Annotated in this window: 50 protein-coding genes, 1 other RNA gene and 1 pseudogene (1 of these 52 only partly in view); 38 read left to right on the forward strand and 14 right to left on the reverse strand. The window is 39.7% G+C overall.

Annotated elements, in window-relative coordinates; all coding sequences use genetic code 11:
• Both glnD and map read right to left on the reverse strand, forming a co-directional pair.
• Window positions 1-1,582 carry the 5' portion of a [protein-PII] uridylyltransferase gene (glnD, locus tag QL984_RS01100; protein ID WP_016899280.1) on the reverse strand. It extends 1,037 nt beyond the left edge of the window, so only the first 1,582 of its 2,619 coding nucleotides appear in the window; its start codon is at window positions 1,580-1,582; its stop codon lies beyond the left edge, outside the window.
• 167 nt (window positions 1,583-1,749) lie between these two features.
• The gene (gene map, locus QL984_RS01105) at window positions 1,750-2,535 is read right to left on the reverse strand and encodes a type I methionyl aminopeptidase (RefSeq protein WP_008467527.1); all 786 of its coding nucleotides are present in this window, start codon (window positions 2,533-2,535) and stop codon (window positions 1,750-1,752) included.
• A 272-nt stretch (window positions 2,536-2,807) separates the two neighbouring features.
• Here map and rpsB point away from each other — a divergent pair, with 272 nt between their 5' ends.
• The 14 genes from rpsB to QL984_RS01175 all read left to right on the forward strand — a co-directional run bounded on the left by rpsB (window position 2,808) and on the right by QL984_RS01175 (window position 16,426).
• Window positions 2,808-3,536 carry a 30S ribosomal protein S2 gene (gene rpsB / locus QL984_RS01110; RefSeq protein WP_013465430.1) on the forward strand — a complete coding sequence of 243 codons (729 nt, stop codon included), beginning with the start codon at window positions 2,808-2,810 and terminating at the stop codon, window positions 3,534-3,536.
• 104 nt (window positions 3,537-3,640) lie between these two features.
• Complete coding sequence (gene tsf / locus QL984_RS01115; RefSeq protein ID WP_013465429.1) at window positions 3,641-4,492, forward strand: translation elongation factor Ts; 852 nt, start codon at window positions 3,641-3,643, stop codon at window positions 4,490-4,492.
• A 158-nt stretch (window positions 4,493-4,650) separates the two neighbouring features.
• Window positions 4,651-5,400 carry a UMP kinase gene (pyrH, locus tag QL984_RS01120; RefSeq protein WP_016899281.1) on the forward strand — a complete coding sequence of 250 codons (750 nt, stop codon included), beginning with the start codon at window positions 4,651-4,653 and terminating at the stop codon, window positions 5,398-5,400.
• 14 nt (window positions 5,401-5,414) lie between these two features.
• Window positions 5,415-5,972 carry a ribosome recycling factor gene (gene frr, locus QL984_RS01125; RefSeq protein ID WP_008467521.1) on the forward strand — a complete coding sequence of 186 codons (558 nt, stop codon included), beginning with the start codon at window positions 5,415-5,417 and terminating at the stop codon, window positions 5,970-5,972.
• A 256-nt stretch (window positions 5,973-6,228) separates the two neighbouring features.
• Complete coding sequence (locus QL984_RS01130) at window positions 6,229-7,008, forward strand: isoprenyl transferase (protein ID WP_008110986.1); 780 nt, start codon at window positions 6,229-6,231, stop codon at window positions 7,006-7,008.
• 21 nt (window positions 7,009-7,029) lie between these two features.
• The gene (locus tag QL984_RS01135; RefSeq protein WP_008110985.1) at window positions 7,030-7,896 is read left to right on the forward strand and encodes a phosphatidate cytidylyltransferase; all 867 of its coding nucleotides are present in this window, start codon (window positions 7,030-7,032) and stop codon (window positions 7,894-7,896) included.
• Window positions 7,893-9,095: a 1-deoxy-D-xylulose-5-phosphate reductoisomerase gene (gene ispC, locus QL984_RS01140; RefSeq protein WP_290171883.1), complete on the forward strand. Its 1,203-nt coding sequence runs from the start codon at window positions 7,893-7,895 to the stop codon at window positions 9,093-9,095. The genes QL984_RS01135 and ispC overlap by 4 nt, the downstream gene beginning before the upstream one ends.
• A gap of 1 nt (window position 9,096) precedes the next feature.
• Window positions 9,097-10,449 (forward strand): sigma E protease regulator RseP, encoded by a 1,353-nt coding sequence (gene rseP / locus QL984_RS01145; RefSeq protein ID WP_290171884.1) that lies wholly within the window; start codon window positions 9,097-9,099, stop codon window positions 10,447-10,449.
• 106 nt (window positions 10,450-10,555) lie between these two features.
• On the forward strand, window positions 10,556-13,027 hold the full coding sequence (bamA, locus tag QL984_RS01150) for an outer membrane protein assembly factor BamA (RefSeq protein WP_013465425.1): 2,472 nt from the start codon (window positions 10,556-10,558) through the stop codon (window positions 13,025-13,027).
• Window positions 13,028-13,038: 11 nt separating this feature from the next.
• The gene (locus tag QL984_RS01155; RefSeq protein ID WP_041695743.1) at window positions 13,039-13,557 is read left to right on the forward strand and encodes an OmpH family outer membrane protein; all 519 of its coding nucleotides are present in this window, start codon (window positions 13,039-13,041) and stop codon (window positions 13,555-13,557) included.
• Window positions 13,558-13,564: 7 nt separating this feature from the next.
• The gene (lpxD, locus tag QL984_RS01160; protein ID WP_013465423.1) at window positions 13,565-14,587 is read left to right on the forward strand and encodes a UDP-3-O-(3-hydroxymyristoyl)glucosamine N-acyltransferase; all 1,023 of its coding nucleotides are present in this window, start codon (window positions 13,565-13,567) and stop codon (window positions 14,585-14,587) included.
• Window positions 14,588-14,614: 27 nt separating this feature from the next.
• Window positions 14,615-15,067 (forward strand): 3-hydroxyacyl-ACP dehydratase FabZ, encoded by a 453-nt coding sequence (fabZ, locus tag QL984_RS01165; RefSeq protein WP_008110974.1) that lies wholly within the window; start codon window positions 14,615-14,617, stop codon window positions 15,065-15,067.
• A gap of 2 nt (window positions 15,068-15,069) precedes the next feature.
• Window positions 15,070-15,840: an acyl-ACP--UDP-N-acetylglucosamine O-acyltransferase gene (gene lpxA, locus QL984_RS01170; RefSeq protein WP_013465422.1), complete on the forward strand. Its 771-nt coding sequence runs from the start codon at window positions 15,070-15,072 to the stop codon at window positions 15,838-15,840.
• 178 nt (window positions 15,841-16,018) lie between these two features.
• Complete coding sequence (locus QL984_RS01175) at window positions 16,019-16,426, forward strand: septal ring lytic transglycosylase RlpA family protein (protein WP_008467506.1); 408 nt, start codon at window positions 16,019-16,021, stop codon at window positions 16,424-16,426.
• Here QL984_RS01175 and cydC read toward each other — a convergent pair.
• The 5 genes from cydC to QL984_RS01200 are packed head-to-tail and all read right to left on the reverse strand — an operon-like array spanning window position 16,423 to window position 22,813.
• Window positions 16,423-18,159 carry a thiol reductant ABC exporter subunit CydC gene (gene cydC, locus QL984_RS01180; protein WP_290171885.1) on the reverse strand — a complete coding sequence of 579 codons (1,737 nt, stop codon included), beginning with the start codon at window positions 18,157-18,159 and terminating at the stop codon, window positions 16,423-16,425. The genes QL984_RS01175 and cydC overlap by 4 nt on opposite strands.
• Window positions 18,152-19,927 (reverse strand): thiol reductant ABC exporter subunit CydD, encoded by a 1,776-nt coding sequence (cydD, locus tag QL984_RS01185; RefSeq protein ID WP_290171886.1) that lies wholly within the window; start codon window positions 19,925-19,927, stop codon window positions 18,152-18,154. Before cydD ends, cydC begins: the two co-directional genes overlap by 8 nt.
• A complete protein-coding gene (gene cydX, locus QL984_RS01190; RefSeq protein WP_013465418.1) occupies window positions 19,917-20,081 on the reverse strand; it encodes a cytochrome bd-I oxidase subunit CydX in 165 nt (54 codons plus the stop codon). The genes cydD and cydX overlap by 11 nt, the downstream gene beginning before the upstream one ends.
• 12 nt (window positions 20,082-20,093) lie before the next feature.
• Window positions 20,094-21,233, reverse strand: coding sequence for a cytochrome d ubiquinol oxidase subunit II (gene cydB / locus QL984_RS01195; RefSeq protein WP_058155027.1), 1,140 nt, complete (start codon window positions 21,231-21,233; stop codon window positions 20,094-20,096).
• Window positions 21,230-22,813: a cytochrome ubiquinol oxidase subunit I gene (locus QL984_RS01200; RefSeq protein ID WP_013465416.1), complete on the reverse strand. Its 1,584-nt coding sequence runs from the start codon at window positions 22,811-22,813 to the stop codon at window positions 21,230-21,232. The genes cydB and QL984_RS01200 overlap by 4 nt, the downstream gene beginning before the upstream one ends.
• A gap of 292 nt (window positions 22,814-23,105) precedes the next feature.
• Here QL984_RS01200 and lpxB point away from each other — a divergent pair, with 292 nt between their 5' ends.
• From lpxB to QL984_RS01230, 6 genes are all read left to right on the forward strand, one after another.
• Window positions 23,106-24,263, forward strand: a complete 1,158-nt coding sequence (gene lpxB, locus QL984_RS01205; protein ID WP_290171888.1) for a lipid-A-disaccharide synthase — start codon at window positions 23,106-23,108, stop codon at window positions 24,261-24,263.
• Window positions 24,253-24,852 (forward strand): ribonuclease HII, encoded by a 600-nt coding sequence (gene rnhB, locus QL984_RS01210; protein ID WP_096038617.1) that lies wholly within the window; start codon window positions 24,253-24,255, stop codon window positions 24,850-24,852. The genes lpxB and rnhB overlap by 11 nt, the downstream gene beginning before the upstream one ends.
• 2 nt (window positions 24,853-24,854) lie before the next feature.
• Window positions 24,855-28,346 (forward strand): DNA polymerase III subunit alpha, encoded by a 3,492-nt coding sequence (dnaE, locus tag QL984_RS01215; protein WP_058155026.1) that lies wholly within the window; start codon window positions 24,855-24,857, stop codon window positions 28,344-28,346.
• Window positions 28,347-28,362: 16 nt separating this feature from the next.
• A complete protein-coding gene (gene accA, locus QL984_RS01220) occupies window positions 28,363-29,319 on the forward strand; it encodes an acetyl-CoA carboxylase carboxyl transferase subunit alpha (protein ID WP_008467493.1) in 957 nt (318 codons plus the stop codon).
• A gap of 122 nt (window positions 29,320-29,441) precedes the next feature.
• Window positions 29,442-30,752 carry a tRNA lysidine(34) synthetase TilS gene (gene tilS, locus QL984_RS01225; RefSeq protein ID WP_290171889.1) on the forward strand — a complete coding sequence of 437 codons (1,311 nt, stop codon included), beginning with the start codon at window positions 29,442-29,444 and terminating at the stop codon, window positions 30,750-30,752.
• Window positions 30,749-31,090 carry a hypothetical protein gene (locus QL984_RS01230; RefSeq protein WP_008467489.1) on the forward strand — a complete coding sequence of 114 codons (342 nt, stop codon included), beginning with the start codon at window positions 30,749-30,751 and terminating at the stop codon, window positions 31,088-31,090. Before tilS ends, QL984_RS01230 begins: the two co-directional genes overlap by 4 nt.
• Before the next feature lie 55 nt (window positions 31,091-31,145).
• Here the strand turns inward: QL984_RS01230 and QL984_RS01235 are convergent, their stop codons facing one another.
• Window positions 31,146-32,042: a GGDEF domain-containing protein gene (locus tag QL984_RS01235; protein WP_008467488.1), complete on the reverse strand. Its 897-nt coding sequence runs from the start codon at window positions 32,040-32,042 to the stop codon at window positions 31,146-31,148.
• A 127-nt stretch (window positions 32,043-32,169) separates the two neighbouring features.
• On the opposite strand from QL984_RS01235, the gene QL984_RS01240 reads away from it, so the two are divergent.
• On the forward strand, window positions 32,170-34,143 hold the full coding sequence (locus tag QL984_RS01240) for a monovalent cation:proton antiporter-2 (CPA2) family protein (RefSeq protein WP_013465412.1): 1,974 nt from the start codon (window positions 32,170-32,172) through the stop codon (window positions 34,141-34,143).
• Between the two features lie 18 nt (window positions 34,144-34,161).
• Here QL984_RS01240 and QL984_RS01245 read toward each other — a convergent pair whose 3' ends face one another.
• The gene (locus QL984_RS01245) at window positions 34,162-35,307 is read right to left on the reverse strand and encodes a patatin-like phospholipase family protein (RefSeq protein ID WP_013465411.1); all 1,146 of its coding nucleotides are present in this window, start codon (window positions 35,305-35,307) and stop codon (window positions 34,162-34,164) included.
• A gap of 346 nt (window positions 35,308-35,653) precedes the next feature.
• Between QL984_RS01245 and QL984_RS01250 the strand changes: the two genes are divergently transcribed.
• From QL984_RS01250 to QL984_RS01270, 5 genes are all read left to right on the forward strand, one after another.
• On the forward strand, window positions 35,654-36,532 hold the full coding sequence (locus QL984_RS01250) for a DUF3014 domain-containing protein (RefSeq protein ID WP_013465410.1): 879 nt from the start codon (window positions 35,654-35,656) through the stop codon (window positions 36,530-36,532).
• 139 nt (window positions 36,533-36,671) lie between these two features.
• Window positions 36,672-36,768: signal recognition particle sRNA small type (ffs, locus tag QL984_RS01255), an RNA gene on the forward strand.
• A 133-nt stretch (window positions 36,769-36,901) separates the two neighbouring features.
• Window positions 36,902-37,531, forward strand: a complete 630-nt coding sequence (locus QL984_RS01260; RefSeq protein ID WP_024605101.1) for a TnsA endonuclease N-terminal domain-containing protein — start codon at window positions 36,902-36,904, stop codon at window positions 37,529-37,531.
• A complete protein-coding gene (locus tag QL984_RS01265) occupies window positions 37,524-39,347 on the forward strand; it encodes a Mu transposase C-terminal domain-containing protein (protein ID WP_290171890.1) in 1,824 nt (607 codons plus the stop codon). Before QL984_RS01260 ends, QL984_RS01265 begins: the two co-directional genes overlap by 8 nt.
• Before the next feature lie 2 nt (window positions 39,348-39,349).
• Complete coding sequence (locus tag QL984_RS01270) at window positions 39,350-40,351, forward strand: TniB family NTP-binding protein (RefSeq protein ID WP_290171891.1); 1,002 nt, start codon at window positions 39,350-39,352, stop codon at window positions 40,349-40,351.
• A 116-nt stretch (window positions 40,352-40,467) separates the two neighbouring features.
• Here the strand turns inward: QL984_RS01270 and QL984_RS01275 are convergent, their stop codons facing one another.
• Both QL984_RS01275 and QL984_RS01280 read right to left on the reverse strand, forming a co-directional pair.
• Window positions 40,468-41,364, reverse strand: coding sequence for a bacteriophage abortive infection AbiH family protein (locus tag QL984_RS01275; protein WP_290171892.1), 897 nt, complete (start codon window positions 41,362-41,364; stop codon window positions 40,468-40,470).
• 191 nt (window positions 41,365-41,555) lie between these two features.
• Window positions 41,556-42,467, reverse strand: a complete 912-nt coding sequence (locus QL984_RS01280) for a hypothetical protein (protein WP_290171893.1) — start codon at window positions 42,465-42,467, stop codon at window positions 41,556-41,558.
• 321 nt (window positions 42,468-42,788) lie between these two features.
• Here QL984_RS01280 and QL984_RS01285 point away from each other — a divergent pair, with 321 nt between their 5' ends.
• Both QL984_RS01285 and QL984_RS01290 read left to right on the forward strand, forming a co-directional pair.
• Window positions 42,789-43,094, forward strand: coding sequence for a helix-turn-helix transcriptional regulator (locus tag QL984_RS01285; protein ID WP_273611451.1), 306 nt, complete (start codon window positions 42,789-42,791; stop codon window positions 43,092-43,094).
• Window positions 43,095-43,106: 12 nt separating this feature from the next.
• Window positions 43,107-44,915: an AAA family ATPase gene (locus QL984_RS01290; RefSeq protein ID WP_290171896.1), complete on the forward strand. Its 1,809-nt coding sequence runs from the start codon at window positions 43,107-43,109 to the stop codon at window positions 44,913-44,915.
• Between the two features lie 4 nt (window positions 44,916-44,919).
• Here QL984_RS01290 and QL984_RS01295 read toward each other — a convergent pair whose 3' ends face one another.
• Together QL984_RS01295 and QL984_RS01300 are read right to left on the reverse strand one after the other, a co-directional pair.
• Complete coding sequence (locus QL984_RS01295) at window positions 44,920-45,573, reverse strand: site-specific DNA-methyltransferase (RefSeq protein WP_290171897.1); 654 nt, start codon at window positions 45,571-45,573, stop codon at window positions 44,920-44,922.
• Between the two features lie 13 nt (window positions 45,574-45,586).
• The gene (locus QL984_RS01300; RefSeq protein WP_024590745.1) at window positions 45,587-45,865 is read right to left on the reverse strand and encodes a hypothetical protein; all 279 of its coding nucleotides are present in this window, start codon (window positions 45,863-45,865) and stop codon (window positions 45,587-45,589) included.
• Window positions 45,866-46,078: 213 nt separating this feature from the next.
• Here QL984_RS01300 and QL984_RS01305 point away from each other — a divergent pair, with 213 nt between their 5' ends.
• Genes QL984_RS01305 through cas6f form a run of 4 tightly spaced genes read left to right on the forward strand, consistent with a single transcriptional unit; the run spans window position 46,079 to window position 50,936 of the window.
• Window positions 46,079-47,254 (forward strand): TniQ family protein, encoded by a 1,176-nt coding sequence (locus tag QL984_RS01305; protein ID WP_290171898.1) that lies wholly within the window; start codon window positions 46,079-46,081, stop codon window positions 47,252-47,254.
• A gap of 3 nt (window positions 47,255-47,257) precedes the next feature.
• The gene (locus tag QL984_RS01310; RefSeq protein ID WP_290171900.1) at window positions 47,258-49,309 is read left to right on the forward strand and encodes a type I-F CRISPR-associated protein Csy2; all 2,052 of its coding nucleotides are present in this window, start codon (window positions 47,258-47,260) and stop codon (window positions 49,307-49,309) included.
• Entirely contained in the window at window positions 49,309-50,337 is a 1,029-nt protein-coding gene (gene csy3, locus QL984_RS01315) for a type I-F CRISPR-associated protein Csy3 (protein WP_290171901.1), read from the forward strand. The genes QL984_RS01310 and csy3 overlap by 1 nt, the downstream gene beginning before the upstream one ends.
• Entirely contained in the window at window positions 50,334-50,936 is a 603-nt protein-coding gene (gene cas6f / locus QL984_RS01320; RefSeq protein ID WP_290171902.1) for a type I-F CRISPR-associated endoribonuclease Cas6/Csy4, read from the forward strand. Before csy3 ends, cas6f begins: the two co-directional genes overlap by 4 nt.
• Window positions 50,937-51,355: 419 nt before the next feature.
• Here the strand turns inward: cas6f and QL984_RS01325 are convergent, their stop codons facing one another.
• Window positions 51,356-51,847 carry an antitoxin Xre/MbcA/ParS toxin-binding domain-containing protein gene (locus QL984_RS01325; protein ID WP_290171903.1) on the reverse strand — a complete coding sequence of 164 codons (492 nt, stop codon included), beginning with the start codon at window positions 51,845-51,847 and terminating at the stop codon, window positions 51,356-51,358.
• Between the two features lie 204 nt (window positions 51,848-52,051).
• Here QL984_RS01325 and QL984_RS01330 point away from each other — a divergent pair, with 204 nt between their 5' ends.
• From QL984_RS01330 to QL984_RS01355, 6 genes and pseudogenes are all read left to right on the forward strand, one after another.
• Window positions 52,052-52,744, forward strand: coding sequence for an AHH domain-containing protein (locus tag QL984_RS01330; RefSeq protein WP_290171904.1), 693 nt, complete (start codon window positions 52,052-52,054; stop codon window positions 52,742-52,744).
• Entirely contained in the window at window positions 52,741-53,328 is a 588-nt protein-coding gene (locus QL984_RS01335; RefSeq protein WP_290171905.1) for a hypothetical protein, read from the forward strand. Before QL984_RS01330 ends, QL984_RS01335 begins: the two co-directional genes overlap by 4 nt.
• Window positions 53,329-53,877: 549 nt before the next feature.
• Window positions 53,878-55,458 carry a hypothetical protein gene (locus QL984_RS01340; protein WP_290171906.1) on the forward strand — a complete coding sequence of 527 codons (1,581 nt, stop codon included), beginning with the start codon at window positions 53,878-53,880 and terminating at the stop codon, window positions 55,456-55,458.
• Window positions 55,459-55,647: 189 nt separating this feature from the next.
• Window positions 55,648-55,902, forward strand: a pseudogene (locus QL984_RS01345) (IS91 family transposase); the annotation flags it as partial.
• 333 nt (window positions 55,903-56,235) lie between these two features.
• On the forward strand, window positions 56,236-56,913 hold the full coding sequence (locus QL984_RS01350) for a hypothetical protein (protein WP_290171907.1): 678 nt from the start codon (window positions 56,236-56,238) through the stop codon (window positions 56,911-56,913).
• A gap of 97 nt (window positions 56,914-57,010) precedes the next feature.
• The gene (locus tag QL984_RS01355; protein ID WP_290171908.1) at window positions 57,011-57,430 is read left to right on the forward strand and encodes a hypothetical protein; all 420 of its coding nucleotides are present in this window, start codon (window positions 57,011-57,013) and stop codon (window positions 57,428-57,430) included.
• The last annotated feature ends 241 nt before the right edge of the window (window positions 57,431-57,671 follow it).

A 57,671-nucleotide genomic window follows, 5' to 3' on the forward strand; every position in this document is an offset into this window, starting at 1 on the left:
CATCTGAAGAGGCAAAACCATGCAGCTTTGAAAACGCTATGGCATCAACAGCGCCCAGCTCTGAGTGATCTCCTCCTCGCCCTTTAGCAATATCATGAAAAATACCAGCCAAATACAGTAATTCGGGTTTATCCATGCGCGTGACTATTTCACTGCAAATTGGAAAGTCACTAATGCTGGTTTTATCGAAGTATTGGTAAATATTATTAATTAATTTATGGGTATGTTCATCTACGGTATAGGCATGAAACAAATCAAACTGCATTTGGCCAAAAATATTGCGCCACTGCGGAAGGTAAGCCGCAATCATGCCGTGCTTATGCATTAGCGTAAACGCACGGCCCATGCCGTTAGGGTGCTTTATAATACGTAAAAAAGCTTCGCGGCACGCGGCATAATCTTGTAAGTCACCTAATAAGCGACGACGTACTTGGCGGATAGTTCGAATGGTACTTGGGTATATATGGGTAATTTCTGGGTGATCAGCAATGTGCTCAAATAATACAAAAAGTTGGTCACGCCTAAAAAATACTGACGGACTTTTTACCCGAATTTGATGGCCCACGCGTTCAAAATTACGATCAAGCTCTTCAACGGTGGCTTGGCTGCTGTCTGGCGAAATACTTTGCTCAAAGTACGAAAGTAGCATTTGATTAAGTTCACGCACCCGGCTCATTATTCTGAACAAGCGTTTCATCATGCGCTCAACAGAGGCTTTTCCATCACTACCAAAACCCAAAATTTCAGCCGCTTGCGGCTGGTGATCAAACAATAAACGGTTTTCTGAGCGACCCGCGGCTAAATGCAAAGCAAAGCGAATATTCCATAAATTTTCAAGGCACTCTAACAGTTCTTGGTATTCTTCGTGAGTTAGGTAGCCGTGATTTATCAGCTCTTGCAGGGTTTCGGCTCTAAAGTGTTTTTTTGCAACCCAAATAATGGTTTGTAAATCGCGCAGCCCGCCTGGATTTTCTTTTATATTAGGCTCTAGATTATAAGCCGTACCATGACATTTTTTATGGCGTAAATTTTGCTCTTGTACTTTTGCAACAAAGAACTCTCCAGAGCCCCATACAGGCCTTTCGATGAGGTGACTTTTGAGCTTTTCGAATTCAATATGGTTGCCGAAAATTAATCGGCTTTCTAGTAGGCTGGTGGCAAAGGTAACATCTTCACGTTTTTGCTCTATGGCTTGTTCAATGGTGCGTACACTGTGACCTATTTCTAAATTAAGATCCCACAGCATAGTGACAAACTGGCCAATTTTTTCGCAAATATCGTCATTGGGTTGCTGGGTAACAAGCAGTAAAAAGTCAATGTCGGAGTAGGGATGAAGTTCACCGCGACCATAACCTCCTACAGCAATTAAAGCGAGATCTGGCTCGTGGGCTAAATCGAAAACATGAAAGAGTTTAATCAGTAACCGGTCTATAAATTCTGCACGGGCGTTTATTAGATTACCAACGGGTTGTTTTGAGAATTCATTATGCAACCATTTATAAAAATAGGCGGAGCAATCGCGGTATTCGCTAAGTTGCTGAGCATCATTGAGCAACTTTTTTACTTTGTTAGGTAATGCCACTTAGGCTGGCTCCTATATATGGACTGCATTATAAGTCTTGGATTAAGTTATTTTTATACTGTGTTTGCTGCAAAGGGAATAAATCATGTTATTTCCCTTTGCAGCAAACCACTTAATCTGTACGCAGGCTAAAGCCTGTTATTACTATGATTAAGCACACACCACTATTAGTGCTCGATGATTCTATCGATAGTATCATCTGATCGTAGTGTTAAAATTTCAACACCATTTTCAGTTACCAGTAAGGTATGTTCCCACTGAGCTGATAAACTACGGTCTTTTGTTACCACAGTCCAGTCGTCTTTTAGTAATTTACATTGGCGTTTGCCTGCATTGACCATGGGCTCGATTGTTAAACACATACCGGCTTTTAATGTTTCGCCTGTACCTGGTTTTCCGTAATGCATTACCTGTGGTTCTTCATGAAATTCACTGCCAATACCGTGCCCGCAGTATTCACGTACGATAGAGTAATTAAAGCTCTCTGCATATTTTTGAATAGCTGCACCAATATCACCAAGGCGAACACCCGGTTTTACCATTTTAATGGCAAGGTAAAGGCTTTCTTGGGTCACTTCTGCAAGGCGTTTGCCTTGAATGTTAGGTGTGCCAACATGGAACATTTTTGAAGTATCACCATGGTAACCATCTTTAATAACAGTAATGTCAATATTGACACTGTCACCGTCTTTTAATGCTTTGTCGTTCGGAATTCCGTGACAAATTACATGATTTACCGAGGTACATATTGATTTTGGAAAACCATGATAATTAAGAGGAGCAGGAACGGCATCTTGCACATTAACAATATAATCATGGCAAATTGTATTTAGCTCATCGGTGGTGATACCTGGTACCACATGTGGTTCGATCATTTCTAGCACATCAGCAGCCAAACGGCCGGCTACACGCATTTTCTCGATTTCTTCAGGGGTCTTAATCACAGCGCTCATTGAGGCTCCAAAGTTGCGTTTTTAGATGATTATCGTCGCACAATTTTTGCACGAGACGTTGAGTATTTAATTTTAATATGGTATAAAGCGCGCCGTCTTTTTACAAATAAATTCTTAAATGATTTTTTGTATTTAAGGCAAACACAATTTTATTTTAACACACACACGTATCGTCACATACACTTGGGTGCATTTCAGTTTCATTTAACTGCGGTGTTGGTGCTATGGGATATGTGGAGGCCTAACCCTAAACAACTTAGAGGATTTACAAAATGGCAAACGTTTCAATGCGCGATATGCTTCAAGCTGGTGTTCACTTTGGTCACCAAGCACGTTACTGGAACCCTAAGATGAAACCTTTCATCTTCGGCGCACGTAACCGTGTACATATCATCAACCTTGAGCAAACTGTACCAATGTTCAACACTGCACTTAAGTTTTTATCTGGTGCTGCTGCAAACAAAGGTAAAGTTCTTTTCGTTGGTACTAAGCGCGCAGCAAGCGAAGCAGTAAAAGAAGCTGCTTTACAAAGCGATCAATTCTTCGTTAACCACCGTTGGTTAGGCGGCATGTTGACTAACTGGAAAACAGTTCGTCAATCAATCAAGCGTCTTAAAGACCTTGAAGCTCAAAGCCAAGACGGTACTTTCGAGAAGTTAACTAAGAAAGAAGCGTTAATGCTTACTCGTGAAATGGACAAGCTTGAAAAAAGCCTTGGTGGTATTAAAAACATGGGTGGCCTTCCAGACGCTATCTTTGTAATCGATGCTGACCACGAGCACATTGCTATCCGTGAAGCTAACAACCTAGGTATCCCAGTTGTTGCAATCGTTGATACTAACTCTAACCCAGACGGTGTTGATTACATCGTACCTGGTAACGATGATGCTATCCGTGCAATCAACCTTTACACTAGTGCTGTTGCAGCTGCGATCACTGAAGGCCGTGAGAGTAACATCGTTGCTCAAGCTGAAAAAGATGACTTCGTAGAAGCTGAGTAATTAGCTGTCATCAAGTCTTCATCTTTTAAAGGTGAAGACTTGCTATTCTTGTGGAGCGGGTAACCCGCTTATCTAAACCTGATTTCAGATTTGAGGATTTACTAATGGCTGTAACTACTGCCCTAGTTAAAGAATTACGCGAGCGTACTGGCGCTGGCATGATGGATTGTAAAAAAGCGTTAACTGAGACTGATGGTGACATCGAGTTAGCGATTGAAAACATGCGTAAGAGCGGTGCTGCAAAGGCTGCTAAAAAAGCAGGTAACATCGCTGCTGAAGGTACTATCATCATCAAGCAAAACGCGGGTGTTGCAGTACTTGTAGAAGTTAACTGTCAAACTGACTTCGTAGCTAAAGATGCAAGCTTCTTAGCATTTGCTAATAAAGTTGCAGATGCTGCTATCGCTGACACTTCATCTATCGAAGACTTACAAGCTAAGTTTGAAGAAGATCGTGTTGAGCTAGTAACTAAAATTGGTGAAAACATCAATGTACGTCGTCTTCAGTACATCACTGGTGAGCAACTAGTTGAGTACCGTCACGGCGAGCGTATTGGTGTTGTTGTTGCAGGTGTTGCTGATGAAGAAACACTTAAGCACGTTGCAATGCACGTTGCTGCTTCAAACCCAGACTACCTAACGCCAGATGATGTACCTGCTGATGTTGTTGAAAAAGAAAAGCAAGTACAAATCGACATCGCGATGAATGAAGGCAAGCCTGCTGAAATCGCTGAGAAGATGGTTGTTGGTCGTATGAAGAAATTTACTGGTGAGGTTTCTCTTACTGGTCAAGCTTTCATCATGGAACCTAAAAAGTCTGTTGGCGAAATTCTTAAAGAGAAAAACGCAACAGTTACTGGCTTTGTACGTATGGAAGTTGGTGCAGGTATCGAGAAGAAAGAAGAAGATTTTGCTGCTGAAGTTGCTGCTCAAATTGCAGCTGCCAAAGCTAAGTAAGATTAGCTATTTGTGATGCCAAAGGAAAATACATGCAATTAAAGTACTATTTGCTTTTGCGTCACGCTTAGAAATTCTTTAAAATAACCGCGCTTTTATGTTTAACATAAGCGCGGTTATTTTTTATCCATAATTCAATAAAAGTTGGCCCCAAAACTATGACTATCAATCGCAAACCTATTTTTAGACGTGTTCTTCTCAAATTAAGTGGTGAAGCTTTAATGGGAGACGAAGGCTTCGGCATCGACCCTAAAGTTTTAGATCGTATGGCACAAGAAATTAAAGAGCTCGTAGAACTCGACGTAGAAGTGGGTTTAGTTATTGGTGGCGGTAACTTTTTACGTGGTGGCTCACTAGCCGAAGCGGGTATGAACCGCGTTGTTGGCGACCACATGGGTATGCTTGCAACCGTCATGAATGGCCTTGCTATGCGTGATGCGTTGCACCGTGCATTTGTAAATTGCCGTTTAATGTCAGCCATTCCTTTAAATGGCGTATGTGATGCATATAACTGGGCAGAAGCCATTAGCTTATTAAAAACAGGTCGTGTTGTTATTTTTGCAGCCGGTACGGGTAACCCGTTCTTTACAACTGACTCTGCAGCGTGTTTACGTGGCATTGAAATTGAAGCTGACACAGTAATTAAAGCAACCAAAGTAGATGGTGTATTTAGCGATGATCCGGTTAAAAACCCAGATGCGACACTTTACCGTCACTTAAGCTACAATGAAATTATTGATAAAGAACTAAAAGTAATGGATTTAGCGGCATTTACATTAGCTCGCGACCATAATATGCCATTGAGCGTATTTAATATGAATAAATCAGGCGCATTAAAACGCGTAATAATGGGTGAAGAAGAAGGAACCCTTATTTCTTCACAAGCCTCAGATGAAGTTAGTAACTAGATTAGGATTAAACCGTGATTAACGATATTCAAAAAGATGCGCAAGCGCGCATGCAAAAAAGTGTAGCAGCACTTGGTAGTCAATTATCTAAAATTCGTACTGGCCGTGCTCATCCTGCAATTTTAGACGGCATCATGGTGTCGTACTACGGCGCACCAACACCGTTAAACCAAGTTGCAAATGTAACAATTGAAGACTCACGTACATTGGCTATTGGTGTATTTGATAAGTCATTAGCGCAAGCTGTTGAAAAAGCGATTATGGCATCTGACCTTGGTTTAAATCCAATGTCTGCAGGCACAGTGATCCGTGTACCACTTCCTCCATTGACTGAAGAACGTCGTAAAGATTTAATTAAAATCGTACGTGGTGAAGTAGAAGGCGGTCGTGTTGCTATTCGTAACATTCGTCGTGATGCAAATGGCGATATTAAAAACTTATTAAAAGATAAAGACATCTCTGAAGATGAAGCGCGTCAAGCTGAAGATGCTATCCAAAAAATCACTGATAAGTTTATCAAAGAAATGGATACGCAACTAACAGCGAAAGAAGCTGAGTTGATGGAAATCTAATTGCTAATCTAGGCTCGGATTAACAGCTTTACTAAAGTAACTAAGTCGTTGTTTATATGTCTTCGCACTTAACTTTAATTGTGTGATTTTAAAGGGTAACAGATTGTGTTTACTCTTTGCTATTGGCTCGATTATCAGTAAATACAAGGTTGTTAGCTGTATAATTATTTGCTTTATGTAGATTTATTATCACGGGTACAGGTTAAAATTATTAGTTTTGAAACGCCGTCTGGGGTATACTAGGCGGCGTTTTTTTATGGAATACACAAAATTTATGGTTCTAGACGCTGATACAATTTCACAGCAATGTTTACCTAAACATGTTGCCATCATCATGGATGGGAACGGGCGTTGGGCACAAGCTAGAAATAGACCTCGTGTATATGGGCATAAAAAAGGCGTGGATGCAGTTCGTCAATCCGTGCAGTTTTGTACTAAATTAGGAATACAATCGTTAACCTTATTTGCTTTTAGTAGTGAAAACTGGCGCCGCCCTGAAGACGAAGTAAATACACTTATGGAGCTTTTTTTATTTGTACTGAGTAAAGAAGTTAAAAAGCTGCATAAAAATAACGTAAAACTAACCATCATTGGAGATTTATCTCGATTCTCTGAAAGCTTGCGCGCTAAAGTACATACAGCTCAAGAACTAACAGCGAACAATACCGGGCTGCACTTAAATGTTGCGGCAAATTACGGTGGTCGCTGGGATATGACTCACGCTGCTAAGCAAGTTGCTTTACAAGTAGCGAATGGAGAAATTGACCCAGCAGATATTACAGAAGAACATATTGCACAGCATATGAGTATGGCAGATCAAGCTCAGCCTGATTTATTGATCCGTACCGGTGGCGATGTCAGAATTAGTAACTTTTTACTTTGGCAGGCAGCCTACGCTGAACTTTATTTCACCAATACACTTTGGCCTGATTTTAATGAAGCTGCTTTTGCAGAGGCCATTGCATGTTACGTTGCCAGAGAGCGACGTTTTGGTTGCACGGGCGAACAAATAAAACAATTACTCGCTCAAACCTAAAATAGATTAAGGGTCATCATTTTGTTAAAACAACGTATTTTAACCTCACTAGTGCTAGCGCCATTAGCACTGGCTTTGGTTTTTTACACCCCACTAACGTTATTTAGTTATTTTGCGGGTGCTATTGTATTAATGGGCGCGTGGGAATGGTCTGCCTTTATGGGACTATGCGATAAGCTAAAACGCGGTGCGTTTGTATTATTAGTGGCTGTATTACTTGGTTTACTTAATTTACATTGGCCTATAGAAACCCTATGGCAAGATGGTCAGCTTGTTGGCGATGCTAATTACTTATTTACCTTGTCGTTTTCTTGGTGGTTGGTAGCCAGTTACTTAGTGTGGCGTTACCCTGCTATGGCGAAAGGGTGGAACGAAGGGCTTGTGATGCGCGGCATTGCTGGTTTGTTGACCTTAGTACCGCTATGGCTTGCACTTAACACACTGCGTAGTGCGCAATATACGGAATCTACTCACTATGGCTCTATGCTCATTTTAGTTGTATTAGGCATTGTATGGAGTGCCGATATAGGCGCTTACTTTACAGGTAAAAGTTTTGGTAAACATAAGTTAATGCCTAAAGTTAGTCCAAATAAAACCATAGAAGGCCTCGCAGGTGGCGTGGTTGCTGCGGTGTTATTTGTACTGGCTTTTTGTTATTACACTAACGTTGATACCTCTGTATGGCCTATTTATGCAGTTATGACAGCGTTTATTGCCTTGTTTTCTGCGGTAGGTGATTTACTTGAGAGTATGTTTAAGCGCGAAGCGGGACTTAAAGATAGCGGCAGTTGCTTACCAGGACACGGTGGTATTTTAGACCGTATTGATAGTTTAACTGCGGCAGCACCGATGTTTGTTATTTGCTTTGCTTGGACGCTTAGCTTATGAGTGCTGTGCAACAACTGGTTATTTTGGGTGCGACGGGGTCGATAGGTCTTAGCACGTTAGATGTTGTTGCAAGAAACCAACAGCAATTTAAAGTTTTTGCATTGACCGCAGGACAAAATGCAAAAAAAATGGCTGAACTGTGTATAGCTCACCAGCCTCGTTATGCTGTAATGGCATCTGAATCAGCGGCTAAGCAGCTTTCTGCGCTTTTAAAGCATGAGAGTAAAACGCAAGTAATGCATGGCGAGAAAGCCATGAGTGAGCTCTGTGCTCATGGTGATGTTGATACGGTTATGTCAGCGATTGTCGGTGCAGCCGGATTACTACCTACCTTGAGCGCTGTTGAAGCAGGCAAAAAAGTATTGCTTGCCAACAAAGAGTCACTGGTGATGTCGGGTCAGTTATTCATTGATAAAGTTAAAAAGCATCAAGCAACTTTATTACCCATCGACAGCGAGCATAATGCTATTTTTCAGTGTTTACCTAGTGCGTTACAAAATACCCAATGGCAAGCAAGGCTTGAGCAACATGGGGTTAGCAAAATTTTATTGACTGGCTCAGGTGGCCCGTTTTTAAATCGCGATATCAATACCCTTAACACCGTTAGCGTCAGTGAAGCTGTTGCTCATCCTAATTGGTCTATGGGGCAAAAAATATCAGTAGACTCAGCTACGATGATGAACAAAGGCTTAGAGTTTATTGAGGCTAAATGGTTATTTAACTGTGATGCAAGCGATATTGATGTGGTGATTCATCCTCAAAGTATTATCCATTCTATGGTGCAATACCAAGATGGCTCTATTTTAGCGCAAATGGGTAACCCTGATATGCGCACCCCGATAGCGCATGCACTTGCGTATCCAGAGCGCATTGATGCGGGTGTCAAGCCGTTAAATTTTTCTGATATTTGTGATTTTTCGTTCACTAAACCTGATTTCTCGCGTTACCCCAATTTAAAGCTTGCAATTGCAGCCTGTGATGCAGGCCAAGGAGCCACCACCACCGTTAATGCGGCTAATGAGATTGCAGTTAATGCGTTTCTACAGGGGCAGATTGGGTTTACGGATATTTATAAAGTGAATGCGCAAACACTAGACGCCGCACAATTTACTGATGCGAAAACACTCGATGAAATTTTAGAGTGTGACCGTTTAGCACGCATCAGCGCTGCGCAGTTTATAACAAAAGTGGTGCATTGATATGTTCGATTTTTTTTGGAATTTAGGTTCGTTTATACTCGCACTAGGCATTTTAGTGACCGTTCATGAATATGGTCATTTTTGGGTTGCGCGTAAAGCGGGTGTAAAGGTACTGCGCTTTTCAATTGGTTTTGGTAAACCCTTACTAAAATGGCACGATAAATATAATACTGAGTACGTTATTGCGGCAATCCCGCTGGGCGGATACGTGAAAATGCTCGACGAGCGTGTTGATGAAGTGCCTGCCAATCAACGTCATTTATCGTTTAATGCTAAATCAGTTCAAGCCCGCATAGCCATTGTGGCAGCAGGGCCGATGGCGAACTTTTTGTTCGCTATTTTTGCTTTAGCGGTGATGTACATGGTAGGTGTGCAAACCATAAAACCAGTTGTGGGTAGTGTTGTTGAAGGCAGCCGAGCTGAACAAGCCGGTATTATGCCAACCCAGCAAATTATTAAAATTGGTGATGACGACATAAGTAATTGGCAAGATGCGACCTTTTCTTTGATGTCTCATTTAGGTGATAAAAGCGTTGCCGTAACCTTACGTAACGAAAATTATCAGCAAACAGTGCAAACACTTAACCTAGATGGTTGGAAGCTTGATCAACAAGATGTACCGCCGCTCAGTTCGTTAGGTATTGTACCGTTTCGCCCTCAGGCAACCTTGGTTATTGCCGCTATTACTAAAAACTCAGCTGCTGAACAGGCTAATTTACAGGTTGACGACGTTATTTTAGCTGTGAATGGTGAAACAATGACCAGTTGGCAGCAATTAGTTAATCTTATTACTCAATCGGCTAACAAATCCTTACAATTTAGTGTAAAAAGACAAGATAGTATAAAAACAATAACAGTTACTCCAAAGAGCCGGGTCGTCAGTAATGGCATAGAGCAAGGCTTTTTGGGTGTTGCTCCCGTTGTAGAGCAGTGGCCTGATGATTTTGTAGAGACTAGACATTATGGGCCACTAGATAGTATTGTGCTGGGCACAAAAGAAACATGGCGTTTAATTACGCTGAGTTTTGACATGATAGGTAACTTAATAACAGGCCAAGTGTCGGTTAAAAACCTAAGTGGACCCGTCGGCATAGCCGTAGGCGCCGGCACCAGTGTTAGTTATGGATTAGTCGCATTTTTAAGCTTTTTAGCTTTGATAAGCGTTAACTTGGGAGTATTTAATTTACTTCCTCTGCCAGTGCTTGATGGTGGGCACTTAATGTATTACATAATTGAACTTTTTCGTAAAAAGCTAGTCTCTGAAAAGACACAAGAGTTTGGTTTTAAAGTGGGAGCCTTGCTACTCATTTTTCTAACATGTTTCGCTTTGTTCAATGATGTATCGCGCTTGTAGTTATGTAAGCGTGGTAACGACAAATTAGAACACGATTGTAAAGCTCGTAAATATTTAATTTCCGATGCTAAGCGGTAATACAGTTGTAAAGGATAAAGATAATAAAATGGCTATAAAAAAACATTTGGTAGTTTCAAGTTTATTGGGTGCAAGCTTTGCAGCCCTAGGCCAAAACTCCTTTATTGTTGAAGATTTAAAAGTTGAGGGATTGCAACGTGTCGCACTTGGTGCTGCATTAACGCATATTCCTATTAACGTGGGCGACAATGTTGATGAATATACAATTTCAAAAACAATTAAGTCACTTTATCGCTCTGGTCACTTTGACAATATAAAAGCGTTACGTGATGGTAATAACGTTATTTTTAAAGTAACTGAACGTCCAACCATTAGCTTTATTGAATTTGAAGGCAATAAAGACATAAAAGATGAGCAGTTAAATCAGTCACTCGATCAACAAGATATTCGCCAAGGCGAGCCGCTTGATAAAACGGTAATCGATAACATTGAAAAAGGCCTGATTGAATTTTTTCACAGTATTGGTAAATACAATGCAAAAGTGGATATCAGTGTCACTAAATTACCACGTAATCGCGTTAAATTAAGACTTGAGTTTGACGAGGGCGATGCAGCCTCCATTCGTCAAATTAACTTAGTGGGTAATGAGCTTTTCTCAAACGAAGAGTTATTGCAACTAGTTGAGTCGCAGCAAGACTTACCATGGTGGCAGTTTATGGGTAGCGACCGCTATCAAAAACAAACCATTGAAGGCGATTTAGAAAAAATTCGCAGCTTTTATTTAGACCGTGGCTATTTACGCTTTAATATTGACTCAACTCAAGTATCAGTTAGCCCTGAACGTGAGTCTGTTTATGTAACGGCAAATATTACCGAAGGCGTTAAATACAAAGTGAAAGGCTTTGATTTCATCGGTGATTTACTCGGTCGTGAAGAATTAATAAAAAGTGTTATTCCACTGCGTACAGGCGAGCTTTATAACGGATCAGTGGTTACCTCATCAGAAGAATTTATCAAAAGCTACTTGGCGCGTTTTGGTTACGCCAATGCTGAAGTACGTACGATTCCAGAAATTGATGACGAGAACCAAGAAGTACAATTGACTCTGTCGGTTGACCCAGGCAAGCGTGTGTATGTTCGTCGAATTATTGTAGGTGGTAACCAAAACACGGCTGATGAAGTACTGCGCCGTGAAATGACACAGCTTGAAGGTGCATGGTTATCTAATCAAAACCTAGAGCGTTCTAAACTACAAATTCAACGTTTACCTTATATGGAAACCGTTGATTTTAATGTGGTGCCAGTTCCAGGTGTTGATGACCAAGTAGACGTTGACTTTACTGTTAAAGAGCAATCTGCGGGCAGCTTCAATGCCGGTCTTGCCTATGGCTCATACTTAGGTCTGCAGTTTAATATTGGTGTAACCGAGTCTAACTTTTTAGGCACAGGTAACCAAATTGGCTTTAATATTAATACTTCACGCGGTTCTGAGCGTGTCAGTGTATCGTATACCGACCCTTACTTTACGCCGGATGGCGTATCGCAGGGCAGCAGTATCTTTTACAGTAACTACGATGCCAGTCAGTTTAGCTTGATTGACTATAAGTCAAAAAGTTATGGGTTAGGGACAAACATTGGTTTCCCAATTGATGCCATTAACCGTATTAACTTTGGCGCACGTTGGATAGAAGAAGAGCTATCTGATATTGCTGAATATGAGCAAACACGTGTACTACGTGAAACCTTCTTAGATCCAGAAAATCCAGATGCGGGCTTTGAATTTACAAAGTACGAGCTAAGTGTTGGTTGGTCACGTGTTACAGTTAACCGTGGTTTATTCCCAACGGCAGGTTCACGACAAACATTAAACTTAACAGCCACAACGCCAAACTCTGATTTACAGTACTTTAAATTAAATTATGACTCGCGTTTTTACTGGCCGATTTCTAACGATCATCGTTGGGTTTTCTCAACGCGTGCTGCATTAGGTTATGGTAATGGTTATGGCTCTACCAACGGCTATGATCAAACTTTACCGTTCCAAGAATACTTCCGTATCACTGAAATGGAATTACGTGGCTTTGATAGAAATACCATTTTACCGCGTGCTGTTTCGCGTATACCGCAATCAATACCAGGTACGCCATCAGGTGATGGCACAACCACAGGTAACATTGGTGGGGCGTCAGAGTTTGACGTGCTAATACCACAAGGTCGTATTGGTGGTAATGCTAAAGCAGTGGCAGGTATGGAGCTTATTGTACCTACTCCATTCTTAGATGAAGAGAATACTAGCTCAGTGCGAACGAGTTTCTTTGTTGACGCTGCCAATGTATGGGATACCGAATTCAGTGTTGATCGCTATCAAAACTTAGGGATTGATGAGCGTGCAAAATTAGATGACTACTCAGACCCTATGCGCTTTAGGGTTGCAACCGGTTTATCATTACAGTGGATCTCACCTATGGGTCCGATGCTGATCAGCTTTGCGTATCCGTTGCAAAAAGAAGAAGATGACGATACCAAGACCATCAGTTTTAATATTAGTAACACTTTCTAAAGGAGTTTATTGTGAAAAAATTATTCAAATCAACAGCAGTTGCCGTTTTAGCTACACTTATGATGGGTACATCAGTTAACGCTTTTGCTCATAAAGTGGGTATTGTAGATATGCAAGAAATCTACAAGCAGCTTCCACAAATGGCTAAAATTGAACAGTCTCTGCAAACTGAGTTTGCAGAGCGTCGTCAAGAGCTTGAAAAGTTGCAAGGTGACATTCGCTTTGAAGCTGAAAAGTTTAAGCGTGAAAGCACTACAATGAGTCAAGACCAAAAAGACGCATTACGTGATAAAATTCAAGGTATGCAAAAAAATCTTGCTGAAAAAGGTCGTCCTCTAGAGCAAGAAATTAAATCACGCCAAAATCAAGAGTTGGCTAAAGTTCAGACTCTAATCATTGAAACAATCCAAGAGATTGCTAAAAAAGGCGACTTCGACGAAGTTAAAGTAAAAGACACAACAATTTACTTTAACCCTAAAGAAGTAACTGATCTTTCTGAAAAAGTTGTACAAGCTGTAAGTAAGAAATAATTAATCTATGCAAAATTATACGCTTTCGCAAATTGCGGAACTTCTAAGCGCCGAGCTACAAGGTGATGGCGCTTTAGAAATTAAAAAAATAGCAACACTTGCAAATGCCCAGACTGGGCATATTGCATTTTTAGCGAACAAGAAATATCGCTCTCAGCTTGAAACAACACAAGCCAGTGCTGTGATACTGAGTCCTGAGGATGCGCCTTATTTTTCAGGCAACAAAATCATCGTCGCCAATCCGTATGTGAATTACGCCAAACTCGCTCAGTTAATGGATACCACGCCACGTAGTGCCATTAGTGGTATACACCCAAGTGCGGTTATACATGCCAGTGCGCAAGTCAGTAAAAGCGCAGCCATAGGCGCGAATGTTGTAATTGAAGCTGACGCTGTGATTGGCGATAACGTACAAATTGGTCCGAACAGTTTTATTGGTGAACGTGTTAAAATAGGCTCAGGCACCAAACTATGGTCAAGTGTGAGCGTTTATCATGATGTTGAGATTGGCGCAGACTGTTTATTTCAAGCGAATACTGTTATTGGCAGCGACGGTTTTGGTTATGCGAATGAACGTGGTCAGTGGCTTAAAATTCCACAACTAGGCTCAGTGATCATTGGCGATAAAGTCGAAATTGGTGCAAGCACCACCATAGATCGTGGTGCACTCGATGATACTATTATTCACAGTAACGTTATTATTGATAATCAGTGTCAAATAGCACACAACGTTGAAGTTCAGTCAGGCACTGCAATTGCCGGTTGTACTGTACTTGCAGGCAGTGTCAGCATAGGTAAAAATTGCCAGATTGGCGGCATGACCGCAATTAACGGTCACATGTCTGTATGTGATGGTGTTATAATTACTGGTATGAGTATGGTGACTAAATCAATCACCGAACCGGGTATTTACTCATCCGGTATGCCTCATACGACTAACAAAGAATGGCGAAAGTCAATTGCTCATTTGCGTAACCTTTCAGACATGAAGTCACGTCTAAAAGCGCTTGAAGCATTGAATAAGTCATGAACGTTGAACACTAATAAGGATGCTATTTTGGCAAACGAATTAAATAGCCTTGATATTCAAGAAATTTTAAGTTTATTACCGCACCGTTACCCGATGCTACTGATTGATCGCGTTATAGATTTCACCCCTGGTGAATCGTTACATGCAATTAAAAACGTATCGATTAATGAACCCATTTTCACCGGCCATTTCCCGAACCAGCCGATTTTTCCTGGTGTGCTAATATTAGAGTCAATGGCACAAGCAACGGGTCTATTAGGGTTTAAAACGGTTGAAAATCGTAGTGAAAACGAACTTTACCTATTTGCAGCCGTAGACAATGCTCGTTTTAAGCAGCCGGTTGTGCCAGGTGATACCATGCATCTTCATGTTAAGTTTTTAAAAGAGCGTCGTAACATATGGAAATTTGCGGCTGAAGCTAAAGTTGACGGCAAAACAGTGTGTAGCGCCGAAATCATGTGTGCTAGAAGAGAGTTTTAATTGTGATCCATGCTACGGCAATAATCGAACCGGGTGCAAAACTTGGTAACAATGTGTCAGTTGGACCATACAGTTACATCGGTAATGATGTTGTTATTGGTGATGACTGTATTATTGAGTCTCACGTTGTTGTTAAAGGGCCTGCTACTATTGGCTCTGGTAACCATATTTTTCAGTTTGCTTCTGTGGGCGAAGCCTGCCAAGACAAAAAATATAACAACGAACCAACAAGCTTAATTATTGGCGACAATAATGTTATTCGTGAATGTGCGACTATTCATCGCGGTACAATCCAAGATGAAGGTGTTACCAAAATAGGTAGCAATAACTTATTTATGGCTTACACACACGTTGCACACGATGCGGTGATTGGCGATAACGTTATTTTTGCAAATAATGCCAGTGTAGCGGGTCACGTTCATGTTGGTGATTGGGTTATTTTAGCGGGTAACTCAGGTGTGCATCAATTTTGTAAAATTGGTGCTCATGCATTTGTTGGTATGTATTCTGGTGTAAATAAAGACGTACCTCCTTTTGTTACCACCATTGGGATGCCAGCAGGTCCTGCAGCAATCAATACCGAAGGTATGAAACGCCGTGGTTTTGAAAGCGATGAGATAATGGCTGTACGCCGCGCATACAAGGCGTTTTATCGTAAGAGCCTAGGCGTTGATGAAGCGATAGAATCGCTTTCAGAAGACGCTGAAAAATACCCAGCGGTGCAGCTGATGATTGATTTTGTTAAAAGCTCAGAGCGCGGTATCGTGCGTTAATACAGAGCATTTTAATTTATAAAAAAACCACCTTTGAGTAATCAAGGTGGTTTTTTATTAGCTGATATTTGATTAATAACTCAGCCATGAAGTGCATGTTGCTATGTTTATTAAATTCAGTCTCTACTCAGGCTTACCTTATTACACTCCCTACACATTTTCCTATAAAGTATAAATAATGAAACGGATAAAGTTAGTATTGCTTTCAATGCTATTGGTTATGTTAACTGCTTGTAGTACTGCGCCAAGGCAAATAAATAATCAACAAAGTGATATGTCAGAGCGAGGTAAAGCATCATTCTATGCAGACAAATATCATGGCAGAACCACGGCTAATGGCGAACGTTTTAGCCAACAGGCGGCAACGGCTGCGCATCTAAGACTCCCATTTGGTACAAAAGTGAAAGTTACCAATATTGCTAATAATAAGTCTGTAGTGGTCAGAATTAATGACAGGGGGCCTTATATTCGGGGTCGAATTATTGATTTATCTAAGGCGATGTTTAAAAAAATAGCCGACCCTAAAGTCGGCGTTATTGATGTAACGGTCACCGTTATTGATAAAAGTAATACTGCTAAGGACTAAAAGCGGGTCGTTAACGCCACATAGTCAGGGTGTTCATTGAGCAATTGTTGATGTGAACCTTGAGCGATGATTTGTCCACTGTCTAACCAGATGACACTATCCATTTGCGATAACAACGCTGGATCATGAGTAATTGTTAATACACTAGCATGCTCTTTTAGCTGTAAAATACTGTTCATAACGGCTTGTTTAGAAATATTATCGAGCCCTTCAGTGGGTTCATCGAGCACTACAATGGCGGGTTGTTGCAGCAGCGCTTGTGCCAAGGCAATGCGTCTTGACTGGCCTTGAGAGACACTGCGTCCCCCTGTGCCTAAACGAGTATTTAAGCCTTCTTTTAGCGCGCTAAACCAGTTACCCAGCTCGGCTTGTTTTAACGCCGCTGTCATTTGTTGCGGTGTTGCATCAGGTGCCGCATAGGCAAGATTATCGCTTAATGTACCATCAAAAATATGATGCTGTTGCGCTAAAATATTTAATGTTTTTGCACGGCTTTCATTATTTAAATTATGCAGGTTTATTGTTTCTTTTTCGCTTTGTAAGCTAATTGCACCTTGTTGCAGAGGCCATAAACCGCTGAGTAAATTCACTAAGGTTGTTTTACCACTGCCGCTTCTACCAACAATCGCCACTTTATACTTTGCAGGTAGCTCAAAACTCACATTATTTAATGCCTGCTTTTGGCCATAGTGGTAGCTAATTTTATCTAGCGAAAGTGTCCATTTTTTATTATGTGAATCAATAACCTGTGAAGGTATCTCGTTTTTATTCAGTACTTTATCTTCAAGGGTAAATAGTCGCTCGGCTGCTTTTAATACATTAGGTAGTTCAATAAACGCGTTGGGTAGTAACAATACGCTTTCAAAACTGGCCAGTACAAACAAACTCAACATCGCCAATTCAACATTTACCATCTCGGCGCTAAACACCAGCGGCACAATAGTGACAATGCTGGCGAGCATAGCCAGTTGTACTATGAGTAAGCTCAAACCATCAGCATTGCCAAGAGCCTTATGACGAATAAATAATTGCTGGTTATACTGCTTACTTAACTGATCACACTTAGTGAGTTGTTGGTTTCGAGCTTGGTAAATATTTAGTTCTCTAAGACCCGTTAAGGTATCAGATAGCTCAGCTCTTAATTGGGCGCTGAGTAATGTTTCTTGGTGGCTGTTTTTATCTAATTGTCTGCTCAATATAGCGGGTATAACCACCCCAATAACAACGATACCCGTAAAGCAAATTAAGGCTACACTTGGGCTGTAAGCAGACATAAACAGCATAATAATAGGTACAGTGAGTAAGGCTACCAACATCGGTAGCAACACATTTAAATAAAATTTATCTAGTGCGTCTACATCATTTTGTAAGCGGTTAACTAAATCGGCACTGCGGCTCATAGCCAAATCAAGGTTATTAAGTTTACTGAGTGTGGCGAACATATTTACTCGTATTTCACTTAACAATAAAAATGTGGCGTTGTGAGTAACTAAGCGTTCAGCGTAACGTGAAGCGGTGCGCACAATCGCCAAAAAACGAATGGTGCCAGCTGGGGTAAAGTAGTTCATATGGACGCCTGCAATTCCTGCGGCAGCCATAGAAGCTAAAAACCAGCCGGAAATAGCGAGTAAGCCTACATTAGCTAGCACCGTGAGTGACGCTAGAAACGTCCCTAGAAGCATCGCTTTATAATGGGGGCGGCACAATTTAAGTAAACGAATAAAGTTAGTCATTAGTCGCTCCATGTTGCGCTGTTTGCAGCAGCTTTGCAAATTCGCCAGCTTGCTGGCTGAGCGTTATAAAGTCGCCTTGCTGAGCGATGGCACCATTTTCCATAACGATAAGTTGTTTGGCATTTCTTACTGTATTTAAGCGGTGCGCTATGGTGATCACTAAGTGTTCTTTTGCATACTCAGCAATAGCGTTTTGAATGAGCTGTTCAGTTTGACTGTCTAAATGAGCGGTTGGCTCATCAAGCATTAAAATAGGGGCGTTTTTTAAAAATGCACGAGCTAAAGCAATACGCTGCTTTTGTCCTCCAGAGAGCCCTTCGCCTTGTTCACCTATTAATGTGTTAAACCCATCAGGTAAGTCGTTAATAAATTCCAGCGCACCAGCTTGCTGCGCCGCCTGCTCAAGTGCTGCATTTGAAACGCCTGGGTTACCTAGCTTTATATTAGCGCCAATGGTGTCGTAAAATAAGGTTGGCTTTTGTGGGATCCAGGCAATGTTTTGTTGTAATTGGCTTATATCGGCTGTCGTCAATGGTTGTTGGTCAATGGATATGTGTTGTATTACTTCTGGGTGAAAACCAAGCATGCAATCAAGTAGGGTGCTCTTACCTGAGCCGCTAGCTCCCACAATGGCTACTAGTCCTGTGCTTGGCAGGGTTAAATTAATATTATTAATTCCCTCATTGCTATTAGGGTAACTAAAATTGAGATCATGGACGCTGATAGTGCTGTTACCCTCCATGTCTATATGAGCTGTGTGGTTATTATTTTTTGATGGCAGTGGTGCATTTAAAATGATTAGCATATCTGCAGCAGCACTAATTCCTTGTAAGCGCGCATGATAATGGCTGCCTAATTGGCGAAGCGGTAAGTAAAATTCAGGCGCTAGCAGCAATACTACAAAGCCGGTTGCAAAATCGAGCGTGCCAAAAAATAATCTAAAACCAATAATAACCGCTACCAGTGCCACACTAATTGTGGCTAAAAACTCCAGTGCAAAAGAAGATAAAAAAGCAATTTTTAACACGCTTAGCGTTGCATGCCTAAAATCATCTGAAATTCGGGCTATTTGCTTTAGCTCTTTGCGCGTAGCATTAAACAATTTTAGTTGGGTAAGCCCTTGTATGCGGTCAAAAAAGTAGTTGCCTAATACCGCCAGTTGTTGCCAGCGCTTTTGGTTAAGCGCTTCTGCCTTATGACCAACTAGAATCATAAAAAACGGAATAAGTGGTGCGGTTAATAAAAATATCAGTCCCGCTTTATAATCGGTCGGAAATATAACCACTAATATTGCCAGAGGAATAAGCGCACTATAGGCAACCCCTGGTAAGTACTTTGCATAGTAGTCATGCAGTGCTTCTACACCATTGTGCAGCGTGTTGAGCGTAGCGCCTTGGCCGTGTTGCTCTATATAACTTGGCCCAAGTAGCGTGAGTTTATCGAGTAAAGTTTGGCGAATAGCCGATTTGATTTTAAGCGCTGCAAATGCGCTTAAGCGCTCACTTAACGCTAAAAAAATGGCGCGCAGTAAAATAATACCCGCTAAAGGCCATAAAAAGTGGGTTACTTGGGCTAAATTACGCCCTTCAAACATCACATCATGAATGGTTTGTGCAAGTAAATAAGCGCCTGCAATCATTAAAATCGCATTAACTGTACCTAGGGCAATGCTTAGCTTTAACCACATTGCTGCCGGCTTACTTTGCTGCTTTAAAAAAGCGCGCAGAGACTGTTGCTGCGCGCGATTAGGTCGGGGGTTAGTCGTCATTATGAGTTGTATTATGCTCGTTTAATAAATCATGGGTGGCTTGTTCATCATCAGCAATGCTGTTTTTATTTTGATGAAACTCATACCACATTACATTTATTACGCCTAAGGTACAGGCAAGTAATACACCTAAAATCCACGCGAAATACCACATAATTTAGTCTCCTTAATAGCTGCCGTGAGGGTTGTTTTCAATTTCATCAACCGTCACTCTGCGCCACATTTTTACATAACACCACGTGGTGTAGGCTAAAATGAGTGGCACAAATATAACCACAGCAATAAACATAACATTGAGTGTTCTGTGGCTTGATACCGCATCCCAAATGGTTAAGCTAATATCAGGGTTGTTACTTGAGGGCATGATAAATGGGAATAACGAAACGCCCGCGGTCATAATCACTCCAATTAACATCACACTGGTTGCCAGTAAGCCTAAAGCGGGTTTATTTACTTTAGAAAACAGCAGTGCACACAGTGCCATTGCAAATGCCAAAATAGGGAAGGTCATTGTCCATGGACGTTCGCTGTAGTTATTCAGCCATGCGCCTTGGGCGGTTGTGACTACTTTTGCCAGTGGATCTGCATGGCCTTGAGTATCACCCATAGAAACAATTTGATAGCCCGTTAGGTTGGCAACCCACACACCAGCCGCCGCAAATAACACTATAAAGGCAAGTAATGAGTAGCGACCGTATTGTCCTGAGCGCTCAGCAACCTGATCTGCAGTGCGCAGTTGTAGCCACATTCCCGCGTGTGCAATTAACATGGTAATACTAACTAAACCGGCAATGAGCGCAAATGGATTAAGCAAGGCGAAAAACGACCCTTGGTAACTGACTCTTAATAAATTATCGATATTAAACGGTACACCCAAAAACAAGTTACCAAACGCGACACCAAATACCAGCGCAGGTATGGCACTACCGGCAAACAAGCCCCAGTCCCAGTTATTACGCCAGCGTTTAGAGTCAACTTTAGAGCGATAATCAAAGCCAAGAGGTCTAAAAAATAATGCAAATAACACCAGCATCATGGCAAAGTAAAAACCAGAAAACGCTGCCGCATAAACCATAGGCCACGCTGCAAACAAGGCACCGCCAGCAGTAATAAACCATACTTGGTTACCATCCCAGTGGGCACCAATGGTATTAATAACGGTACGACGTTCACTGTCTGTTTTGCCCACAAAGCGCAGTAACATAGCAACGCCCATGTCCATACCATCGGTAATGGCAAAACCAATTAACAGCACACCAATAATTAACCACCAGAGCATTTTTAATGTTTCATAATCAAAAATCATGATAGTTCTCCTTTAGCAGCCGTGCTGTGATCAGGTAATTCAAAATGGTACTTACCGGTATGAAGGGAGCTTGGGCCTTGCTTAATAAATTTAATCATTAACCATGCTTCAACAATCGCCAATCCAGTATAGAAAACAATAAAACCGGTCAAGCTAATTAAAATATCATTTACCGTCAGCGATGACGTTGCTAAAAAGGTCGGTAATACTTCAGAAATAGCCCATGGCTGGCGGCCATATTCAGCCACAATCCAACCAAATTCAATAGCAATCCAAGGCAGAGGAATGCTCAATACCGCCGCCCACAACAACCAACGTTTTTGTTCAATAATACGATGGGCGTTGTAATAAAAAGAGAGAATAAACACGCCAAGCATAATTACGCCACAGCCAACCATAATCCTAAATGACCAAAACATAGGGCCCACTTTAGGGAAGGAGTCTTTAACGGCTTGTTGTATTTGTGCCTCGCTGGCATCTACCACATTAGGAGTGTAACGTTTAAGTAATAAGCCATAGCCTAAATCATCTTTGACGTTATCAAACTTTTCGATATTTGCAGGGGTATCGTCACCTGCGCGAAGTTTTTCTAGGTATTCATAAGCAATCATGCCATTGCGAATACGCTTTTCGTGTTTTTTCTCAAGATCTGAAATACCAATCACTTGCTCATCAAGTGAGCGAGTTGCAATAATCCCTAATGCGTAGGGAATTTTTACTGCAGCATGAGTGACTTGCTCTTCTGAGTCAGGGAAACCTATTGCAGTAAAGGCTGCTGGAGCTTCTTCTGTATGCCATTCAGCTTCTATGGTCGCGAGTTTTACTTTTTGTACTTCACCGACTTCGTAGCCAGATTCATCACCGAGTAAAATAACACATAAAATAGAGGCTAAACCAAAGCCAGACGCCACCGAGAACGACCGTTTAGCAAATGCCAAATCACGTCCTTTTAATATGTACCAGCTACTAATCCCAAGCACAAACATAGATGCAGCAACATAACCTGCAGACACAGTATGAATAAACTTAACTTGTGCTACAGGGTTAAATACCAGCTCTGCAAAACTGGTCATTTCCATGCGCATGGTTTGATAGTTAAACTCAGCCCCTACTGGATTTTGCATCCACGCATTAGCGACTAAAATCCACAGCGCAGACATATTTGTGCCCAGCGCCATTAAAAATGTGACCCCTAAATGCTGGCGTTTAGAGAGCCTATCCCAACCTAAAAAGAACATTCCCACAAAGGTTGATTCTAAAAAGAATGCCATTAAGCCTTCAATGGCCAGTGGCGCACCAAATACATCACCCACATAGTGCGAGTAATACGACCAGTTAGTACCAAACTCAAATTCCATGGTGAGGCCCGTCGCCACGCCAATAGCAAAGTTAATACCAAATAACTTGCCCCAAAACTTAGTCATATCACGATAAATTTCGCGACCGGTCATAACATAAACCGATTCCATGATAACTAAAATCCAGGTCATACCGATTGTTAACGGCACAAATAAAAAATGAAATAGAGCGGTGACAGCAAACTGTAATCGCGATAGATCCACAAAGGTTTCATCTATCATTTTTGGCTCCTTTGGTTGTGATGCAGTGACAGCACAAAGCAATTGTTAATGTTTTAATAAACTTTCAGTAATTTCTGAAAGTTTGTATCATTATTAGCGTTTGTACAATTTTTGTCAATATGTATATTAGAAAACTTTAATATACTATGACATTACATCAGTCTATAAAATACGCAGTCATCAATTAAGAGTAAGTTAGAAAAAAGTGGTGTGTTTTAAGCGTTTAACCTAGCCTTAAAACACGGTAAACTAATCGGTATGAACGCCGGGTTTACTTGTGAAAAAATAGCAAATGAAAAAAGATAAAAAACAACTACGAATTGGTATTGTGGCAGGTGAACTGTCGGGCGATATTTTAGGTGAAGGGCTCATAAAAGCGCTTAAAATACACTTTCCAGATGCCACTTTTGAAGGTATTGCAGGCCCTAAAATGCAAGCTCAAGGCTGCAAAACGCTGTTTGATATGGATGAGTTGTCGGTTATGGGCTTGGTTGAAGTCCTAGGCCGTTTACCGCGTTTACTAAAAATCCGCAAACAGTTAGTACAGCACTTTATTGATAACCCTCCTGATGTTTTTATAGGCATTGATGCGCCGGATTTTAATTTACGTGTAGAAAAACCGTTAAAAGACGCAGGCATCAAAACCGTGCAATACGTAAGCCCTTCAGTGTGGGCGTGGCGTGAAAAACGTATTCACACTATAAGTGCAGCAACTAACTTAGTATTGGCTTTATTGCCTTTTGAAAAAGAATTTTACGACAAACACCAAGTACCGTGTACTTTTGTAGGTCATACATTAGCTGACGACATTGCACTTGAGCACGACGATAGCCAAGCCCGCAGCCAACTAGGCTTAAGTGCTGATGACAAGGTGTTAGCGTTATTGCCCGGGAGCCGGGGCTCAGAAGTGGGCTTGTTAAGCGAAACTTACATAAAAACAGCGGCGCAGTTACAAGCGCAGAACCCTGCATTAAAAGTCGTGGTGCCACTGGTGAACGAAAAGCGCAAAGCGCAGTTTATTGCTATTTTAAATGCCACAGCGCCCTCACTTAATGTTAACTTACTGGATGGGCAATCAAATTTAGCCATGCAAGCCGCCGATGCTATATTGCTTGCATCAGGTACAGCAACGCTTGAGGGCATGTTATATAAAAAGCCAATGGTGGTTGGTTATAAAATTAAACCCATGAGTTACTGGATTTTTAAAACCTTATTTACCTTTAATATTAAATATTTTTCGCTACCCAATTTATTGGCAGATGAAGAGTTAGTACCAGAGTTTTTACAAAGTGAGTGTAATGTCGCTAACTTAACAGCAGCACTTACCCCTATGCTCAATAGCGATAATAAAGAATTAAAAGCACGCTTTTTAGCCATACATGAAAAAATTAGATTAGATGCAAGTAAACAAGCTGCAAATGCAGTGGCGGAGTTAATAGATGCAAATTGAACGACCCAATGTAACCTTAATAGCCGGTGTGGATGAAGTTGGTCGTGGACCGCTGGTGGGTGATGTGGTTACAGCCGCTGTTATTTTAAATCCCGCTAAACCGATTGCTGGCCTTGCCGACTCTAAAAAATTAACCGATAAAAAGCGCCAATTATTAGCCATCGAAATAAAAGAAAAAGCACTGTGTTACGCCATTGGCCGTTGTAGCCCCAGTGAAATAGATGAGTTAAATATATTACAAGCCACTATGCTTGCTATGAGCCGCGCGGTGGAAGCACTTAACACAGTGCCTGAATTTGTGTTTGTAGATGGAAACCGCCTTCCTAAATTAGCCATGCCCGCACAAGCGGTGGTAAAAGGCGATAGCCTAGTTGCTGAAATATCAGCCGCGTCTATTTTAGCAAAAGTTGCCCGGGATGATGAAATGATTGAACTTGATGCACGCTACCCACAATATGGGTTTGCAGGGCATAAGGGGTATCCAACTAAGGCACATTTTGCAGCGCTTGAACAATACGGTGCGATAGATGAGCATCGCAAGAGCTTTAAACCTGTGCAGCGTGTGCTTGCGCTTTCGGGTAAGGAGTAATTATGGCGGCTCCTGAATTTGTTCATCTAAGAGTTCACTCAGACTTTTCAATGGTTGATGGTTTGGCAAAAACCAAACCAATCGTCGCTAAAGCACAAGAGCTTGAAATGCCAGCGTTGGCAATTACCGATCAAATGAACTTTTGTGGTCTGGTGCGTTTTTATGGCGCAGCGCATAATGCGGGTATTAAGCCGATTGTTGGTGCGGATTTTTGGGTACGTAGCCCAGAATTCCCCGACGAACCAAGCCGATTAACATTATTAGCCAAAGATAACATTGGCTATAAAAATATTACTTTATTGATCTCTAAAGCCTATCAACGTGGCCATGTTTTTCATCGCCCTGTCATTGACCGTGAGTGGTTAGTTGATTTAAAAGAGGGGCTTATCATACTCTCGGGCGCCAAAGATGGCGATTTAGGAAAAGCCTTAATAAAAGGTAACCCCGCTATTGTTGAGTCGGTGGTCAGTTTTTATAAACAGCATTTTAGCGATCATTATTATATAGAGCTTATTCGTACCAACCGTGCTCAAGAAGAAAATTATTTGCACATGGCGGTGGAGCTTGCAACAAATGAGCAATTGCCAGTAGTGGCCACCAATGAAGTAGTATTTTTAAAACCTGAAAACTTTGAAGCCCATGAAATTCGTGTGGCTATTTTTGATGGTTACACTCTAGATGATAAACGCCGACCAAAGCGTTTTTCACAAGAGCAATACCTAAAAACGCCAGAACAAATGGCAGAGCTATTTAGTGATATTCCAGAAGCGCTACAAAATACCGTAGAAATTGCAAAGCGCTGTAATGTAACCGTGCAATTAGGTGAGTATTTCCTACCAGATTACCCGACGGGCTCACTAAAAATTGATGAGTTTTTGGTTAAAGTGTCACAAGACGGCCTTGAAGAACGATTACAGTTTTTATTTCCTGACGAGCAAGAACGTCAAGAAAAACGTGGCGAATACGATGAACGTTTAAAAATAGAACTTGATGTAATTAACCAAATGGGATTCCCTGGTTACTTCTTGATCGTAATGGAGTTTATTCAGTGGAGTAAAGATAACAATATTCCAGTAGGCCCAGGGCGTGGTTCAGGTGCGGGTTCATTAGTGGCTTATGCCCTTAAAATTACCGACCTTGATCCGCTCGAATTTGACCTACTCTTCGAGCGATTCTTAAACCCTGAACGTGTTTCTATGCCCGACTTTGACGTCGACTTTTGCATGGATAGGCGTGATGAAGTAATTGATCATGTATCGGCCTTGTATGGCCGTGACGCGGTATCGCAAATTATTACCTTTGGTACTATGGCAGCAAAAGCGGTAATACGCGATGTAGGCCGTGTACTTGGTCATCCGTATGGGTTTGTCGATCGTATTTCTAAGCTTATTCCGGGCGACCCTGGGATGACACTGGCTAAAGCATTTGACGTAGAACCCCGTTTGCAAGAAGCCTACGACGGCGATGAAGAAGTTAAAGATTTAATCGACATGTGTCGTATTCTTGAGGGCTGTACACGTAATGCCGGTAAACACGCAGGGGGGGTTGTAATATCGCCGACCACCATTACCGATTTTGCGGCGCTCTATTGCGATGACGAAGGTAAGTTTCCAGTTACTCAGTTTGATAAAAACGATGTAGAAACCGCCGGTTTAGTTAAGTTTGACTTTTTAGGCTTACGTACGCTAACCATATTACAGTGGGCGCTGGATATGACCAATGAGCGCTTAAAGCGTGAAGGCAAACAGCCGGTCGATATCAACACCATTCCATTGGATGATAAAAAAAGTATTGAGCTACTGCTGCGCGCTGAAACCACCGCGGTATTCCAGCTAGAATCACGCGGCATGAAAGACCTAGTTCGCCGATTAAAGCCCGATTGCTTTGAAGATATGATAGCCCTAGTGGCCTTGTTCCGCCCAGGTCCACTGCAATCAGGCATGGTAGATAACTTCATCGACCGAAAGCTCGGCAGAGAAGAAATCTCATATCCCGATGCGCAATATCAACACGAAAGTTTAAAGCCGATTCTTGAGCCGACATACGGCATTATTTTGTATCAAGAACAAGTTATGCAAATAGCGCAGGTACTGGCCGGTTATACACTGGGCGGCGCCGACATGTTACGTCGTGCTATGGGTAAGAAAAAGCCTGAAGAAATGGCAAAACAGCGCTCAACCTTTGAAGAAGGCGCACGTAACAACGGTATTGACGGCGAACTGGCAATAAAAATATTTGACTTGGTTGAAAAGTTTGCGGGTTACGGTTTTAACAAATCTCACTCAGCAGCTTATGCATTAGTATCGTATCAAACGCTGTGGATGAAAACGCATTATCCGGCCGAGTTTATGGCGGCGGTAATGTCGGCTGATATGGATAACACCGACAAAATAGTAACGCTGGTGGATGAGTGTGAAAACATGAAACTCACTTTGTTACCGCCCGATGTAAACGCGGGTGAATACAAGTTTACTGTTAACCTTCAAGGTGAAATTGTCTATGGCATAGGGGCAATTAAAGGCGTGGGTGAAGCGCCGGTTGATGCCATATTAGAGGCGCGAGCAAAAGGCGGCCCATTTAAAGACCTATTTGATTTTTGTGCGCGTGTTGATTTAAAACGCTTAAATAAACGCGTTACCGAGAAATTAATTTATGCAGGCGCATTAGACCAACTAGGGCCTGAAAAAACTCAACCTGGGCGAGCAACACTATTAGCCAGCTTAAAAGATGCGATGCGCGCAGCCGATCAGCACAACAAAGCTGAATTATTAGGGCAAAGTGATTTATTTGGTTTACTTGCTACAGAGCCTGATGAAGTAGAGCAAGCGTTTATAAAAGCGACACCGCTTACGGATAATCAGTGGCTTGATGGCGAAAAAGACACCCTAGGCCTTTATTTAACCGGACATCCTATAAACCAGTATCGACGAGAGCTTGGGCATTACACCAGTGGCCGACTCATCGACTTACAACCAACTAATCGTGATGTGCTCTCAACCGGAGCAGGTTTAGTGATTGCAGCGAGAACCTTAATTAATAAAAAAGGAAATCGTTGGGGGCTGATAACTTTAGATGACAAAAGCGCCCGAATTGATGTACGCTTGTTTCCAGAACAGTTTGAAATGTACCAAGATATGTTGCAAATCAACAATATTTTGGTGATATCCGGACAGGTCAGCTTTGATAACTTCTCTGGTGGTATTACAATGACCGCCAGAGAAATAAACACCATTGCTCAGGCGCGTGAAAAGCGTATAAAAGCGATTAAGATGACGCTGAATATGGTGCAGATCGAGGCTGGTTTCTTCGATAAATTACAAAAAGTACTCGAACCATACAAAATGGGAACGTGTCCGATCAAGGTATATTATCAACGCCCCGATGCGTTGGTGCAATTAACCCTAGGGATCGAATGGTGTGTTACGCCAAGTGACGACTTAATTCATAAGTTATCGCTGATGGCAGCGCAAAATGTAGAACTAGAATTTAACTAATTAGGTAGTTTAGAGCATGAGCCTCAATTATCTTGATTTTGAGCTTCCAATTGCAGAATTAGAAGCAAAAATTGAAGAATTACAAAATGTAAGCCGCGCTGGCGAATTAGACCTTGGATTAGAAGAGGAAGTCAGCAAACTTAAAGAAAAGAGCGCACAAATGAAGGAGAAAATTTTCTCTGAACTAGGCGCTTGGCAAGTATCACAGTTAGCACGTCATCCGTTGCGTCCTTATACTCGAGATTACATCGAGCGTATTTTTACGGAATTTGACGAATTTGCGGGTGATCGCACGTTTGCTAACGACCCTGCCATTTTAGGCGGCGTAGCCCGTTTAGATGGTGAGCCAGTAATGGTGATCGGTCAGCAAAAAGGCCGTGGTACTGCTGAAAAAATCAAACGTAATTTTGGCATGCCAAAACCTGAAGGTTACCGTAAAGCATTGCGCTTAATGGAAATGGCAGAGCGTTTTAAAATGCCAATCATGACCTTTATCGACACCCCAGGTGCATACCCTGGTGTTGGCGCTGAAGAGCGTGGTCAGTCTGAAGCAATTGCACGTAACCTAAAAGTAATGGCCGCACTTAAAGTACCAACAATTTGTACTGTTATTGGTGAAGGTGGTTCAGGTGGTGCATTAGCCATTGGTGTGGGCGACAGAGTAAACATGTTGCAATACAGCACTTACTCGGTTATTTCACCAGAGGGTTGTGCATCAATTTTATGGAAAAGTGCTGACAAAGCACCATTGGCTGCAGAGGCAATGGGTGTAACAGCAGAGCGTGTTAAAGAGCTAGATTTAATTAATAATTTAGTTGAAGAGCCTCTAGGCGGCGCGCACCGTAATTACGATGCGATGGCACGTAACTTAAAAGTACGCCTTAAGCGCGATTTAGCAGACCTACAAGCGTTATCGCTTGAAGAGATGCTTGATCAACGTTACAAGCGTTTAATGTCGTTTGGTTATTGTTAAAAATAGCTAATTGTAGCTAAATATAGAAAAAAGCCGCCTATGCGGCTTTTTTTGTTTTAAAATACCGTAACGTAGAGCCTTTATTGTTCGGGTTATTAGCAATTTACTCATTGGGTATATTAATGCACAAAACACCTATTTATCTGCAGGTAAAAAAAGCCCTTAATTACTACTTAGAAAATGGGCAATTCACATTTACAGTAGCCTTATCTGGTGGGGTAGATTCGGTCGTGCTATTGCATATTATGCATGGGTTAAAACAGCAGTACCCGCAATTAGATTTAAGTGCAATTTATGTCAATCATGGCTTAAGTGATAACGCCCATCACTGGCAGCAATTTTGCCAAGCACGCTGTGAGCAGCTTTCAATTGATTTTAAGGCGGCAAACGTCATTATTGAGCCGAAATCGCGCACCAGTATTGAAGCGCAGGCTCGCGAAGCGCGTTATCAAGCGCTTGATGAACACAGCCCAAGTGATAGTGTCATTTTGTTAGGCCAGCATTTAAACGACCAAGTAGAGACATTTTTACTTCGTTTAAAGCGCGGCTCAGGCTTAAAAGGGCTCGGCGCTATGCAGCAAACTCGCGTGCTTGAAAGTGGCCGTGAGTGCTATAGGCCATTACTTGGGGTAAAACGCAGCGACATAGAAGCATTTGCGCAGCAATTTAATATTAGCCATATTACTGATGAGTCAAACTCCAATGAACGCTTTGATCGTAATTTTTTGCGTCAACAAATCGTGCCTAAGTTGGCTGAGCGTTTTACTGGGTTTGAGCAGTGTACAGCCCGTAGTATAGAATTATTACAACAGCAACAAGCACTGCTTGATGAATATACCCAGCAAGATCTCGCACAGTGTATTAACCAACATCAGGCGCTTAATATACAAAATATGGCTCATTACAGCGCTATTCGCATTGCGAATCTTCTGCGCGCATGGCTGGCTTTATTTACTCATACCATGCCTTCGCAAAAACAGTTAATGCAAATAATGAGTCAGGCTATTCATGCCAAAGCTGATGCGCAAATGGTTATTGAGCTAAGCGATGGACAAATACGCCGTCATCAAGGTTATCTGTATTTTGTGCAACCGACGCCTTTAGCCGTTAATATTGAACGCGTAACAAGTCGCGAACTAGTGCTGAATGACGGACAAATACTACAATGCCTGCAGGGAGTGGGTATACGCGCCCCTAAACCTGATGAACAAGTCAGTGTTCGTTTTAACTGTAATAGTGCGCGTATTAAACCACTCAAAAAACCAGGCAGTAATACCCTTAAGCATTGGTTTAAAGATGCAAAAGTAGCGCCTTGGCTGCGTGCTCATATTCCATTAATTTTTTACAATGATGAGCTTGTTCAAGTGGTTGGCTATTTTATTAGTGATAATCACAAAGATGATACTGGTTTTATTTGGGAGTATAAATCATGAGTCAACAACCTCATGTTGGGCTGTCGCTTATAAATAAGGCACCTACTGGCATATTAATTACGCTATTGATTGCGGTTTTAGCGAATGTATTTTTAACCCTTAATATAATTACATTAGGCTACGCTGTGTTGGGCGGTATGGTATGTGCCGCCATTTTACTTGCCTATTGGTTAGGTAAAGGGGGCGTATTTTTCATTTTAGGGGTGAGTATGCCATTACTGTTAGTGCTTTTTACACCGCTTGCGACAATTGCCGCATTGCTTAATTTACTCAGTGGCTTCTTTTTTGGCTTTTGCGCCATGTTGCTCATTTATAAGCACGTGATATTAAAAAAGTAGCGTAAAAAAGCCCAGCGGGGGAGGCTAGGCTTTTTAAAAATAATGTTTTTATTACTTAATAGGCTTTTGCGCAGTTTCGCCCAGATGCTTTTGCTTTATATAAGCCTTTATCTGCGCGAGAAAATATCTCGTTCTGGCAATCGTCGCTATTAGTCAGCGTAAAACCAATACTAGCTGTGACGTTGTATTTAGACATAATCGGTGAGTTTCTGACTAAACGCATAATACGTTCAGCCACCACTTTATTGGTGGTAAAAGCCGGGTCTTCGATTAATATTGAAAACTCATCGCCACCAAAGCGAAATACCGAATCAGTCCCCCTAATACTACTAGATAAAACCGCAGCAAACTCGATTAAAACGTCATCGCCAATTTTATGACCATAGTTGTCATTTACTTGCTTAAAATTATCTAAATCAAGTAGCATTAAACTAAACGAATGACCGTTACGTCGATGATTTTCAAGCTTTTGTAGCAACATGTCATTAAATTGACTACGGTTGTTTAATCCGGTTAATGAATCTTTTGTGGCTAACCTTAATACACGGTTATACATAAGCGCATTACGCAATGGATAAATTAGTACACTATGAAAGTGTTGTAGCTTTTTCTCAATAGCCGCACTAAGCGGATACTTTGTATAATAAGTTAATGTGCCTAAGTACTCATTTTCAACTTTTAAATCAAACGAATACGCTGGATTTTCAACATCACTATTGGGTGTTTTTACATCAATACTTGTTGCTTTAAAATGCACACCAGAAAAATTAAGCAGTTGTTTTGCAAAATTTGCAAACGTTCCTAAAATATCTTCTAAAACTAAGCTCGTTTGCAGTTTAGCTGCCAGCTCATGCAGTGCTGTCGGTGTATTGCTATTATATTGCTCTGCTGAGAACGGCAAAAATTCGCCGCGACCAGAGATACGTTGTGTCAAAATATGAACGTTTTCCACTATTTCTTCCCCCTATAGTATTACTTTTTATAACTAAGCAGGTTATATGCCATATTTACATTCTGGCTGAAACTTATACGGTTGCTATAGTTAAGTTACATTCCATTGATTGCTTATAAGGATTGCATTGCAAAATATTAATGCTCAGGTTTTTGGACTTTTAGTTGCTGCGGTTCTATTTGTATGGCTATTTAAGCGAATAGGGCTTCCCCCTGTATTAGCTTATTTAGCGGTAGGTTTACTAGCTGGTGGCCATGGCGTTGGTTGGATGGCACAAAGCCATGAAATGGACTTTATTGCTGAGCTGGGTATTGTGTTTTTGTTATTTAGTTTAGGGCTGGAGTTTTCTGTATCGCGCTTAATGGCAATGCGAAATATCGTATTTGGCTTAGGCTCATTGCAAGTCATAGTCAGCAGTATCTTGCTTATTTTAATCCTTTATTTATTAAATTTTAGTTTATTAACTAGTTTTACCATCGGCATTATTATTATGCTCTCCTCTACGGCGGTGGTTGCTAAATTATTAAAAGAGAGTGGTGATTTAAATAAACGCCGAGGGCAATTGGCAATCGGTGTTTTACTATTTCAAGACATTGCGGTTGTGCCGTTACTCATTATTTTGCCATTATTTGCCAGCAGTGATCCCAATAGTATTGGTTGGGCATTACTGTTTGCGCTGACTAAAGGCGCGTTTGTGTGTGTATTGCTATGGGCTATTGGCAAGTGGGTTTTGCCCAAGGTGTTTAAAGAAGTGGCACTAGCACGAAGCGATGAGCTGTTTGTATTAACCACGTTATTGGTGTCTTTGTTTGCAGGGTTACTCACATACTCTTTTGGTTTATCGATGGCATTAGGGGCTTTTTTAGCAGGCATGATGCTAGGGGAGAGCCACTATCGTCATCAATTAGAGGCCGATATTCGCCCGTTTCGCGATATTCTCATGGGGTTATTTTTTGTAACCGTGGGGATGCAGTTAGACATTGGTTTTGTTGTTGATCATGCGGGTATTATTATTGTTGCCTTGATGGGCATCTTAATCTTAAAAATTGCCGTAGTGATGTTATCTTCTTTATTTATGGGAGAGCGAAAACAAGATGCGTTAGCGTGCGCTATAATGTTGTGGCAAATGGGTGAGTTTGGCTTTGTGTTAATTGCACTCGCTGCACAGCATAACTTGCTGAGCGTTGAGCAAGTATCATTTTTAATTGCCATGGGCGTAATTTCTATGGCGCTTACGCCCTATTTAATTGATAAAACCCCTTTTATTTTAAAACGACTAGGCATGTTAGAGCGCGCAAAGTTTGCCTTTGAAGACGAGCTTCAAAGTAGCACGCTTTATCATAACCATGTGGTGATATGCGGTTTTTCTCGCGTAGGACAAACTATTGCCCGCTTTTTATCCCCAGAGGCAATTGATTATGTGGCAATAGAGAGCGACCCCATTTTAGTACAGGAAGGAAAAGCGGCGGGCGAGCCTTTAATATTTGGTCATGTTGAGCAAAAAGATATTTTAAAGTGTGCGGGGGTAGAGCGAGCGCGACTAATCATTATTACTTTTACCGAATTTCAACAAACTCAAATAGTCATTAATGCCATTAAACAGGTTGCACCTAAGGTTAAAATACTCATAAGAACCCGTGATGATAGTCAGTTAGAGCGCTTAAAAGCGCTAGGGGTTACTGAGGTTGTGCCTGAGGCGCTTGAAGCAAGCTTAATGTTGGTGTCGCATGTGTTGTCAATGTCTGGTGTGCCAATGAGCCGTATTATTCGCCGTGTTAGTAGTGAGCGACGAAACCGTTATAAATTATTGCATAGCTTTTTTGCCGGCGAAAATATTGACAGCGATACCAACTTGCCAGAGCGTTTAGAGTATTTACATGCAATAGCCTTACCAGATAAAGCATTTGCGGTTAATAAAGCAATTAGCGAACTCAATTTAGCAAAAAGAAAAGTGCTAATTAAGGCGCTTCGCCGCGAGGGCGAAGAAATAGACACACCACAAGAACACACAATATTGTATGCTAATGATATTCTAGTGCTGCAAGGTAAACCAAGGCGTGTAGAACGTGTTGAGCATTATTTACTTGATGGTATAGAATAGCCCATCAAGCAAAAAAACTTACTCTAGCTCTAAGAACTTTCTGATTTCAGGGAGTTGTTTCATACCATCGTCGTATCCGATTTGAATTAAATGCTGGGTGTAGCGTTTTTCAAATAACAAATAGCTGGTCAAACTCGACTGAGAGCGCTTTTTTACCCCGATCATACGTAATAAAACTTTTATCGCCCAAGGCATATCATCGTAATACTGCGCGGCAATGGCATTGAAGTTTTGCGATGGATTAATAATAAAGCTATCTATTTGTTTCAATTCTTGATGCTTATGCTTATTGGGCAGTAAACCGAGTGTGCGGTTTATTCTGTCCAAGCGCTCTAAATCAGATTGCATGGTGTCGGTAAATACACTGTCGAGTAAATGCCCTGCCACGGCCGAAAGCCCCGGGAAATGTGCAGAGTACCCTGGAGGATGTGGCTCTTTGGGTTGATCAACCCCAATAATAAATATTTTATTTGCCCCTAAGTGAATAGAGGGGCTCAAAGGTGAAAGCTGATGTATTGAGCCATCGCCAAAGTAATGGTTATAAATATTCACACTTGGAAACACCATAGGAATGGCACTCGAGGCCATTAGGTGTTCAACATTGATACGAGTAGCGCGTCCTTCGCGCTTGGCTCGTTGCCAAGAATGCTGCGTATTTGACTGAAAAAAAGCAACAGAATCGCCAGTAGTATAACTGGATGCAGTGATAGACAGCGCCTCTAAATATTCACGGTGTAAATTACGCTCAATACGATGTAAATCCAGTATATCGTTTAACAGTTTTCTAAGTGGTCGGTTATTTAACAAGCTTGCTGGTGGATGGTTTATATGCTCTGACTGGAAACTGGTTAAAATATTACGGGTAATATGACCAAACACACTTAAAAAGTCGCTTTTATATACCATCGAAGTTGAAAAGTTTTTCCAAACTGTTTCTAGTTTTCTTACCGCTAAATGCATACATGAGGCGTAACATGCTAAGGCTGCAGAATTAATTGCACCGGCAGAGGTGCCATTTATCACTCTAAAGGGGAGCGGGGCGGTTCTGGGCATACTTTGCGCTAACGCTTTCAAAACACCCACTTGATAAGCCGCTCGGGCACCACCACCTGTTAGTAATAAGGCAATTTTAGGTTTACTAGGATCGACTTGCTTAATTTTCATGTTAGGTATTTAAACTGTTCGCTGTCTTTACTTTATTTATTTACTGTAAGTCTTTAAGCTAGAAGAATCAAAGGATATGTTAGAGTCTATTTATCTTTCGAGGTTGAATTTTTAGTAGTGTGTTTGTTTTTCAGGCAAGGCTGAGCCTATGTATTGTGGTTACTTCCCATAAATAGGCGATAACGTAGCTTAAAAATTAAACATCCTCTACCCAAGGGGGCTGAACAAATTTTAATCCGGAAAGGTCAACAGACCCTACTTATTAATGAATATTAGTGTAAGTTAGGAATTAAATCTGTTTAGAGTACTCTAAACGGTATCGCATTTTTATATTTATGGAGTTCGTATGTCAGATAAACCATCAGAATCAGATGTTCAAAAACGTCCACCGAATAACAACCTTATCTTCGCAGGGGTTATTTTATTAATCATTATTATTGCCGCCGCGTTTGTATTATTAAAACCAAGCGGAGCCCCAGAAACAGTTATGCAGGTTGAAGAACCCATAAAAGAGCAACCCGTTATGGAGCTAAAACCTGAAAACGACCCAGTGGTCGGTGCACCATCGGTTAAGCCAGAAAAACCTGAAGAGTTAGCAGTGCCAACTCAGCGCCCAGACGTTGAGCCAGAGTCTGAGGTTGTGCCTTTACCAACATTAAATGACAGTGATCCTGTCGTGGTTGCAAAATTAGATGAATACTTAGGCGATGCGGCAATGAGCCTAGTGTTGAACGATGATGTTATTCGTCGTGGTGTGGTGTTTATCGATAACTTAGCAAAAGGTAAGGTGGCTAAGAAACATACCCCAGTTGTAAAGTTAGAAGAAGGTTTTAGCGTAAACGAAGGCGATATTTTAACCATTGACCCTAATAGCTATGAACGCTACACCCCATATGTAAAAGTACTAACAAGTATGAGTGCCGCACAAGCTGTTCGTTTATATGAAGAATATAAACCGCTAATCAACAGTGCATACACTGAAATTGGCTATGGCGATGATGAGTTTACACAAACACTTGAAGATGCCATTGACTTGCTACTTGATACTCCAGAGCCAAAAGGCAGCTTACCTTTATTGCGTGACTCGGTTACTTATCAGTATGCGTTTTCTGAGTGGGAGCAATTACCCGCTGCACAAAAACAACTTTTACGCATGGGCCCAGAGAACATGAAAAAGGTAAAAGCAGCGCTACGTAATATAAAAGCGCAGTTAGAGAGTAATTAATAACCGCTTTAATAACTAAATACCCTGCGATTGTATATGAAGTATGCAATCGCACTTTCTTTTTTGATTATCCCTTGAATAACAGAGTAAAAGTAGCGATAATCTCAATCGCGCCAACCAAGGCCCTCAATGGTAGTCTTATTGGTCCTCTCGCAACACTAGCAGGCGAACCTGGTCAGGCCCGGAAGGGAGCAGCCACAGTTTGTGACGTGTGTGCCGAGATGTGGCTGGTAAGACTGCCACCCAAATTCCTCATTTGGGTGTTGTTTGAAGTATAAGTTGACATATTTGTACTAAAAGATGACATAAATTGGAAGTATAAGGTGGCATAGTCTAGTATTTAACCAAATGGTTAGATGGTTGACTCACATGTACAGAAGAAAACTCAAACACTCCCGTGTTAAAAACCTCCATAAATTTGCTAGTCAAAAAAATAAATCTACCTGTTTAGTTGAATCCTCTTTAGAGTTTGATGCGTGTTTCCATTTTGAATTTTCACCATCAATAGCCGCATTTGAAGCACAACCAATCGGTTACGAATATGAGTTTGATAACCGTATTTGCCGTTACACACCTGACTTTTTACTTACCCACACAGACGGCACGCAAAAATTTATAGAAGTAAAACCGCAAAGCAAAATTGCCGATGAAGACTTTCGTGCACGTTTTATTGAAAAGCAAGCCATCGCTAAGCAGGATGGACGCGACTTAATACTGGTTACTGATAAGCAAATCCGTGTATACCCAACACTCAATAACTTAAAGCTTTTGCATCGCTACTCTGGTTTTCAGTCTTTAACAGAGTTGCAAGCATCGGTGCTAGAACTTGTTAAGCAATACGGTTCTATTAAAGTGTGCCAGTTAGTTAGTTTTTTAAAAGTAACTGCCGGTGAGCTACTTGCTACAGTGCTACGATTGTTATCATTGGGGCAGTTATTTGCCGACTTAACTACAAATGAAATATCAATAGAAACAGCAATTTGGTCTAACAATGTTTAATGACGGGCTGTTTGAAGATGAATTTAACCAGCCATTACCAAAAGTAGAGACCAAACCACCTCAAAATTACGCCAAAGATTTACAAGCCCTTCCTGATAAAATAAAAATAACAACATTCGCTAAGCTTAAATATATTCAATGGCTTGAGGGTAATATTCAAGGCGGTTGGACACAAAAAAATCTTGAACCTTTATTAAAAGTAATGCCAGAAGTTGAGGGAGAAAAAAAGCCTAGCTGGAGAACAGCTGCACGATGGTATAGCGCTTATACAAATGCAGATAAAAATATCATTGCGCTAATACCAAGCCACCAAAAAAAAGGGAACAGGGAGCGCGAGACAGCTACCGATAAGTTTTTTGAAAAGGCACTTGAGCGTTACTTAGTAAAAGAAAAGCCATCAGTGGCTTCGGCTTATAAGTTCTATAAAGACTTAGTTATTATTGAAAACGACAGTGTTGTAGGCGGTGTTTTAAAGCCTTTAACATACAAAGCATTCAAAAACAGAATAGATAACTTACCGCAATACGAAGTAATGGTTGCTCGTTATGGTAAACGTCTTGCTGATATTGCTTTTAATAAAGTAGAAGGGCATACACGGCCTACCCGAGTACTCGAAAAAGTTGAAATTGACCATACACCGCTTGATCTTATTTTATTGGATGATGAGCTACATATCCCGCTTGGTCGGCCAACACTTACCATATTAATAGATGTGTATAGCCACTGTATTGTTGGCTACTATTTTAGCTTCAGTGCGCCTAGCTACGATGCAGTAAGGCGAGCAATGCTAAATTCGATGAAACCTAAAAGTGAAGTGGCAAAACTATACCCTGATACTATAAATGAGTGGAAGTGTGCTGGTAAAATTGAAACACTCGTTGTTGATAATGGAGCCGAGTTTTGGAGTAACAGCCTTGAGCTAGCTTGTGAAGAAATAGGCATTAATACTCAGTATAACGCTGTCGCAAAGCCTTGGTTAAAACCAATTGTAGAACGTATGTTCGGCACAATAAATACAGAGTTATTAGACCCTATACCAGGTAAAACCTTTTCTAATATTTTACAAAAGCATGAATATAATCCCAAAAAAGATGCAATTATGCGTTTTACGACCTTTATGCAGTTATTTCATAAATGGGTAGTAGACGTTTACCATCAAGATGCCGACAGCCGTTTTAAGTACATACCGAGCCAACTATGGGAGCAAGGCTTTAGTACGTTACCACCAACAATGCTGAGTAATGATGATCTACAACGACTAGATATTGTGCTCAGTATTTCAATTCACCCTAAACTTCGAAAGGGAGGGGTATGGCTGGAAAACTTAAGGTATGACTGCACGGAGCTGTCTAATTACAGAAAGCAATTTAGTCACAACGTATCTCATAAGGTTTTAGTTAAGTTAAACCCCGAAGATATTTCTTATGTATACGTATACCTCGATAAGCTAGAGCATTACATAAAAGTACCATGCATAGACCCAAACGGTTACACCCAAAATTTAAGTTTGAATCAGCATAAAATAAACATACGCATCCACCGCGACTTTATTTCAGGCTCTATCGATAATGTAGGCTTAGCAAAAGCGCGTATGTTTATTCATAATAAAATTCAAAACGAGTTTGAAGCGTTAAAAAATGCGCCAAAACACTCAAAAGTAAAAGGCGGTAAAGCGCTAGCTAAGCATCAAAATGTCAGTAGCGACTCGCAGAAATCAATAGCTCAGAGCGAGCCAATAGAACACAAAAAGGTTACACCTAAAGAGCAAGTAACTGATAGCTGGGATGACTTTATCTCAGATCTAGATGGATTTTAATTATGCTGACCGACAAACAAAAAGAAAAGCTTAATGAATTTCGCGATGTATTTATTGAATACCCGATAATAACCACTGTATTTAACGACTTTGACAGATTAAGACTTGGTAAAGGGCTAACAGGTGAAAAGCCTTGCATGCTGTTAAATGGCGATACAGGCACAGGTAAAACAGCACTAATAAAACAGTATAAAGAACGTCACTTACCGCAATTTATTAATGGAGTGATGAATCACCCTGTATTAGTCAGCCGCATACCTAGCAATCCGACACTAGAATCTACTTTAGTCGAGCTTCTTAAAGACTTAGGGCAAGTAGGCAGCACAGAGCGTAAGCTACGAATAAACGGCACTCGCTTAACGACATCATTAATAAAATGCCTAAAAACGTGTGGCACAGAGCTTATAATTATTGATGAGTTTCAAGAGCTAATTGAGCATAACCAAGGTAAAAAGCGCCGCGAGATTGCCAACCGATTAAAATACATTAACGATGAAGCGGGTGTATCAATTGTATTGGTAGGTATGCCGTGGGCAGAAAAAATAGCAGACGAACCACAGTGGTCATCGCGTTTATTAGTAAGGCGGCAGCTGCCTTATTTTAAATTATCAGAAAATCCAAAGCACTTTGTGCAGTTAATAATTGGTCTAGCCAACCGTATGCCATTTACCGAAAAACCAAATTTAAGTGAGCAAGCAACAGTATTTGCTTTGTTCTCCTTATCAAAAGGTTGCTTTAGAACATTAAAATACTTTTTAGATGATGCCGTACTTTATGCATTAATGGATAACGCGAAAACCCTCACAACCAAGCATTTAGTTAAAGCATTTAAAGTACTGTTTCCTGATGTATCAAATTTATTTACCTTGCCCGTTGCAGAAATCACAGCCAGCGAAGTCGAGCGCTATTCACTTTATAAACCTGAAAGCGCCCAAGATGAAGAACCGTTTATAGCAACCAAGTTTACTGACCGAATGCCGATTAGTCAGTTGTTGAGGAAGTGAGTTGCGATGTATAAAAGTATGAATGTTTGACTTTAGCTTGCTTAAATAAGATAAGATTAATAGTTTTTAATTCACATGTTAGTTTGTATTTAGCATATAAAAAGCTGCAAGGGCTCCTATGGAAAGTCCACAGCCCTCTTCAGTGGATATTGTTGAACGAGCTGCTTATAGGTTCCAATACTTAAGTTTCCTATTGGAATGCCAATTTGCCCAAGTATAGTTCTGTGAGCAGTTGCTTCGATTAGGCTGTATGAGAAACACTGCCAGTGAGCATTAGGAAACTGATCCGCTATACGCGAAAAATAGGGAAGATCTATTTTATTGAGTGAATGGCCAATTACGGTAATCACTGATATATCCGTAGCACTACTTTCTAATAAAGGATTAAGTTTATCTCTTATGATATCAGCTACGGGTTTTCGAAGAACTTCTAATACTCTCCGCCCATTATTAATAGCTACTGTATAATAAGAATCTTCTTCAGCCATAGCTTGGGTTACCGCTTCTGTGTGACCAAAAATTAAAGGCTTTGCTTGACCAACATTGCCGTGGATATGATAAACGTGCTCCACAGGGATTTTGTATAACTGTTGTAGTGTAGAGGTATAGTTGAAATTAATGAATTTAGCTGTATCTGGGAAAGTCATTTGCTCGACTGATCTTTCTAAATTTATGCTATTGATCCATGTGGTAAAACTTTTAGTTATACTTTGGATAGTATCATTACTGAAATTCTCTACAGCGTCTTCAAGTCCATACATTTGCTGTGTTGGAAAGTCATCGCCAGAGAAATCCATAAAGTCGTTTTCATCTATCAAAATAGATTCATCAAATTTACCTAACACATTTTCAAAGTCACTCCAAAGTTCTTCTTCTTGCAAGCCATTTGGAAAGTAGTGCTCAATTTGGTCGAGATACTCACGGTATTGCTGGTAAAAATCTTTGTAATTTGTAGGCAAGTTATGCCACAAGTCAAAGCCGTTACCTATAATAAATAGATGATTTGAGTTCAAGAAAGTGTCCTTATTTTTATCTATGATAACTTTATGGGAATGAAAAAAGTCAAGATTTTCTATGTTCAGAATTAAATGCTTTTAAAGAAATGATGCGTCAATAAATGAGTAAGTCAAACTTTTTGACATAAAAGGGTGTTGAAATGAGCTTGTTGAGTATCCAGCTGTTTAAGAATATTTCCTTCCGCAATTTACTTATAGCTCTCAAAATACTCGAGTGACTCTCTTTTTACCTGCTTTGCTTTTAATTGAGCTTGTTGTAGCTTGTGAGGGCTAGGCTCAGGAAATGATAACCACTTATAAGGGTAGCTTCCTTTTCTAAACAACCTGCAAAGTACAGCAGAGTTAGGCACTGACTTAAAATTACGTAATGCACTGTCTCTAAATGGGAAGAGTATGTAAAGCTTATTACCTTCTTTTCCTTTTTTGCTCAGCATTTGACACGTCGCCAATATATACTCATTAGTGTCTATTATTACATTGAAGTGGTTAAAGCTCCAAGATTCAGCATTGAGCACTTTCGCTTGTAATTTGTACTCTCTGGCCCCGATAAAGGTGGTAAATGGCAACTCTTTTGCGGGTAAACCAATAGTGTTATTTCTAGTTAAGTTTTTAATTGCTTGCTTGGTTATTTTCTTCTTGCGTTCAACTTCTCGCTCTAATGCTCGTTGGGCAGTGAGTCTTTCAGCTTCTACCTCTTTTTCTATGTCATTTTTGAGTGCATCATCACACCAGCTATAAATCCAATTTGAGTAAGGCTCTATATTATGAAGTGCATCAATAACTGCTTCTATGGGCTGCTCAATGAATTGAGATAGGTCGATTTCTAATGTTGGTACTTTATTATTTTTTAAAAAACTTACTTTCTCATCACTACATTCAGCAGTGACTTTAACTTCAATAAATATTCTTCCCAGCGATGTTTCCAGTTCAACATCCATTTTGTATTTATCTAACGGCGATTCTACCGAGCCTCGTAGTATTTTGACGAGTTTTGGAGGTCGCACTTTGGTTTTACCCATGTGTTTACATTTAACGGAAGGAAGTAATATTTGTTCTTGAGCGGCTAGATATTCTTGCGCGAACCTGTGTAGAGCTGTCATTAAGCAGGATCTTTTCTCAGGCTTTGAGGTGTGCGCAAATGAGTGTGCTTTTATTTTCCCTCCATTGCGTGCGACTAAAGGGTCATTACATGCGATACAAAAACAGTTACATGCTTTACCATTTTTGACGTTATTTATTGAAACAACCTTACCAGAAGTATCGCTAGCAAAAACAAGCATAAAATCCCTTTTAACTTATAAATGTATAGTTTAAGACATTACTAATTAAGTGTATATTTAAAAACTAAAACATCCTTAGTACACTTATGTGTTAGATACTAAGAGAATCTTAGCAAGATATGTTTTATAGCTAAGGTTCACATGGAAACTCCAACACCTTCACGCCTAAAATCTGCTAGAAAAGCAGCAGGCCTCACTCAGCAACAGCTAGGTATGGCATTAGGAATGGAGCCAAACACGGCTAGTGCTCGCATGAACCAATACGAAAAAGGCAAACATGCCCCTGACTTTTTAACCATGAAACGCATTGCTAAAGAGCTAGATGTACCAGTAGCATACTTTTATTGTGAAGAAGATACATTGGCGGAATTAATCTGTGCTTTAGGTAAGTTAAAAAAAGAAGAGCAAATTGAATTATTAAATACCATTAGAATTAATAAGCTATAAGGATCAGGTAACATGGAAGTAAATGCTAATTCAATTAGGAAAATAGGTAAGACGGGAGATGATTCTTGGCTATTAAAGGATACTCGCCAAATAACATTTTTTATTGGCCCTAATAATTCAGGTAAGAGTCGCGAATTAAGAAAATTATTTAATGAAAATGTTAATAAATGGACATTAGAGTATCTAGGCTTTGAAATAAAGGAAATAATTGAAAAACTAGCAAGTGACTTTCAACAAGGCAGTTGGAGGGGGGAGCTAGTAAGAATGAGATCGCTAAATTATGACCAAATGCTTAATCAAATATCATCAATTTGCAATAAACCTCTTGGTATAGATAAGTTAGCTGAAGAAATTTATTCAATTGCAAATAGGCCGAATTATACTTCTGCTAGAGAAAATGAACAATTTATAAAAATACTTAATTCAATGTTAACGAAGTATTTCTCTGAAGAGCTACTAGAAAGAGTAAGTCATTATTCTGTCACTAATCAATGGAGTAAAATTTATATTCCAACTCTTCGGGGGTTGCGCCATGTTGCTGAGGAAGATATTTTTGAAACTCGAACAAAGTCAGATTATTTTCCTAATTTAAAAAAAGGTGAATGTGAGGTTTTTACAGGTCACAGCCTTTATAAAGATCTCACACAACACTTACTAGGCTCTTACGGAAAACGGCAAAAAGTTCGCGAGTATGAAAAGTACCTTTCTGAAAACTTTTTTTTTGGCAGGGATATTTCTTTAGTTCCTATGGTTGATAAAGATGTTGTACATGTCAAAGAAGGTGAAGATGAAGACCGACCTATTTATGACTTAGGCGACGGTATTCAATCAATCATATTGTTGACGTATAAAGTTTTTATGGCGGAAGAGTCGACTATGTTTTTTATTGAAGAGCCAGAACACTTTTTACACGCTGGACTTCAAAGAACCTTAATTGAAACATTTGCAAAACATAAAGAACATATGTTTTTTATGACTACTCATTCAAACCACTTTTTAGATTTGGCTCAAGAGCGTGACGATATTTCAATTCAACAAGTTTCAAGAATAAACGGTGAGAGCAAAGTTCAAGCTTCTTTAGATTATGGTGAGTTACTGAATGAGCTTGGTGTACGTGCATCGTCGGTACTTCTTGCTAACTGCTCAATTTGGGTGGAAGGCGTTACTGATAAGCTATATTTGCGAGCCTATCTAAATAAGTACATCGAAGAGCTCGAAGATGAAGATAAGAAAAGTAAGCTGAGAAGTTATCATGAAAATCTTCATTTTGTTTTTACAGAGTACCAAGGCAGTAATATCACTCACTGGGATTTCAGTGATGATGTTGAAAATGATGGAAGCGAAACCCCCGCTAAAAGACTCAGCAGAAATATTTTACTAATAGCTGACGCAGATATAGATGGTAAAGGTGAACGTGTTAAAAGCTTAAGGGGAGCTTTGGGTGATGCATTTTATTTACTTGACTATAAGGAAATTGAAAACTATATACCCTTTGATATTTTGATTAATACTGCTAAAGCTAGATGGGGAACTTTTACCCAAAGAGCCGATTGTGATATCGATAAATTTAGTAATATTAAAGAAAACTCATTTAGGAAAAAAGATGTAGGTATCGGTAAGGTTTTAGAGCGTAATGTCGTTAAAGCAGAAGGACTTGAGCGGAATTTTTATTCTGACAAATCGGGCACAATTAAAGACAAAGTTAAATTTTGTCATACTGCAATTTCACTAATGAATGAGTCTGATGATTGGAAGTTAACGCCAGAGCTAACTTCGCTATGTGAAACGGTTTGGGATTTTATTGAATCACATAATCAATAACTGCTTATGTGATTCGATCTTTTAGATGTAAGTGAGCAGACTCAGAAATATCACATCCGATAGCTTGTCGATTTAAGTTATTGGCTGCTACTAAAGTTGCTCCTGAGCCAAAAAAAGGATCGACGACGAGTTCACTTTCAATACTGCTTTGGGAGATAAGCGTTTCAATTAACTTAACTGGTTTTTCAGTAGGGTAGCCTCTGTATACTCTTTTACACGTGAGGATATCTGGAACGCTTAGATCATTTAACTTGCGCTTACCTTTCTCGAAAAAAAGAATATATTCGTGTCTAGCTCTGTAATGGTAACCCATTCCAATAGTCACTTTATCCCAAATTATTGGCTTCCAAAACTTGAAACCTACGTTTTCAGCTATTGGCTTAATATAAAACATTGTTTCCTGATCGCAGAATAGATAAAAATGCGAACCTTTTTTCAGTACTCTGTATATTTCTATTAGAAGTTCTTCAAAGCGATTATTTGGAAATATGTCGAACCATTGATTACTTGACGATTTACTTACTTTTAGGCGAGTGGTTGTTCCTATTTTTCGATGTTTTTCTAATGATTCGTAGGGTGGGTCAGTAATTAAAAGATCAACACTTTCGGTTGAAAGTGTTGATAACCAATTTACCGCATCATCTTTATGTACTTGCATTAAATCTCTTTAGCTAAAGTGTGCTACACAGACGGCCATTGTGAAAAGCTTTCGAAGCAACGCCCTTTTTTAATCGTCGACAATCAATGCAATAGCTTTGATATCCATCAGGGTTGCGAGCTGTTTTACGAGCAGGAGTAATACCAAAAGAAGCCGGATATGGATGGAATATATGTTCAGAACTATTAGCGTCTGAACAATGAGGGCATGATTTAAACTTTTGACCAGTTGATGAATCTTTTTTTTGAACCATGCCGCTATTTAAAGCTTTGCCACAGCAGTTACAAGCCATAAGAATCTCCTTATAAGTTAGCTTTGTATTTTTAAATTTGAGTTTTTATTATGTTACTGGCTATTAATACATCCTTTAGAAATGCCGTAACGCTCTCTACAGTATCAGATATTGTACTTTTGTGAAGTACGAATGATTTAACGATAATTATTTTTGACTATCTAATTTATTTAGCCTAAACCTAAACTAAGATTTTCTTAGTTTAGGTTGGCGATGCATTTTTTAGTTCAAACAAACCCTTATCCTGATGAGGCGCTTGAAAGCTATTTACTCAGGCTTGCAAGGGATAACTCATACGATGGCTACAGTGAGCTTGCTGATATTTTATGGCAATGGCTTGCAGAGCAAGATCATGATCTTGAAGGTGCGTTGCCGTTAGAGCTGAGAAAAGTTGATGTTTATCATGCTAGGCAAGCGAGCAGCTTTAGAATAAGAGCGCTCAAGTTAGTTGCTCAATTAGCAGATGTAAACGCTGGTGATATTCTGGCACTTGCTTGGCGTCGCAGTAACTTTAAATTTGGTAACCTAGCAGCAGTAAGCCGTAATGAGCTGACAGTTCCTCTTGAGTTACTTCGCACTGATAACATACCTGTTTGCATTGAATGTTTAGCTGAATCTTCATATATTCCTTTTTATTGGCATTTAAAGCCTTATAAAGCGTGTCATAAGCATAAAAAACAATTAACTATACAATGTAGTGAATGTTATAACTCAATTGATTACAGAGCTTCTGAGGCGTTTTTAGAGTACAATTGTGGTTGTAAACTAACTAATATTGAACAGTTAAACGATGCAGGCTTTAAAATTGCATTTGCGCTTGCAAGTAATAACAGCCAAAAAATAGTGGGGTTGATATCCTGGTTTGCGAAGGTTAAGCAACTTGATGTAAGCGATGCTGACTTTAATCGAGCTTTTGTTGATTACTTTAGTACTTGGCCTGAAAGCCTTACCACTGAATTAGATTTACTCACAAATAATGCGCGACTCAAGCAACTTAACCCTTTTAATAAAACTAAGTTTAACTCTGTCTATGGCAATGTGATCCGTGATGGTCAAATAGCTGCAATAAGTAACCGTAAAAACAAAGTAATTGATGAGATTATTAATTACTTTGTCGAATTAGTTGATAGTAATCCTAAAGCTAAACATCCAAATATTGCAGATTTACTGCTTTGTACTTTTGATACCGCAGTATTATTAAACACCACTACCGAGCAAGTTTACAGGCTTCATCAAGAAGGCTTTTTAAACTGCGCTTACCCACAAAAAAAGCACGAACAGCTCAGAGCTGATAGCCATGTTTTTTATTTACGCCAAGTTATAGAGCTACAGCAAGCATTCGCTGCTGAAAAGCCTCAACAAAAAAAACAATTTATAGCGCCGTGGTAACTTATGAACTTACAAGATGCATTTGCAATTGAATCATTAAAAGAAAAAACCACAATACTTAGAAAGTTGTTTGCCCCATATACGCCTCATGTTGCGGTAGATGGCTTTGAAGAACAAGCACTTGTTGTGCTCATTAACCTAGTTTATAAGCGCAGTGAAATTGATGATTTAACAAGTGTAAGAACCGCCAAGAGTGTATTACGTGATGAAGTGTTACTGAGTAAATGTATTAACGAAGTTAAATGGTTTCATACTCATAATTTAAAATATCCCGATATACGAGTAAGCCATCAACGTTTGATTAGTGAGGTTGTAAGTGAAGATATTGCGGGTATTTGCAGCCGGTCATTACCTTTGAGTTTTGGCTGGTCGCACAATAGTGCTGAAATTAATCATGCAAAGCTATTTTTAACCTCATTTATTTTGCAAGGTGAAGTGACTTGTTTAGCAAGGCTGTTAATTAATGAAGAGCCTGTTTGGATTAATTTAATAAGAGCATACGGGTTTACTAAAAAGGCGGTTTTAGACATCGCGGCTAAAGTAAAGCAGCATTTGCCAGTGACAGAGCTCCCATTAGGAGTAAGCTCTTTTTCACCACAATTACAAATGCCACTCCAGCAAAGTTACCTTGCGGTTACGCCTGTAGTTAGCCACGCAATGCTAGCTCAAATTCAGCAATTAACAACAGAACGTAAGTTAAGCTTTGGTTTAGTTGAGCACTCAAGGCCAGCCAATGTAGGCGATTTAGCAAGCTCAGTAGGTGGTAATATAAGAGTGTTGCGTTACTTCCCTAAAACATATTCAAAGGCTATTAACCGCTCTAAAGTAGCCAATAATGATATTGAGAAAGCATTTAAAATTCGTGCGCTATTAAGTAGTCAATTTCAACAGGCGCTTTTGGTATTGGTTGGTATTAAACAGTTTAATACGTTAAGGCAAAAGCGATTAGCGCGAGTCGCGGCTATTAGGCAAGTACGTGTTAGTTTGCAGCTATGGCTTGATAACATCCTTGAAGCTAAAAATAAGGCGCAAGAGCAAGCTTACCCTGAGTGGGCAAAGCATTACTTAGATCAGAATATTACTAACTGCATTAGCCAATTTAGTAACGTACTAAATGAGAGCCTTGGTAATTTAAGTAAGCTCAAACGCTTTGCGTATCACCCTAATTTAATGGGGCTGTTTAAAGCGCAGTTAAACTATGTGTTTACTCATTGTGTAGCTGAAGAAGAAACATTAAATGATGAGCAAATAGTGTATGTACATTGCCAAGATATGCGAGTGTTTGATGCAGAGGCAATGGCTAACCCGTATATTCAAGGGATGCCGTCACTTACTGCTTTAAATGGGCTTGCTCATAACTTTGAACGTAAGCTAAAAAACTTCATAGATCCTTCAATTAAGTGTATTGGCAGTGCTATTTACATTGAAAACTATCAATTATATACAGGTAAACCATTACCTGAGCCAAGTAAGTTAAAACAAGTTGCTGGCCGTAGTCACGTAATAAGTTCTGGTATTATTGATAAACCTAAATGTGACATAACACTCGATTTAGTGTTTAGACTTTTTGTACCAAATATTGAGGTGCTTAATAAATTAAACAGTCAACTTATAAAGCCTGCACTACCATCTGTGTTTGCGGGCGGGACTATGCATCCACCTTCGTTATATCAAAATATAGACTGGTGTCATTTACATACTAAACCAAGTGAGCTGTTTAAAAATATAAAGGTAAAATCGTTAAATGGCAGTTGGTTGTACCCTTCAAAAAAAGTAGTTAAAAGTTTTGAACAATTGATAGATGCGCTTAACGGTAACTTTAATTTAAGACCCGCTGCAATTGGCTTTGCTGCGCTTGAAGAACCCGTAAAGCGAGATGCAGCATTACATGAATACCATTGTTATGCTGAGCCCGTAATTGGGTTGTTAGAGTGTGTTAGCAATACATCAGTTAAGTACGCAGGGGCTAAGCAGTTCTTTCATGACGCATTTTGGGTTATGGATGTTAAAAAAGAGTCTATGCTTATGAAAAAGTCTAAGTTTGAGTATGAATAATGCAATTACCTCGGCACTTAAGTTACACGCGTTCGCTCTCACCCAGTAAAGCGGTGTTTTTTTATAAAACACCAGAGTCTGACTTTGAACCGCTACAAATAGAGCAAAATAAATTAGTTGGGCAAAAGTCAGGGTTTGGCGATGCGTATCAAAAGCAAAATGTGGCTAAAAATTTAGCGCCACAAGATCTAGCCTTTGGAAACCCTCAAACAATTGATGTGTGTTACGTGCCTCCAACGGTAAATGATCTATTTTGCCGTTTTTCACTCAGGGTTGAAGCTAATAGTATTGAGCCACATGTTTGTGATGACCCTAAAGTTATTTACTGGTTAAAACGGTTTTTTGAAACCTATAAAAAACACAATGGTCTTAATGAAGTAGCAACTCGCTACGCTAAAAATATACTGATGGGCAACTGGCTTTGGCGTAACCGCCAATCACCAAATGTTGAAATTGAAATCCTTACTGAGCACGCAGCTCCAATTATTGTTGAAGGTGCACAAAAGCTAAAGTGGCAGGGCAATTGGAAAAATAATCAAACAGCATTATTAACGTTGTCAGAAGCTATTCAAGAAGGGCTTAGCAATCCTCAAAATTATTGTTATTTAGACATAACCGCAAAAATTAAAAATGCATTTAGCCAGGAAGTTCATCCTAGCCAAAAGTTTGTAGATAATGTTGAACAAGGCATGTCATCTAAACAACTTGCATACACTCAAGTGGGCGATAAAAAAGCAGCAAGTTTAAACTCACAAAAAGTAGGGGCTGCGATTCAAACTATCGATGATTGGTATGAGGGAGGCTACAAACCTTTACGCACTCATGAATATGGCGCAGATAAGCAAATATTAGTTGCACACAGAACACCTAAGACCCATTCAGACTTTTATTCATTACTCCCGCGTATTGCTTTGCATATTAAGCACATGGAAAAGCATGGTTTAGAGCAAAGTGAACAATCAGACGCAGTTCACTTTATTGCGGCAGTGTTGATCAAAGGTGGCTTATTCCAAAGGAGTAAAGCTTGAAGCGCTATTATTTTACCATTACTTATTTACCCAAAAATTGTGATGTAAGTCTTCTTGCTGGGCGTTGTATTGGCATGTTGCATGGGTTTATGAGTTCACGTGAAATAAGTAATATTGGTGTGTGTTTTCCTAAATGGAATGAGCAAACGATAGGCAATCAAATAGCGTTTGTATCGACAGATAAAAAGCAATTAACTAATCTATCTCAGCAAAGCTATTTTGAGATGATGGCTCATGACAAGTTATTTGGCTTATCAAAAATACTCGAAGTACCAGTAAACCAAAGCGAAGTCATGTTTGTTCGTAATCAATCAGTAGCCAAAGTATTTGTAGGTGAAAAGCAAAGACGGTTAAAGCGAGCTAAAAAAAGAGCTGAAGCCAGAGGCGAGGTTTACAACCCTGAATATAAATTTGAGGAAAAAGACATTGGCCATTTTCATTCAATACCTGTATCAAGCAAAGGCAACGGGGAAAGTTTTATACTTCACATACAAAAAATTGAAAATACTAATGCGATAGAAAATCAATTTAATAATTATGGCTTTGCTACAAATCAAACCTTTCAAGGCACGGTTCCCTCTTTAAATACTCTTATTTAATAGTTATAAAGCACTCTTTTAATTTTCAATGAGTTATCTGATTGATTAAAAATAAGGGTAAATAATTTAAATTCGTTTAACAGTTTGGTATTTAAAGAAATTTAAACTATTTTTTATAGTGAACTGCCGAGTAGGCAGCTGGAGATTTTTCGACATATGCATTAGCAAAGCGCTCTCGGTGAACTGCCGAGTAGGCAGCTGGAGATTCTAGTAAGCATCAGTTAATAACCGCGCTAGGGTGAACTGCCGAGTAGGCAGCTGGAAATGACAAAGTTGTACCTTGGTATATGAACAATGTGTGAACTGCCGAGTAGGCAGCTGAAGTTAGGCCGGGAAGTGAATAACCACAAATTGTGACTTTTTAACTGCCGAAAAGGCAGAGGCTAAATAAAAAGAGCCCAGAAAACGCTGGGGTGTTTTTAAGCGTTGTAACCGTATTTAAGGCTATTTACAACGTTCCTAATTAACCTTCTACCAGCAATTGTATTTACAAATGTTAAAGGTGTTTTAGAGCTAAATTGTAAGGAGCATGTATTTAGCCATTTATTCCATCGTTCAATACTTTCAAAGTAATCAATACAAGTTGATGCTAAATGAGCCAGCTCGAAGGTATTTTCACTCAAAGTTGCATTTAAACGTTTATGCTCTTTTTTATGACGTTCGAAAGTTCTAGTATTTGCACCAATTGCTTTAGCAAAGGATTGAATATCCCATCGTAACTGAAGCCTAAACTTCTCAACACTCTTTATATCTAAACCACACTGAATTAATTCAATTTCATCTAAAGGGTTTGAGCTTAAAGTAACTTTTCCATTGCTAAGTATATCTACAAATTTATGATTAGCACTAGGTTGAATATCACTAGGCATACATACCTCAAAGCCAGAAAAAGTTATATTTAATAATAGCACTTCTGGTACCCTGCTGATAGTTGCTTAAAGCGATAGCCAGTCAGTCAAAAATTGTGTTGTATGAAGAGGAAATTTGACCGCTATGTAATTCATTGTAAGCAATAAAATGATCTCAGTTATTAGGTGTGTAACGTTTATAATTGCACCTCAATAGTCTATTTGCTATTTTACGCGCTAATAAAAGGAATTTTTAAGGATTTAAGGATGATTCAACTACAGCGCTACCCAATGCCAGATCGACCAAGTAACCCCAGCCCTTTAGAAATGGCTATTTATAATTATGAATTACTAGCCAAAAAACACTACGACGATAAGCGCCGTAAATCTGTTGCATCTAAGGAAAAGCTGCAAAGAGATTACGACCACTTACAAAAAGAACGCAAGCGTTTAGAGCACTTGCTTATCGCGCAGCAAAGCTTAGAGTCTTACCGCGCAGAAAGTGAAGATAGTTCTGTTAAGGAGCTAGCAGAAGAAGAACATCATCCTACGGAAAAACTTGCTAAGTTTTTACGAGCGGCAGGCGAGCCAAAACCGACTTCATATCATGAAGCACATCATATTGTTTGCGGTAAGGGACGTTATAGACAACGCCTTACATATGCTGCGCGTTTAAGAATGCACTCGTTTGGTATTGGTATTAATGATCCAACGAATGGGGTATGGCTAAGAAACTTTGAAAAAAATAAGTCAGATGATTGGGCTACGCCTGACACTGTTTCTCACAGAAGGCTGCATCGCCATAATTATGAAGTTTGGGTGTCTACTAGTTTAAGAACCAAAGTAAATAAGCTCGATTTCATAAATGCATTACGTGGCGTGAAAATAAAAATTAAAAATCATATGATGCCAGCCAGCGTTATGATGCGTAAAAATGCTAATTGGGATGGTAAATCATGAAGTTGTTCTCGTTAAAGCCTGTTACTAATTCTTACGACATGGTTGAATGGGATATACTTTCATTTGCTGAAAAAATACAACCAATGTTGCCATCTAATCAAGATGCTTGCATGTTTCTACTTGATATCCATATGAATAATGACTCTTTATTAGAGTATTGGCCTGAAGGTTATGAGTTGTCTTTTTTACCTGGTTATCTAAAAGATAACTACGATATAAGTATCATGGATGGGTTTATCGCTCTTCGGATGAATGCTTATGAAGCTTTAAAAGATTTATTAGCGCCTTTAGGTGAGTTTATTGAAACAAAAGCTGATGGTGAACCTATTGTAATCTTTAACTTGCGTACATTTGGACAAGAAGATGAAGCAAAATGTGAACGCGAATATTTAGACGGTTATCCTTTAGATTATATCAAGATTGCTTTCATAAATGATGATGTAAAAAATAAGCCTGTTTTTAAGAGTAAATTTACAGGTGGTTCTCGTTTGTATTGTACAGATAAGTTTAAATCTGCTGTAGAAGATAATGGATTAACGGGTGTTTATATTGACGAAGATCTCGATAATATTTTTTCTAATTAAGTTAATTTAGATAAAGAAAACATTATTTAGGCAGTGTTATATAAAACGAAAATCAAAACTATCTTTTAAAAACCACCTATTATATTTTAGTAATTTCAATACCCACATGGATGTGGGTATTTTAATGCCTGAAATAAATCGGATGCTATATGCCAATGAACTTTAACAGCTTATCTGTTGGTTGTTTTTTACCAATTTCTCTTGCATAAAAATTTAATAACAAATTTGTAGTAGCCCACATCTCAGTTTGAAAAGAGTGTTTTGATTTTATCTGTCAGTCCCTAATGAGCGATAACCGGACGCTTATAAAGTTAAACTTATTCCCACTTCTTTGAGTAGGCTCCTAATTTTGTCCGATAACATCATTAAACGCTGCTTTGGAGCAAAATAACATGCTTAATTCCTGGCTGTTTTAATTACTTGTTACAAAGGTAATTATTGGTGAAATTATCAGAGTAGGTAATATACGCCGCTTTGGTGTGTTATAAACCACCAAAATGGTGTCAATAAACTGTTTGCAATCAGCCCTCTTACAATCAGGAGTCCGAATTGAACGAGTTAACAATAAATATAAAAAACCCCCTCACTGAACCTCTTAATAAAATTAAAAGGGAAATGGTTGAGCGTGAATTTTTTGCTGACACAGAGGCTTTTACAGATTACCCATTATCGCTCTATAAATATCTTTCTCTACGACCAGAAAAATTTTATTGCAAGAGAACGCTTTCTGCGCAGTTGAAATTCTTGGATAGTGGTAGTAATACTTCGTCAATTATTGAAATTATAAATGAGAATGTTACTCACCTAGAGCAATCCCTAAAGCTTTTGGATGATATTAATAAAAAACCATGGCATGATTTAAACCTCTCATCTGACGAACACGATCTTTTTAGACACTGCGATAATAATGTAAACCCATCTTATTTAAACCTTATCGAAGGTGTATTTGGTAATTTAATTTATATAAATGCTATAGCCAGTCGTCACAACAGAGACAAGTCACCTGATGGCTTAGATATTTTTAATCGCTTTGAGGAAATTAAGAGGACATCTCTGGGTTTTCTCGCTGATGAATATTGCAACACTACAAGAAACTCTATCGCTCATTGGAGTGTTAAATATTTACACCATGATATTGAGTTCAGAGATAAGAAAAAGACAATAACTAATACACATTCAGAGTACCTAAAGCGGTTTGATTCTGTATTAGATATTTGTAATGGTTTAGCTTTAGCCTACAAGATATTTTTCTTTAAAAATATTACAAATGTAAGAATTCCTAAGCAAGTTTTATTGGAAGAGCTATATGCTCAAACTGAAGCACCTTGGTGGCAGATTGAAGGTTGCCTAGAAAGTGAAGTTGGTAAAAGTGATTCGCAATTAGTTATTTTCATTAAACCGGAAACAAGAGATTACGGTAAAGTTCGATTGTCAGCAATATCGACGGCTGTTTTAGCTGAAAGGTATGCTCCTGGCTATAAGCGCTATTTTTTATCTATGAGATCTCCAGTTGCACTTCCAGGTTTTGCTGCGTTTGATGGTGAATTACTTAAAGATAAAAGGGAAAAGAAGGTTTCTAAATGGGAAGAATATAGTGGCATTATTGAAGGTGATTTAATTTTTTGGGTCCCATTTATTACCCCCCCAAAATTAATAAATAAAATTAGTACTTATTCTCTTTCTATTAAGCTTTTCTTAGCAACACAACGACTTTTAAAAACAATTAATAGTGGCGTTGAGCTTCATAGCCGAAATGCGAAAATACATCGGAATGGGTGGCGAGTTGTTCTTAATGCAGATGTTGTAATTGAATCAAGCTATATAGTCTCAACTTCAGATATAAAAAATATAGGTAAAAAGCTTATAAAGATTGCACTAAAAGCTGCTAGAAAGCAGTTACCTCTATATTCCTTTTTAAGGTACTTACCAATTGGCTATGCTCGTGTGTCATTATTTAACAATGATTACAGGTGCAGTCATTTACATGGTTTTGGACTACGGAAAGAATTAATTGGTACAGTTAAGTTGCAAAAAATAAAAAAAATAAAGACTCCTGATTTGTTTGGTTCATCAATTGAAAATGATGGACGACTTACATATGCTTGGAATAAATCTTGGCTCGAACAATAAAATTGCTAACGAGAGGTTAAAGTTACGACGGTCCGCAATTGGCACAGAGCTGCCCTTCGTCTCTAACGAGTTTTTGTCCAGCTTCGAGTCAATCGGAGCTGAGCTAACGCATTTTTGCCCCAAAACAAGCTAGAAAATTTTGCTCAAAGAGCTAACAACACTGTTTGCGCCTTGCCGTAAAACATGAGTATAGAAATATTGTCTAAAGGATTTATGCGTATTCGGCATTACGGTTTTTTAGCCAATGCATGTCGCAAGCGAAAGTTAGCGCTGATAAGGACGCAGGCATCATGCACATGCACATGCAGAGCAAAGAGACCAAAGACAGAAAACGTGACACTGATACCGCATTGGCCTTGTCAGCATTGTAAGGCAGGTATCTTGCGGCTAATTGGCGTATTCAAGTTAGATGCAACAACGTCCAAAATAGACCGAGCGAGTTAACAGCTAGATAGCTTAGTAAAATCAATTAGTTAACCTGCTTAACTGCTCAGGCTAGCTGCCTCTGTGCGCTTAAAAAATATAATTGCTTATTAAGGCAAATTTAGGTGTAATGAATACATAATAAGCTCTGAGCAACGCATGGAAAGCTTACATAAGACTAGCTAAACTGATTACACTAGCTAGGAAAGGGAGAGCCTCCAAAAACAAATTCCTATAGCATAAACAACACCAACTCTGTCACACCAAGTGGGTAGCGGCTCAGTCCAACAAGCGATTATGCAACACAAACTGCATGTCGCATAAATACTAAAATGTTATGATTCAGGAGTAAATATGGAAGAATTACCTCAAAATAAAGAATGGAAAGACTACGGACATGCGGGAGTAAAAGCTACGCTGAGTGTTATCCCTTTAGCTGGCGGCGCTTTGGCTACGTTATTTGAAACGGTCTTTTCTGCACCAATAGATAAGCGCAAAGAAGATTGGTTGATCCTATTAGCCAATACCGTTGATGAGGTTTGTGAAAAAGTTGAAAATCTGACGCCAGAAAAGCTATCTGAACATGATTCGTTTATATCTGCATATCTTCAAGCTTCAAATATCGCGGTCCGAACTCACCAAGAAGAAAAAATCAAAGCGTTAAATAATGCAGTAAAAAATACAGTATTAAATGAAGATATAGATGAAACCTTAAAGTTAATGTTCATTCGGTTCATTGATGAAATGACGCCACTTCATTTTCGAATTCTACACTTCTTGTCAACCCCCGAGCACTACATTCAGAAATTGAATACAAATCCTGATTGTTATACTCATTGGGGAGACTTACGTAATGTGTGGGAAAAAACCTATACAGATATTGGCTCAAATGATCCTATTATCGATTTGATTATCTCTGATTTAAACAGATTTGGTATGGTACGGATTAAACAGTTTCATGAGGCAAGCTTAAACTCTGTAGGTACTTCAATGGGTCAGAAATTCATCGATTTTATCGAGCTTGAATCATAACAAGCAATTAAACAGTGGGCTATTCGCTTCGCTCAATTTTAACCCACAATTTTTAACCCGTTAATCGCGCGTTATAAGAAAAGGAGAAATCAGAGAAATGGAACGTTATGCATATCTAGATACGTGGGATAAATTGCAAACAGATGAATTTAAATCTGTCTTTAATTATGCTTTGAATTTAGCAAAGAATAATCAGAGCAATTTAACTTTAGTGGTTAACAATGTATCCCAGTGTTCTGATTTTATCGAAAAATTTCTGAACCAAGTCCAAGTTAATAAGTTAGCTAAAGGGAATGTATTAAAATTTCAAGGAGTAGAAGTAAGTTTAAAGTCTCCATTTTCAATTAAAAATTATAATAATTATGGCGTCTTATGTGCTTTCCACCCTAGCGATACTTCACTTCAAAGCATGGAAAGTACCACTGAACCTCAAGCAATTGTGATACTCGGCGAGCAAGAGCCTCATCTTCATGCTTGGTTAAAAGAACATAGCGGGAAAGTTCTGAGAAAAGAGTAGTTTTCGTATAACAAAGCAATAATGAAAGGGACGCAAAAAAGCTTGGCGGCGTTACCATAGTTTGCTTCTGGCACATAGCAGCTAACTAAACTTGGCAGTATTTTTATGGGATTGGCCTCATAAAGGCTGTATTTGGTAACTTTATGCCATGATAAGCTTCAATGTTATGCCAAGTTATACTTCACTTACGGCGCTGTAGCTCAGTAAATGCGTATGTTATTATGCCAACTTACAATTCAAA

This window comes from Pseudoalteromonas sp. APC 3495 (assembly GCF_030407645.1).
Classification (GTDB): domain Bacteria; phylum Pseudomonadota; class Gammaproteobacteria; order Enterobacterales; family Alteromonadaceae; genus Pseudoalteromonas; species Pseudoalteromonas tetraodonis.

What these genes read in the sequence shown, in the direction of transcription:
- map (WP_008467527.1), bottom strand. Translation starts at nt 2,535, where the DNA reads ATGAGCGCTGTGATTAAGACCCCTGAAGAAATCGAGAAAATGCGTGTA.
- rpsB (WP_013465430.1), top strand. Translation starts at nt 2,808, where the DNA reads ATGGCAAACGTTTCAATGCGCGATATGCTTCAAGCTGGTGTTCACTTT.
- tsf (WP_013465429.1), top strand. Translation starts at nt 3,641, where the DNA reads ATGGCTGTAACTACTGCCCTAGTTAAAGAATTACGCGAGCGTACTGGC.
- pyrH (WP_016899281.1), top strand. Translation starts at nt 4,651, where the DNA reads ATGACTATCAATCGCAAACCTATTTTTAGACGTGTTCTTCTCAAATTA.
- QL984_RS01130 (WP_008110986.1), top strand. Translation starts at nt 6,229, where the DNA reads ATGGAATACACAAAATTTATGGTTCTAGACGCTGATACAATTTCACAG.
- ispC (WP_290171883.1), top strand. Translation starts at nt 7,893, where the DNA reads ATGAGTGCTGTGCAACAACTGGTTATTTTGGGTGCGACGGGGTCGATA.
- rseP (WP_290171884.1), top strand. Translation starts at nt 9,097, where the DNA reads ATGTTCGATTTTTTTTGGAATTTAGGTTCGTTTATACTCGCACTAGGC.
- bamA (WP_013465425.1), top strand. Translation starts at nt 10,556, where the DNA reads ATGGCTATAAAAAAACATTTGGTAGTTTCAAGTTTATTGGGTGCAAGC.
- lpxD (WP_013465423.1), top strand. Translation starts at nt 13,565, where the DNA reads ATGCAAAATTATACGCTTTCGCAAATTGCGGAACTTCTAAGCGCCGAG.
- QL984_RS01175 (WP_008467506.1), top strand. Translation starts at nt 16,019, where the DNA reads ATGAAACGGATAAAGTTAGTATTGCTTTCAATGCTATTGGTTATGTTA.
- cydC (WP_290171885.1), bottom strand. Translation starts at nt 18,159, where the DNA reads ATGACTAACTTTATTCGTTTACTTAAATTGTGCCGCCCCCATTATAAA.
- cydD (WP_290171886.1), bottom strand. Translation starts at nt 19,927, where the DNA reads ATGACGACTAACCCCCGACCTAATCGCGCGCAGCAACAGTCTCTGCGC.
- cydX (WP_013465418.1), bottom strand. Translation starts at nt 20,081, where the DNA reads ATGTGGTATTTCGCGTGGATTTTAGGTGTATTACTTGCCTGTACCTTA.
- cydB (WP_058155027.1), bottom strand. Translation starts at nt 21,233, where the DNA reads ATGATTTTTGATTATGAAACATTAAAAATGCTCTGGTGGTTAATTATT.
- QL984_RS01200 (WP_013465416.1), bottom strand. Translation starts at nt 22,813, where the DNA reads ATGATAGATGAAACCTTTGTGGATCTATCGCGATTACAGTTTGCTGTC.
- lpxB (WP_290171888.1), top strand. Translation starts at nt 23,106, where the DNA reads ATGAAAAAAGATAAAAAACAACTACGAATTGGTATTGTGGCAGGTGAA.
- rnhB (WP_096038617.1), top strand. Translation starts at nt 24,253, where the DNA reads ATGCAAATTGAACGACCCAATGTAACCTTAATAGCCGGTGTGGATGAA.
- dnaE (WP_058155026.1), top strand. Translation starts at nt 24,855, where the DNA reads ATGGCGGCTCCTGAATTTGTTCATCTAAGAGTTCACTCAGACTTTTCA.
- accA (WP_008467493.1), top strand. Translation starts at nt 28,363, where the DNA reads ATGAGCCTCAATTATCTTGATTTTGAGCTTCCAATTGCAGAATTAGAA.
- tilS (WP_290171889.1), top strand. Translation starts at nt 29,442, where the DNA reads ATGCACAAAACACCTATTTATCTGCAGGTAAAAAAAGCCCTTAATTAC.
- QL984_RS01230 (WP_008467489.1), top strand. Translation starts at nt 30,749, where the DNA reads ATGAGTCAACAACCTCATGTTGGGCTGTCGCTTATAAATAAGGCACCT.
- QL984_RS01245 (WP_013465411.1), bottom strand. Translation starts at nt 35,307, where the DNA reads ATGAAAATTAAGCAAGTCGATCCTAGTAAACCTAAAATTGCCTTATTA.
- QL984_RS01250 (WP_013465410.1), top strand. Translation starts at nt 35,654, where the DNA reads ATGTCAGATAAACCATCAGAATCAGATGTTCAAAAACGTCCACCGAAT.
- QL984_RS01260 (WP_024605101.1), top strand. Translation starts at nt 36,902, where the DNA reads ATGTACAGAAGAAAACTCAAACACTCCCGTGTTAAAAACCTCCATAAA.
- QL984_RS01265 (WP_290171890.1), top strand. Translation starts at nt 37,524, where the DNA reads ATGTTTAATGACGGGCTGTTTGAAGATGAATTTAACCAGCCATTACCA.
- QL984_RS01270 (WP_290171891.1), top strand. Translation starts at nt 39,350, where the DNA reads ATGCTGACCGACAAACAAAAAGAAAAGCTTAATGAATTTCGCGATGTA.
- QL984_RS01280 (WP_290171893.1), bottom strand. Translation starts at nt 42,467, where the DNA reads ATGACAGCTCTACACAGGTTCGCGCAAGAATATCTAGCCGCTCAAGAA.
- QL984_RS01285 (WP_273611451.1), top strand. Translation starts at nt 42,789, where the DNA reads ATGGAAACTCCAACACCTTCACGCCTAAAATCTGCTAGAAAAGCAGCA.
- QL984_RS01290 (WP_290171896.1), top strand. Translation starts at nt 43,107, where the DNA reads ATGGAAGTAAATGCTAATTCAATTAGGAAAATAGGTAAGACGGGAGAT.
- QL984_RS01295 (WP_290171897.1), bottom strand. Translation starts at nt 45,573, where the DNA reads ATGCAAGTACATAAAGATGATGCGGTAAATTGGTTATCAACACTTTCA.
- QL984_RS01300 (WP_024590745.1), bottom strand. Translation starts at nt 45,865, where the DNA reads ATGGCTTGTAACTGCTGTGGCAAAGCTTTAAATAGCGGCATGGTTCAA.
- QL984_RS01305 (WP_290171898.1), top strand. Translation starts at nt 46,079, where the DNA reads ATGCATTTTTTAGTTCAAACAAACCCTTATCCTGATGAGGCGCTTGAA.
- QL984_RS01310 (WP_290171900.1), top strand. Translation starts at nt 47,258, where the DNA reads ATGAACTTACAAGATGCATTTGCAATTGAATCATTAAAAGAAAAAACC.
- csy3 (WP_290171901.1), top strand. Translation starts at nt 49,309, where the DNA reads ATGCAATTACCTCGGCACTTAAGTTACACGCGTTCGCTCTCACCCAGT.
- QL984_RS01330 (WP_290171904.1), top strand. Translation starts at nt 52,052, where the DNA reads ATGATTCAACTACAGCGCTACCCAATGCCAGATCGACCAAGTAACCCC.
- QL984_RS01335 (WP_290171905.1), top strand. Translation starts at nt 52,741, where the DNA reads ATGAAGTTGTTCTCGTTAAAGCCTGTTACTAATTCTTACGACATGGTT.
- QL984_RS01350 (WP_290171907.1), top strand. Translation starts at nt 56,236, where the DNA reads ATGGAAGAATTACCTCAAAATAAAGAATGGAAAGACTACGGACATGCG.
- QL984_RS01355 (WP_290171908.1), top strand. Translation starts at nt 57,011, where the DNA reads ATGGAACGTTATGCATATCTAGATACGTGGGATAAATTGCAAACAGAT.